At 29.5% G+C, this 57671-nt stretch carries 65 protein-coding genes, 1 tRNA gene and 1 pseudogene (2 of these 67 cut by a window edge); 27 read left to right on the top strand and 40 right to left on the bottom strand.

Going from position 1 to position 57671, the window contains the following annotated elements; all coding sequences use genetic code 11:
- The 3 genes in view from K354_RS0105030 to K354_RS0105020 are tightly spaced (at most 4 nt apart) and all read left to right on the top strand, a layout consistent with a single transcriptional unit that may run on beyond the window.
- Window positions 1-1525, top strand: the 3' portion of a protein-coding gene (locus K354_RS0105030) for a [protein-PII] uridylyltransferase family protein (RefSeq protein WP_024954418.1). 1001 nt of this gene lie to the left of the window's left edge; only the last 1525 of its 2526 coding nucleotides appear in the window; the start codon falls outside the window, past its left edge; the stop codon is at window positions 1523-1525.
- 4 nt (window positions 1526-1529) lie between these two features.
- Window positions 1530-3341 (top strand): glutamine--fructose-6-phosphate transaminase (isomerizing), encoded by a 1812-nt coding sequence (gene glmS, locus K354_RS0105025; RefSeq protein ID WP_024954417.1) that lies wholly within the window; start codon window positions 1530-1532, stop codon window positions 3339-3341.
- A gap of 1 nt (window position 3342) precedes the next feature.
- The gene (locus K354_RS0105020; RefSeq protein WP_024954416.1) at window positions 3343-5181 is read left to right on the top strand and encodes a GGDEF domain-containing protein; all 1839 of its coding nucleotides are present in this window, start codon (window positions 3343-3345) and stop codon (window positions 5179-5181) included.
- Window positions 5182-5190: 9 nt separating this feature from the next.
- Here K354_RS0105020 and K354_RS0105015 read toward each other — a convergent pair whose 3' ends face one another.
- Window positions 5191-6363 (bottom strand): murein transglycosylase domain-containing protein, encoded by a 1173-nt coding sequence (locus K354_RS0105015; protein ID WP_024954415.1) that lies wholly within the window; start codon window positions 6361-6363, stop codon window positions 5191-5193.
- Window positions 6364-6445: 82 nt separating this feature from the next.
- Between K354_RS0105015 and K354_RS0105010 the strand changes: the two genes are divergently transcribed.
- The 4 genes from K354_RS0105010 (at window position 6446) to K354_RS0104995 (ending at window position 8997) form a co-directional block, all read left to right on the top strand.
- The gene (locus K354_RS0105010; protein WP_024954414.1) at window positions 6446-7306 is read left to right on the top strand and encodes a radical SAM/SPASM domain-containing protein; all 861 of its coding nucleotides are present in this window, start codon (window positions 6446-6448) and stop codon (window positions 7304-7306) included.
- Entirely contained in the window at window positions 7293-7652 is a 360-nt protein-coding gene (locus tag K354_RS0105005) for an HIT family protein (RefSeq protein ID WP_024954413.1), read from the top strand. Before K354_RS0105010 ends, K354_RS0105005 begins: the two co-directional genes overlap by 14 nt.
- A gap of 93 nt (window positions 7653-7745) precedes the next feature.
- Window positions 7746-8045, top strand: coding sequence for a metal-sensing transcriptional repressor (locus tag K354_RS0105000; RefSeq protein WP_024954412.1), 300 nt, complete (start codon window positions 7746-7748; stop codon window positions 8043-8045).
- 1 nt (window position 8046) lies between these two features.
- Complete coding sequence (locus tag K354_RS0104995; protein WP_024954411.1) at window positions 8047-8997, top strand: cation diffusion facilitator family transporter; 951 nt, start codon at window positions 8047-8049, stop codon at window positions 8995-8997.
- A gap of 18 nt (window positions 8998-9015) precedes the next feature.
- Here K354_RS0104995 and fumC read toward each other — a convergent pair whose 3' ends face one another.
- The 3 genes from fumC to K354_RS0104980 form a co-directional block, all read right to left on the bottom strand.
- Window positions 9016-10389: a class II fumarate hydratase gene (gene fumC / locus K354_RS0104990; protein ID WP_024954410.1), complete on the bottom strand. Its 1374-nt coding sequence runs from the start codon at window positions 10387-10389 to the stop codon at window positions 9016-9018.
- Window positions 10390-10505: 116 nt separating this feature from the next.
- Entirely contained in the window at window positions 10506-10742 is a 237-nt protein-coding gene (locus K354_RS0104985) for a hypothetical protein (RefSeq protein WP_024954409.1), read from the bottom strand.
- Window positions 10739-11167, bottom strand: coding sequence for an ester cyclase (locus K354_RS0104980; protein WP_024954408.1), 429 nt, complete (start codon window positions 11165-11167; stop codon window positions 10739-10741). Before K354_RS0104980 ends, K354_RS0104985 begins: the two co-directional genes overlap by 4 nt.
- A 227-nt stretch (window positions 11168-11394) precedes the next feature.
- On the opposite strand from K354_RS0104980, the pseudogene K354_RS0104975 reads away from it, so the two are divergent.
- Window positions 11395-11595 (top strand): annotated as a pseudogene (locus tag K354_RS0104975) (Rdx family protein); the annotation flags it as partial.
- On the opposite strand, the gene K354_RS0104970 reads toward K354_RS0104975, so the two are convergent.
- The 3 genes from K354_RS0104970 to K354_RS0104960 are packed head-to-tail and all read right to left on the bottom strand — an operon-like array spanning window position 11569 to window position 14400.
- Window positions 11569-12480: an AEC family transporter gene (locus tag K354_RS0104970; protein ID WP_024954406.1), complete on the bottom strand. Its 912-nt coding sequence runs from the start codon at window positions 12478-12480 to the stop codon at window positions 11569-11571. The pseudogene K354_RS0104975 and the gene K354_RS0104970 sit on opposite strands and share 27 nt — an antisense overlap.
- Window positions 12480-12818, bottom strand: a complete 339-nt coding sequence (locus K354_RS0104965) for an SUI1 family translation initiation factor (RefSeq protein WP_037940266.1) — start codon at window positions 12816-12818, stop codon at window positions 12480-12482. The genes K354_RS0104970 and K354_RS0104965 overlap by 1 nt, the downstream gene beginning before the upstream one ends.
- Window positions 12808-14400 (bottom strand): ABC-F family ATP-binding cassette domain-containing protein, encoded by a 1593-nt coding sequence (locus K354_RS0104960; RefSeq protein WP_024954404.1) that lies wholly within the window; start codon window positions 14398-14400, stop codon window positions 12808-12810. Before K354_RS0104960 ends, K354_RS0104965 begins: the two co-directional genes overlap by 11 nt.
- Before the next feature lie 130 nt (window positions 14401-14530).
- Between K354_RS0104960 and K354_RS0104955 the strand changes: the two genes are divergently transcribed.
- From K354_RS0104955 to K354_RS0104945, 3 genes are all read left to right on the top strand, one after another.
- Complete coding sequence (locus K354_RS0104955; RefSeq protein ID WP_024954403.1) at window positions 14531-15619, top strand: PilZ domain-containing protein; 1089 nt, start codon at window positions 14531-14533, stop codon at window positions 15617-15619.
- A gap of 71 nt (window positions 15620-15690) precedes the next feature.
- On the top strand, window positions 15691-16902 hold the full coding sequence (locus K354_RS0104950; protein WP_024954402.1) for a GGDEF domain-containing protein: 1212 nt from the start codon (window positions 15691-15693) through the stop codon (window positions 16900-16902).
- Window positions 16903-16958: 56 nt separating this feature from the next.
- Entirely contained in the window at window positions 16959-17171 is a 213-nt protein-coding gene (locus K354_RS0104945) for a hypothetical protein (RefSeq protein ID WP_024954401.1), read from the top strand.
- A gap of 29 nt (window positions 17172-17200) precedes the next feature.
- Here K354_RS0104945 and K354_RS0104940 read toward each other — a convergent pair whose 3' ends face one another.
- Genes K354_RS0104940 through thiC form a run of 3 tightly spaced genes read right to left on the bottom strand, consistent with a single transcriptional unit; the run spans window position 17201 to window position 20976 of the window.
- A complete protein-coding gene (locus K354_RS0104940) occupies window positions 17201-18406 on the bottom strand; it encodes a tetrahydrodipicolinate N-succinyltransferase N-terminal domain-containing protein (protein ID WP_024954400.1) in 1206 nt (401 codons plus the stop codon).
- A gap of 33 nt (window positions 18407-18439) precedes the next feature.
- The gene (locus K354_RS0104935) at window positions 18440-19600 is read right to left on the bottom strand and encodes an Mrp/NBP35 family ATP-binding protein (protein WP_024954399.1); all 1161 of its coding nucleotides are present in this window, start codon (window positions 19598-19600) and stop codon (window positions 18440-18442) included.
- Window positions 19601-19629: 29 nt separating this feature from the next.
- On the bottom strand, window positions 19630-20976 hold the full coding sequence (gene thiC / locus K354_RS0104930) for a phosphomethylpyrimidine synthase ThiC (protein ID WP_024954398.1): 1347 nt from the start codon (window positions 20974-20976) through the stop codon (window positions 19630-19632).
- A 123-nt stretch (window positions 20977-21099) separates the two neighbouring features.
- On the opposite strand from thiC, the gene K354_RS0104925 reads away from it, so the two are divergent.
- From K354_RS0104925 to K354_RS0104905, 5 genes are all read left to right on the top strand, one after another.
- Complete coding sequence (locus K354_RS0104925; protein WP_024954397.1) at window positions 21100-22224, top strand: bifunctional 2-C-methyl-D-erythritol 4-phosphate cytidylyltransferase/2-C-methyl-D-erythritol 2,4-cyclodiphosphate synthase; 1125 nt, start codon at window positions 21100-21102, stop codon at window positions 22222-22224.
- Complete coding sequence (locus K354_RS0104920) at window positions 22221-23111, top strand: response regulator (RefSeq protein ID WP_024954396.1); 891 nt, start codon at window positions 22221-22223, stop codon at window positions 23109-23111. The genes K354_RS0104925 and K354_RS0104920 overlap by 4 nt, the downstream gene beginning before the upstream one ends.
- Window positions 23089-24279 (top strand): sulfate adenylyltransferase, encoded by a 1191-nt coding sequence (locus K354_RS0104915; RefSeq protein ID WP_024954395.1) that lies wholly within the window; start codon window positions 23089-23091, stop codon window positions 24277-24279. The genes K354_RS0104920 and K354_RS0104915 overlap by 23 nt, the downstream gene beginning before the upstream one ends.
- 12 nt (window positions 24280-24291) lie before the next feature.
- The gene (locus K354_RS0104910) at window positions 24292-24747 is read left to right on the top strand and encodes a phosphatidylglycerophosphatase A family protein (RefSeq protein WP_024954394.1); all 456 of its coding nucleotides are present in this window, start codon (window positions 24292-24294) and stop codon (window positions 24745-24747) included.
- A gap of 100 nt (window positions 24748-24847) precedes the next feature.
- On the top strand, window positions 24848-25414 hold the full coding sequence (locus K354_RS0104905; RefSeq protein ID WP_024954393.1) for a YceI family protein: 567 nt from the start codon (window positions 24848-24850) through the stop codon (window positions 25412-25414).
- A gap of 7 nt (window positions 25415-25421) precedes the next feature.
- Here the strand turns inward: K354_RS0104905 and K354_RS0104900 are convergent, their stop codons facing one another.
- On the bottom strand, window positions 25422-26015 hold the full coding sequence (locus K354_RS0104900) for a YigZ family protein (protein ID WP_024954392.1): 594 nt from the start codon (window positions 26013-26015) through the stop codon (window positions 25422-25424).
- A 120-nt stretch (window positions 26016-26135) separates the two neighbouring features.
- Between K354_RS0104900 and K354_RS14615 the strand changes: the two genes are divergently transcribed.
- Both K354_RS14615 and K354_RS0104890 read left to right on the top strand, forming a co-directional pair.
- On the top strand, window positions 26136-27653 hold the full coding sequence (locus K354_RS14615) for a diguanylate cyclase (RefSeq protein WP_245600569.1): 1518 nt from the start codon (window positions 26136-26138) through the stop codon (window positions 27651-27653).
- A 47-nt stretch (window positions 27654-27700) separates the two neighbouring features.
- Window positions 27701-27913, top strand: coding sequence for a hypothetical protein (locus tag K354_RS0104890; protein WP_024954390.1), 213 nt, complete (start codon window positions 27701-27703; stop codon window positions 27911-27913).
- Here the strand turns inward: K354_RS0104890 and K354_RS0104885 are convergent, their stop codons facing one another.
- Genes K354_RS0104885 through K354_RS0104870 form a run of 4 tightly spaced genes read right to left on the bottom strand, consistent with a single transcriptional unit; the run spans window position 27914 to window position 30661 of the window.
- On the bottom strand, window positions 27914-28468 hold the full coding sequence (locus tag K354_RS0104885; protein WP_024954389.1) for a thermonuclease family protein: 555 nt from the start codon (window positions 28466-28468) through the stop codon (window positions 27914-27916).
- Window positions 28469-28479: 11 nt separating this feature from the next.
- Window positions 28480-29220, bottom strand: a complete 741-nt coding sequence (gene proC / locus K354_RS0104880; protein WP_024954388.1) for a pyrroline-5-carboxylate reductase — start codon at window positions 29218-29220, stop codon at window positions 28480-28482.
- Between the two features lie 58 nt (window positions 29221-29278).
- Window positions 29279-29665, bottom strand: coding sequence for a DUF6858 family protein (locus tag K354_RS0104875; protein ID WP_024954387.1), 387 nt, complete (start codon window positions 29663-29665; stop codon window positions 29279-29281).
- Between the two features lie 27 nt (window positions 29666-29692).
- Window positions 29693-30661, bottom strand: coding sequence for an SLAC1 anion channel family protein (locus K354_RS0104870; RefSeq protein ID WP_024954386.1), 969 nt, complete (start codon window positions 30659-30661; stop codon window positions 29693-29695).
- 118 nt (window positions 30662-30779) lie between these two features.
- Between K354_RS0104870 and K354_RS14610 the strand changes: the two genes are divergently transcribed.
- Window positions 30780-31370, top strand: coding sequence for a DUF134 domain-containing protein (locus K354_RS14610; RefSeq protein WP_024954385.1), 591 nt, complete (start codon window positions 30780-30782; stop codon window positions 31368-31370).
- 75 nt (window positions 31371-31445) lie between these two features.
- On the top strand, window positions 31446-31730 hold the full coding sequence (locus tag K354_RS0104860; RefSeq protein ID WP_024954384.1) for a peptidylprolyl isomerase: 285 nt from the start codon (window positions 31446-31448) through the stop codon (window positions 31728-31730).
- A gap of 14 nt (window positions 31731-31744) precedes the next feature.
- Here the strand turns inward: K354_RS0104860 and K354_RS0104855 are convergent, their stop codons facing one another.
- The 7 genes from K354_RS0104855 to ribH form a co-directional block, all read right to left on the bottom strand.
- Window positions 31745-33013: a sensor domain-containing protein gene (locus K354_RS0104855; protein WP_024954383.1), complete on the bottom strand. Its 1269-nt coding sequence runs from the start codon at window positions 33011-33013 to the stop codon at window positions 31745-31747.
- Between the two features lie 176 nt (window positions 33014-33189).
- A tRNA-Ser gene (locus K354_RS0104850) sits at window positions 33190-33280 on the bottom strand.
- 80 nt (window positions 33281-33360) lie between these two features.
- Window positions 33361-33504 carry a hypothetical protein gene (locus tag K354_RS14975; protein WP_156928211.1) on the bottom strand — a complete coding sequence of 48 codons (144 nt, stop codon included), beginning with the start codon at window positions 33502-33504 and terminating at the stop codon, window positions 33361-33363.
- A 45-nt stretch (window positions 33505-33549) separates the two neighbouring features.
- Entirely contained in the window at window positions 33550-35031 is a 1482-nt protein-coding gene (locus K354_RS0104840; RefSeq protein WP_024954382.1) for an AsmA family protein, read from the bottom strand.
- 8 nt (window positions 35032-35039) lie between these two features.
- A complete protein-coding gene (gene pyrF / locus K354_RS0104835; RefSeq protein WP_024954381.1) occupies window positions 35040-35723 on the bottom strand; it encodes an orotidine-5'-phosphate decarboxylase in 684 nt (227 codons plus the stop codon).
- Complete coding sequence (gene nusB / locus K354_RS0104830; protein ID WP_024954380.1) at window positions 35720-36130, bottom strand: transcription antitermination factor NusB; 411 nt, start codon at window positions 36128-36130, stop codon at window positions 35720-35722. Before nusB ends, pyrF begins: the two co-directional genes overlap by 4 nt.
- A 9-nt stretch (window positions 36131-36139) precedes the next feature.
- Window positions 36140-36604, bottom strand: a complete 465-nt coding sequence (ribH, locus tag K354_RS0104825) for a 6,7-dimethyl-8-ribityllumazine synthase (protein ID WP_024954379.1) — start codon at window positions 36602-36604, stop codon at window positions 36140-36142.
- A gap of 56 nt (window positions 36605-36660) precedes the next feature.
- Between ribH and K354_RS0104820 the strand changes: the two genes are divergently transcribed.
- The 5 genes from K354_RS0104820 to K354_RS0104800 all read left to right on the top strand — a co-directional run bounded on the left by K354_RS0104820 (window position 36661) and on the right by K354_RS0104800 (window position 38902).
- On the top strand, window positions 36661-37455 hold the full coding sequence (locus K354_RS0104820; protein WP_245600568.1) for a patatin-like phospholipase family protein: 795 nt from the start codon (window positions 36661-36663) through the stop codon (window positions 37453-37455).
- A 102-nt stretch (window positions 37456-37557) separates the two neighbouring features.
- The gene (locus K354_RS0104815; RefSeq protein WP_024954377.1) at window positions 37558-37752 is read left to right on the top strand and encodes a hypothetical protein; all 195 of its coding nucleotides are present in this window, start codon (window positions 37558-37560) and stop codon (window positions 37750-37752) included.
- Window positions 37752-37979, top strand: coding sequence for a hypothetical protein (locus tag K354_RS0104810; protein WP_024954376.1), 228 nt, complete (start codon window positions 37752-37754; stop codon window positions 37977-37979). Before K354_RS0104815 ends, K354_RS0104810 begins: the two co-directional genes overlap by 1 nt.
- A gap of 96 nt (window positions 37980-38075) precedes the next feature.
- Complete coding sequence (locus K354_RS0104805; protein ID WP_024954375.1) at window positions 38076-38282, top strand: hypothetical protein; 207 nt, start codon at window positions 38076-38078, stop codon at window positions 38280-38282.
- Window positions 38279-38902, top strand: coding sequence for an ATPase (locus K354_RS0104800; protein WP_024954374.1), 624 nt, complete (start codon window positions 38279-38281; stop codon window positions 38900-38902). The genes K354_RS0104805 and K354_RS0104800 overlap by 4 nt, the downstream gene beginning before the upstream one ends.
- A 401-nt stretch (window positions 38903-39303) precedes the next feature.
- Here K354_RS0104800 and K354_RS0104795 read toward each other — a convergent pair whose 3' ends face one another.
- From K354_RS0104795 to K354_RS0104725, 14 genes are all read right to left on the bottom strand, one after another.
- Entirely contained in the window at window positions 39304-40332 is a 1029-nt protein-coding gene (locus K354_RS0104795; RefSeq protein ID WP_024954373.1) for a type IV secretion system protein, read from the bottom strand.
- Between the two features lie 27 nt (window positions 40333-40359).
- Window positions 40360-41373, bottom strand: coding sequence for a hypothetical protein (locus K354_RS0104790; RefSeq protein ID WP_024954372.1), 1014 nt, complete (start codon window positions 41371-41373; stop codon window positions 40360-40362).
- A complete protein-coding gene (locus K354_RS0104785; RefSeq protein ID WP_024954371.1) occupies window positions 41357-41905 on the bottom strand; it encodes a toprim domain-containing protein in 549 nt (182 codons plus the stop codon). The genes K354_RS0104790 and K354_RS0104785 overlap by 17 nt, the downstream gene beginning before the upstream one ends.
- On the bottom strand, window positions 41906-43576 hold the full coding sequence (locus K354_RS14605) for a type IV secretory system conjugative DNA transfer family protein (RefSeq protein ID WP_024954370.1): 1671 nt from the start codon (window positions 43574-43576) through the stop codon (window positions 41906-41908).
- Complete coding sequence (mobC, locus tag K354_RS0104775; protein WP_024954369.1) at window positions 43573-43950, bottom strand: plasmid mobilization relaxosome protein MobC; 378 nt, start codon at window positions 43948-43950, stop codon at window positions 43573-43575. Before mobC ends, K354_RS14605 begins: the two co-directional genes overlap by 4 nt.
- Window positions 43944-44891, bottom strand: a complete 948-nt coding sequence (locus K354_RS0104770; RefSeq protein WP_024954368.1) for an ATPase, T2SS/T4P/T4SS family — start codon at window positions 44889-44891, stop codon at window positions 43944-43946. Before K354_RS0104770 ends, mobC begins: the two co-directional genes overlap by 7 nt.
- Entirely contained in the window at window positions 44878-45075 is a 198-nt protein-coding gene (locus K354_RS0104765; RefSeq protein ID WP_024954367.1) for a hypothetical protein, read from the bottom strand. Before K354_RS0104765 ends, K354_RS0104770 begins: the two co-directional genes overlap by 14 nt.
- Before the next feature lie 75 nt (window positions 45076-45150).
- A complete protein-coding gene (locus K354_RS0104760; protein WP_024954366.1) occupies window positions 45151-47379 on the bottom strand; it encodes a hypothetical protein in 2229 nt (742 codons plus the stop codon).
- A complete protein-coding gene (locus K354_RS0104755; protein WP_024954365.1) occupies window positions 47380-48513 on the bottom strand; it encodes a TrbI/VirB10 family protein in 1134 nt (377 codons plus the stop codon). It lies immediately after the preceding gene.
- A complete protein-coding gene (locus K354_RS0104750) occupies window positions 48503-49471 on the bottom strand; it encodes a TrbG/VirB9 family P-type conjugative transfer protein (protein ID WP_024954364.1) in 969 nt (322 codons plus the stop codon). The genes K354_RS0104755 and K354_RS0104750 overlap by 11 nt, the downstream gene beginning before the upstream one ends.
- Window positions 49468-50109, bottom strand: coding sequence for a VirB8 family type IV secretion system protein (locus K354_RS0104745; RefSeq protein ID WP_024954363.1), 642 nt, complete (start codon window positions 50107-50109; stop codon window positions 49468-49470). Before K354_RS0104745 ends, K354_RS0104750 begins: the two co-directional genes overlap by 4 nt.
- Complete coding sequence (locus K354_RS14970; protein ID WP_156928210.1) at window positions 50102-50248, bottom strand: hypothetical protein; 147 nt, start codon at window positions 50246-50248, stop codon at window positions 50102-50104. The genes K354_RS0104745 and K354_RS14970 overlap by 8 nt, the downstream gene beginning before the upstream one ends.
- A gap of 19 nt (window positions 50249-50267) precedes the next feature.
- Window positions 50268-52547, bottom strand: a complete 2280-nt coding sequence (locus K354_RS0104735; RefSeq protein ID WP_024954362.1) for a VirB4 family type IV secretion/conjugal transfer ATPase — start codon at window positions 52545-52547, stop codon at window positions 50268-50270.
- A gap of 230 nt (window positions 52548-52777) precedes the next feature.
- Window positions 52778-53038: a TrbC/VirB2 family protein gene (locus K354_RS0104725; RefSeq protein ID WP_024954360.1), complete on the bottom strand. Its 261-nt coding sequence runs from the start codon at window positions 53036-53038 to the stop codon at window positions 52778-52780.
- 181 nt (window positions 53039-53219) lie between these two features.
- Between K354_RS0104725 and K354_RS0104720 the strand changes: the two genes are divergently transcribed.
- The gene (locus K354_RS0104720; protein WP_024954359.1) at window positions 53220-53408 is read left to right on the top strand and encodes a hypothetical protein; all 189 of its coding nucleotides are present in this window, start codon (window positions 53220-53222) and stop codon (window positions 53406-53408) included.
- Window positions 53409-53721: 313 nt separating this feature from the next.
- Here the strand turns inward: K354_RS0104720 and K354_RS0104715 are convergent, their stop codons facing one another.
- From K354_RS0104715 to K354_RS0104700, 4 genes are all read right to left on the bottom strand, one after another.
- The gene (locus K354_RS0104715; protein ID WP_024954358.1) at window positions 53722-53985 is read right to left on the bottom strand and encodes a hypothetical protein; all 264 of its coding nucleotides are present in this window, start codon (window positions 53983-53985) and stop codon (window positions 53722-53724) included.
- A 53-nt stretch (window positions 53986-54038) separates the two neighbouring features.
- Window positions 54039-54836 carry a 3-deoxy-8-phosphooctulonate synthase gene (kdsA, locus tag K354_RS0104710; RefSeq protein ID WP_024954357.1) on the bottom strand — a complete coding sequence of 266 codons (798 nt, stop codon included), beginning with the start codon at window positions 54834-54836 and terminating at the stop codon, window positions 54039-54041.
- Window positions 54837-54900: 64 nt separating this feature from the next.
- Complete coding sequence (locus K354_RS0104705) at window positions 54901-55776, bottom strand: DMT family transporter (protein WP_342665257.1); 876 nt, start codon at window positions 55774-55776, stop codon at window positions 54901-54903.
- The gene (locus tag K354_RS0104700) at window positions 55769-56533 is read right to left on the bottom strand and encodes a DUF3108 domain-containing protein (protein ID WP_024954355.1); all 765 of its coding nucleotides are present in this window, start codon (window positions 56531-56533) and stop codon (window positions 55769-55771) included. The genes K354_RS0104705 and K354_RS0104700 overlap by 8 nt, the downstream gene beginning before the upstream one ends.
- Before the next feature lie 81 nt (window positions 56534-56614).
- Here K354_RS0104700 and K354_RS0104695 point away from each other — a divergent pair, with 81 nt between their 5' ends.
- Window positions 56615-57671, top strand: partial view of a mechanosensitive ion channel family protein gene (locus tag K354_RS0104695; protein ID WP_037940264.1) — the 5' portion only. Its footprint extends 20 nt past the window's final position; only the first 1057 of its 1077 coding nucleotides appear in the window; its start codon is at window positions 56615-56617; the stop codon falls past the right edge of the window.

Raw genomic sequence — 57671 nt, 5'->3', positions numbered from 1 at the left:
TAAAAAATCTATCGCTAAACTACGTAAAAATAGAATCAAACCTTACATCTATAAATATGACAATCTAATTGTTGCTTCACGAAATAAAAAACCAACTACACTTTTAAATATTATTAAACAATGTTTGTTATTTGACGACAAACAAATTAGATTTGATATAAGTTATATCGATTACATACGAAAATCAAAATTTACAAAAAACAACCCACCTGCAATGTACAAAGAGTTTAGAAAAATCTTCTATAACAATTACACATACCAAATATTTAACACTTTATACAAAGCTAATCTTTTAAAACAATTAATCAAACCAATAGCTCATATTAAACATCAAGCTCAATTTGATGGATATCATAAATATCCTGTAGATAAACACTCTCTTTTGGGTTTATATCATTTAGAAAACATCAAAGAGTCTTTTATACAAGCACTTTATGATGATTTGAGTGGTGAGAATAAAGCGCTTATAAAACTGGTTATTCTTTTCCATGATATAGGGAAAGGAAGAACGGGTAATCATAGTGAAGTTGGAGCAAAAATATTTAGGGTATATGCTCATAAACTTGAATTTAGTGAAGAAGCTATACAGATGGGAAATACTCTCATAAAACACCATACTCATATGAGCAATGTTGCTCTTAGAGAAGATATTTATAGTGAAGATGTTGTTTTAGCATTTATAACACATATAGAAAACCCTCTTATATTAAAACTTTTATATATTCTTACTTATTGTGATATAAATGCGGTTGGAACCAATATATATACTGCTTTTACCTCAAAATTATTAAAAGAGCTTTACTTTTTAGCAAATGAAATGTTTGATAAAAAAGAGTTAATTGGTGAAGCCAAACGAAGGATAAGAAAAGAAAATACTCTTAAGAAAAATGAAGAGTTTATAAATCTTCCAAAAACTCTCCAAAGAAAAATATTATCTATTGTTTCTAATTACTTTTTTATAAAACATAAACCGTATGAAATAACAAAAATTGCAAAAATTGCAAATGATGCGAACCCTTATGAATTTGAAATAGAAAACGATGCACATTTGAGTATATCTATCATAAAATCAGAAGATTTAAACATAGGATATCTTTTGGGAAAATTAGGCTTTTTAGATTTAATCAATATGGAAATATTTAAACTCTATGATAATAAAAAATATTTTAAAATTGATTTTAATGAAAATGTAGACCAAAGTGATATACCACATATTGAAGAACTTATAAAATCAAGTTTTGATATGAATAAAAAAACCACTTTATGCAAACCTATCATCAAAGAAAATGAAATAGAAATTGATTTTGAACACTCAAATAGTGTAGTTAAACTTACAGTAAATACAAAAAATCAAAAAGGTATGATGGCTTATATGATGAGTGTTTTTGACGATGAAGAGATAGAGGTTTCTACTGCCAAAATTCAAACTATTAAGAATAGAGCTAGAAATCTTTTTTTAATAGAAAAAAAGATAAACTTATATGAAAACAAAGATAAACTTTTAGAATTATTTATAACAAGGTAAATATATGTGTGGAATAGTTGGGTACATTGGCGCAAACGAAAAAAAAGAATTTTTATTAAATGGGTTGAAAGAATTAGAATACAGAGGATATGATAGTGCAGGAATTGCTGTTTTAAAAGATGGGAACATTTCAGCTTTTAAAGCTACTGGAAAACTAGATAATTTAAAAAATAAAACAGAAAATTTTAACTCCATAGGTTTTGGTTTAGGGATTGGTCATACAAGATGGGCAACACATGGAAAACCAACTGAGATCAATGCTCATCCTCATCAAGGAGAATACTCATATGTTATACATAATGGGATTATAGAAAACTACAAAGAGATAAAAGAAGAACTCCAAAAAGATGGTATAAAATTTTTAAGCCAAACTGATACAGAAGTTATTGTTCATCAATTTGAAAAATATATCAATTCAGGATTAAGCGCACAAGATGCTTTTACAAAAACTATCGCTATGCTTCAAGGAGCTTATGCAATACTTCTTATAACAAAAGATCAACCTGATACGATTTTCTTTGCTAAAAATGCTGTACCTCTTATCGTAGGGAAAAACAGTGAAAATGATAAATTTTTTGCTTCATCTGACTCTCCACTTATAGGTTATGCAAATGAAGTTGTTTATCTTGAAGATGGAGAATATGGCTGGTTAAGTAAAGAAGAATTATGTCTGTGTAAAGAAGACGTATGTATAAATCCAAGTTTTAAACCACTTGGTAAAGATAAAATATATGCTCAAAAAGAAGGGTATAGATTTTTTATGGAAAAAGAGATTTATGAACAATCTGTAGTTGTAAGCGAAACTCTTATGGGAAGAGTTAACGATGAAAATATAGAACTTGACGAGCTAAAAGATATAGACTTTGATAATATTGAAGCTATTAAAATCTGTGCTTGTGGAACAAGTTACCATGCAGCTTTAACTTCTGCATATTTGTTTGAGCGAATTAGTAAAATAAGATGTGAAGTAGAAATAGCAAGTGAATTTAGATACAAAGAACCTCTTTTAGATAAAAAAACCCTTTTTATTGTAATTTCTCAAAGTGGTGAGACAGCTGACACTCTTGAAACCTTAAAAATGGCAAAAAAAGCGGGTATGAAAACTCTTGCAATATGCAACGTAGATAACTCTTCTATAGTAAGATTAGCTGATGCTACTCTTTTAACAAGAGCTGGAATTGAAAAAGGAGTTGCTAGTACAAAAGCCTTTGCAACGCAAATTATAACTTTATGGCTTTTTGTTCTTTTTCTTGGTAGAAAGAAAGGTACTATAAACTCAGACAAAATGCAAAGTGAAATTAAAGCAATTTTACATATTCCCTCTGTTTTACATGTAAAAGATAATATTCATGAAAAATTAAAACGTTTATCAAAAAGATACTTACATGGACATGGTTTTTTCTTTATAGGTAGAGATATATTTTTTCCACTGGCACTTGAAGGAGCTCTTAAACTAAAAGAGATTAGTTATCTTCATGCTGAGGGTTATCCTGCTGGTGAAATGAAACATGGTCCAATTGCTCTTGCTGATAGTGAACTTTTTACAGTCGCACTTATGCCACGTACCATTTTATATGATAAAACAAAAAGTAATGTTGAAGAACTTTCAGCTCGTGATGCTACTATACTTGCTATATCTCCTGAAGAATTTGAACTAGCTGATGATTTTATAAAGACTTCAAAACAAGACCATCCAATGGGTGAATTTTTTGAAATGATGATTATAACTCAACTCTTAGCGCTTGAAATTTCTATACGATTAGGTAATGATGTTGATATGCCAAGAAACTTAGCAAAAAGTGTAACAGTAGAATAAAATGAAAAAAAAGTTAACTCTTGTAATTCTGGGGTCGATTTTTATTTCATATATGATATTGCTTATATTTACTATTGTAAATATGAGAACTATGGGGACAAAAGGTGCTGAAGAAAAAGCTGAAATAGCTGCTGAACTTATAAAAACTGGTCTCACTTCACAAATGGTCAATGGGACTATGCAAAATAGAGCATATTTTCTTAAAAAAATAGAAAAATTACCAAATATTGAATCACTATGGCTAACAAGAAGTACTGATCTTGAAAAACAGTTTGGAAAAGGGTTAAATAAAGAGAGAAAAAAAGACTCTATTGAAACTGAAGTTATGAATTCTGGCAAAATATATAAAAAATTTTTAGAAAACTCAACTCAAGCTAAACTTAGGGTAACAATGCCTTATATAGCCTCTCAAGTTGGAAATCCAAATTGTATGCATTGCCATGATGCAAAAGAAGGTGATGTTTTAGGCACAGTTAGTATGGTAATAGATATAAGTGATATACGTTCCAATGGGCTATCCATATCACTCGTTATAATAGTTATTTCTACGTTTATGATGCTTATCGTCTTTTACATAATCAATAGATCTATGAATCCTTTATTAAGTCTTTTTAGTTCAATTACCTCTGTAATGGAAGAAGCAAAAGAAGGTAATTATTCAAAAAGAGTAAAAACTGTAAGCGATCGAGAAGAGTATAAAAATGTCACCTTTGGAATAAACTCTCTACTTGACAAAATTCAAGATGCTCTTTTAGAAATAGAAAAGACTGTTGACAGTTTTTTAACTTTTAGAAAAACAGGGAAGCGAGATATATTAATAGAACTCAAAATGCTTATTAATGAAATTTCAGCTATACACGAATTTAAAAAAACTATTGAACTTGACGAAAACAACATGCAAATATATAAAAGAATCGGTGTTATTTTACAAGAAAGATTCAAATTAAAAGATTTTATTATCGTAGAAGCTAATAAAAAAAGTACTTCTGGTCCTAAAATAGTCTTTTCTACCTATGAAAAAACTATTTCTGAAATATCCCCTACATGTAGAGCACTGAGAACAAAACAAGCCGTAGATTCTGGTACGTTTACAGACATATGTGACCAGTGTTTCAACAAATTTAAACACTATTTGTGTGTTCCTTATGTTATTAGTAATGACTTAGAACTTATAATCAAAATAGGGACTAATGAGCGTAAAATAATAGAAAAAGCTAAAAAAAGAATTGGGCAATTTAAAGATTATATTAATGAAGCTCGTCCTGAAATAGTAAGCAAAAATTTAACAGAAATTTTAAAAATATCTTCTAATACAGACCCTTTAACAGGTCTTTTTAATAGAAAATATTTAGATGAATATATAGAAAAAGCTATTGCTCAAGCAGAAAGAAATGATATTCATTATGGAATTCTTATGATAGATATAGACTTCTTTAAAGTAGTCAATGATACCTATGGACACGATGTTGGAGATATTGTAATAAAAGAACTAGCAGAAATTTTAAAAACATCTATAAGAAAATCAGATATTGCTTTTAGATTTGGTGGAGAAGAATTTTTGATTTTACTTTACAATTGTAATCATGCACAAATTATAGAAATAGCTGAAAAAATTCGCACTAACTTTGAAAAAAAGATTATTACTATGGAAAATGGAAAAACATTTAGTAAAACTCTTAGTGTAGGAAGCTCCATCTATCCTACTGATGCTAATTCTATTTGGAAAGCCATCAAATATTCAGATATTGCTTTATATGAAGCAAAAGAGACAGGCAGAAACAAAGTAGTTCAATTTGAACAAAAACTTTTAAAAAACAATGATATAGATATTTTATTTTAAGCTTATTGTTTAAAGGTTTACAAAATCTTTCTTATAATCTACAACTTTTTTTAAATATCTTCTAGTCTCAGCATATGGAAGACTTGTTCTAAGTTTTGAATATACACTATTTGGTTTTGATGCATTAATAGCTTTTTTTGCACTATTTCTATCCTTATGAAAAGTCTTTAAAACATTTCCACTTCCAGTATTGTATGCACTTATAACACAATACTCTTTTGAAATTGGATTGTTTATCCCTGCTAAATATTTTTTATCTATTATATTGATATAAGCACTTCCCAATTCTATATTGTTCTTTGCTTCAAATAAATATGACTTTGAAGGTGTCCAAGTTTTTCCTTTAACAAACTTGTAAGCATCACGTCCTGCACTTTTTGGAACTATTTGCATCAAACCATAAGCTCCTGCACCACTCACTGCAAACTGATTAAAATTACTTTCTGTTTTTATAATGGCGTATATTAAATTTTCACTTACACTAAACTTTTTTGCATACTTTTGTACATATGGCTTAAATTTTGCCACCCGTACACTTGCATGGTCTTTCACCATAGGAAACTCAACATAATGAACTTTAGTATTCTTTGCATCTTTTTGTATGTTTTGTGTTTTATACTTTGTCTTTAAAAGAATATCTGCATATCTATTTGCTCTCCAAGAGTAGCGTATGTTTTTATTTTGGTCATCTTTTACTTCGCCCAAAAGATAAGGAGTACTTCCTAATTTAACACTATTTGAGCTAAAAAGATCTGCACTTCTAGGATCTTCAGGAAGTAACAGTGTTGTCACTATTGCAGTTTTTAAACTTTTTTTGCTATCGAGTGTTTCGACTCTGATGATTCCTTTATCAAAATCTACTAAAGCCCTACTTTTATAGTTTTGCATATACTTGACATACTCTTTTTTACTTGGTGTTTTAACATTTTTTTTACCCCATTTTTTTGAAACTTCACCAGTTAAAACAGCAAACAATTCACCAATATTTTTATCTATTGATTTTAAATCTTTTTCCAAACTTTTTGGATTTGAAGCATATTGTACTCCTTTAGTCGTTGCATAACTTTTTAAAATTGCATTTGGATTTTTACTTACAGCTGCACGTGCTAGTGATTGATAATCACTCGTACTGCATCCTAAAAAAACTATACTACATATAAATAAAAATAAACTACTTTTCACAAAATTCCTTGATTTTTATATAAAATTTTTTTTCATTATATCAAAAGAGCCTTTTAGCTATTATTTCATCTAAAGGAAATAGATGAAATTTTATAGAGCTTATGTAGAAATTACAAATATATGTGGATTAGAATGTAATTTTTGTCCAACAAAAATAAACCCTACACACACTATGAAATTAGACTTCTTTGAAAAAGTTCTTTACCAACTCTCACCTTACACTAAAGAAATTGCTTTACATGTAATGGGTGATCCACTTATTCTTACTAATATCAATATGTATTTGGACTTAGCGTATAAACACGGATTTAAAGTTATGATAACAACTAGTGGTTACTACTTAAACCAGCATAGCAATATTTTTCATCCTAGTTTAAAACAGATAAATATTTCACTCAATAGTTTTAATAAAAACTCTACTAAAAAAACATTTGAAGAGTATATGTCTGGTATTTTTTCACTTTGTCAAAATAGAGTCAATGAAGATATTTTTATAAATCTTAGACTTTGGAATTTAGATGACAAAGGAAGTGAAAACTCTTATAACAAACAAATATTTGATAGATTAGAAAAATATTTTAAAATCAAGTTTCCTAAAGACTTACTCATAAATCCTCCAAAATCATTCAGACTAGATAAAAAAATACTCTTACACTTTGATAGTTATTTTGAGTGGCCTTCTCTTCAAAGCTCCCACTTTTCTCATAATTTTTGTCATGGATTATCTTCACAAATAGCTATCTTAGCAGATGGAAGAATCGTGCCTTGTTGTCTTGATGGAGATGGTATAATAGAGCTTGGAAACTTACATACAAATAGCTTAGAAGATATTTTAGAAACTCAAAGAGTTAAAAAAATACAAAAAAATTTTAAAAACAATATAGCATATGAAGAGTTATGCCAAAAATGCACTTTTAAGGATAGATTTAATGAAAATTTATGAAAATGAAACATATTACGTGGAAATAGAAAAATCAGAAATTCCATGGCTAAAAATATTTCCACATATAAAATACAAAGAATTAAGTGAATGCGATACGAAAACAAGAACAATGTTACTTGATGCAATGTTGCTCATAGAAACGAAAATGATAGAGTATTACAATCCTAAAAAAGTAAATATTGCTATGTTTGGCAATTATCTTCCTCACTTGCATATACATGTAATGGCAAGATTTGAAGAAGACTCATACTTTCCAGAGCCTATGTGGGGCAAAAAACAAAGAGAAGCAAATTTAAATTTACCATCATTTGAAAAATTTATCGATATAATCAAAAAATCACTTTAAACATACAAATTATATTGTTATATAAATCTCTTCAGCTTTTTTTTATTTAACTTACTATACTATACCCCCCTATACTATATTAAAGGAAATTTTATGGCATATTGCTGTGATGTAGAGAGAAAAAAATTGATCAATAGAATCAATAGAATATCAGGACAAATAAACTCTATTAAAGTAAATATTACAGATGAAAACAATAGATTTGATGAAGATCCTTATGAAGTCGTTAGACAACTAACAGCGGTCAAAGGGGCACTCAATGGTATGATAAACTCTTATGTTGAACACTTTGCTAAAGGTCATTTAGTAGAAAAAATAAAGAGCGGAAATAGCATAGAAGCTGAAGCACAAGTAGATAATCTACTTGAAATTATAAAAGTATTTGGAAAATAAAATGGAAAATTGTAATTATGGAAAACATGAGCATAAACCCCGCATAAAAGTTCATCACCACCATCATGACCACGACCACGAACATGATCATGGACATTCACACGATCATAGAGGACAAGATAAAAAAGTTTTAAAAATAGCTCTAGCTATAACTTTTGTAACAATGATTATAGAGTTTATAGCTGGTTTTATAGGAAACTCTTTAGCATTAATAAGTGATGCTATTCATATGTTTACACACTCATTTGCACTCATAATTTCTCTTGTAGCTATTGTAATTGCAAGTAAAAAAGCACCGATTGAAAAAACTTTTGGTTATTATCGTATCGAAGTTCTTGCTGCTTTTATCAATGGAATTACTATTGTATTATCTATTGTTTGGATTCTTTATGAAGCAGTTGAGAGGTTTTTAAATCCAACGACGATTGATTTAAAAATTTCAATGATTGTAGCTATCATCGGACTTGTGGTCAACATTATCACTGGCTTTATATTAATGCAAGGTGATAAAGAAAACATCAATCTAAAGTCAGCATTTATGCATATGCTTGCTGATGCTTTATCTTCTGTTGCTATTATCATAGGATATATTGTTATTTATTATACAAATTGGTATTTTATAGATATACTTCTTGCTCTTCTAGTTGCTGTTGTGATTGGTAAATGGGCATATGGTGTTTTAAAAGACTCTACAAATACTCTTTTAGAAAGCTCGCCTGTCAATATCCAAGAGTTAGAAAGTTTTATTCTTAATATTGATGAAAATATACTCGATATTCATGATATACATGTATGGGAAATCACACAAGATATGTTTAACATCACAGCGCACATAAAGATAAAAAATTCTCACTTAGATAATCACCAAAGTCTAATAGAGAAAATAAATCATAAACTAGAACACGACTACAACATAACCCACTCTACTTTTCAATTAGAATGGGAGATATAACTCTTTACATGTAAAGAGTTATATCATATCTTGGGGATTGATGATTTCATCAAACTCCTCTTCGCTTAAAAGATTAAACTCCATAGCAGACTCTTTTAAGCTTATACCCTTTTCATGTGCATTTTTTGCTATGTTAGCTGCATTTTCATATCCTATATGAGGATTGAGTGCAGTTACTAACATCAAAGAGTTATGAAGATTAAAATCAATCTTTTCTTGAATTGGCTCTAGTCCAACAATACAATTTTCATTAAAAGACCTCATCACATCGCCTAAAAGTTTTACGGATTGCAAGTAAGCATTTATAAGAACTGGTTTAAAAACATTGAGTTCAAAATTACCTTGACTTGCAGCCATCGCTATGGTTGTATCATTTCCAAATACTTGACATGTAACCATAGTCACTGCTTCTGCTTGAGTTGGATTTACTTTACCTGGCATGATAGAACTTCCTGGCTCATTTGCAGGGATTTTATACTCCCCTATACCACATCTTGGTCCACTACTTAACCATCTGACATCATTAGCTATTTTCATCAAATCTGCAGCCAATGCTTTTAATGCTCCATGAGAAAATACCAATGCATCATGACTAGTAAGGGCATGAAACTTATTTGGTGCGGTTATAAACTCTTTACATGTAAAGCGACTTATCTCTTCAGCCACCATAACTCCAAGCTTTGGATGAGCGTTAAGCCCCGTTCCAACTGCAGTGCCACCAAGTGCCAATTCTCTTACATGTAACAAAGACATTTTTATCATCTCTTCAGATTTTTGAAGCATCTCTGCCCAACCGCTTATCTCTTGTCCTACACTAAGAGGAGTTGCATCTTGAAGATGGGTACGTCCTATCTTTACTACATCTTTATACTCTTGTGCTTTTTGCTCTAGGGTCTGTTTTAAAGATATTAATTTTGGAAGCAATTTATCTTCTACTGCTAAAATAGCAGCTACATGCATTGCTGTTGGAAAAGTATCATTAGAGCTTTGTGACATATTGACATCATCATTTGGATGGATTAGTTTTTTCTTTTTAAAGTCTCCACCAAGTATCTTAGTAGCTAAATTTGCCACCACTTCATTTACATTCATATTTGTTTGAGTGCCACTCCCTGTTTGCCATACACTAAGAGGAAATTCTTTTGCATGAAGATTTTCTAGTACTTCATCACAAGCTAAAACTATAGCTCGTGTTTTTTCATCTTCAAGTTTTCCTAATTTATTATTTACAATAGCAATTGAACGTTTCAATATGGCAAAAGAGTGGATAATACCTTTTGGCATTATCTCTTTACCGATATGAAAATTCATAAGACTTCTTCCTGTTTGTGCTCCCCAAAGAGCATCAACAGGAACCTCTACTTCACCCATAGTATCTTTTTCAATTCTCATAGCAGACTCCTTATAAAAAATGTAACCTACTAAAATCAATTATAGTATTTTAAAATTAATAAAATTCTTTTGATATTTATTTAATTATTATTAACGCTATAAGTTATCTATACTATTTAATCCTCATAACTATTATTTCTTGGTCTTTTTATTAATTCAAAGTCATCGTACTCATCATATTCATCGTAGTCTGAACCATCATAATCAACTGTAAAAATTTTCTTATAACCTAATTTTTGAAGTTCTATGTCTAAATTTTCTTCTGAAAGTCTATTTTTGACTCTTTGTATAATTAACTCTATATCTTCTTCTCTAACATCATGTGCACGAAGTTCATATATAACCGAATTCACATTACATTCCTCATATCTAATACATTTAATTGTTTTTGTAGATTCATTAAATCACCTAAAACCCAAATATCAACGATTTTTCCATCTTTAAATTTAAAAGAAGATGCTCCATTAAATCTTATCGTTTTGCCCGTTGGCTCAAGCCCAAATAATTTTCCTGAGTGTCTTCCATTGTAGATTGCACGAGCAGCAATTCTATCTTTTTCACATACCATAACTTCTACACCATGATATAAATCAGGAATTCCTGCTGCTACATTATTTAAATATTGTAAAAAGCCATCTTTACCTTTAGTCTCAATATTCATTGAACCTCTAAATGTTATATTATCATCAAAAAGAATATCGATATATTCTAGTTTCTTTTCATTCCATAACTCTTCATAATATAAACGTACTAACTCTTTATTAGATTTTATCTCCACTTTTAGCTCTCCTATGATAACAAAAATCTTTTTATTTAAAATTATAATCCAAAATAATAAGATTTTTGCTAAAAAAAATCTTAAATTGATTTATTCAATTTTTTTTAACACACAATATCAACTTTATTTTTTTAAGAGTTATTTAATCTAGATATATTATGATTATAGACAAAAGGATTCATATGCAAATTAATATAATTTACTGTAATCAGTGAAGTTATAGACCAAAAGCTTCCCGTGTGGGAGATGAAATTGCCTCGGTTTATACAGATGCTGATATAGTTGGAGTAGCAAGCTTTGGCGGTATTTTTGATGTCGAAGTTGATGGAGAGATAGTATTTTCTAAAGATAAAGAAGGAAGATTTCCAATCGATGGAGAACTTGTTAAAAGAATAAAAGAATTAGAGTATAGGAATAACCAAAAATAGAGTTAACATACACAAAAGAGTTTGAAGGGTTATTATAGATGCCATTAACGTGGTATCTCCCCCAAGCTCACGAGCCAGTATGTATCCACTCACTGCTGTTGGCATTGCACCAAAAACAACAGCGATACTCAGCATCATACCACTAAGTCCAAACAGAAAACCAATGCCATAAATGACAAGAGGAAAGTAAAAAAGTTTCCCAAAAACAGCTACAACAAGCTCTTTTTTTGCAGAACGAAGATATTTAAACTCTAATCCAACACCTACAGAGAGTAGACCTACAGGAAGAGCGGCATTACTTAGTATGGCTAAAAACTTCATACTTACAAGAGGTAACTCTAACCCACTGCCATTAATAAGTCCACCCAATGCACAGGCTAATATAAGTGGATTTTTCACAATGGTTTTTAAAAATGATTTAAATGAAAAGTTCCCTTTTCTTGTATATATTGCAAATGTAGAAATACACAAAATGTTGATAAAAGGTATAACAAAAGCCATAACAATAGCAGCTAAAACTAATCCTTTATCTCCATACAATGAATCAATAAAAGCTAAAAATACATAAGAGTTAAATCGAATACCACCTTGCATGATAGACGTAAAAGCACGACTTTCAAACTTTACAATTTTATTAAAGACTACTAAGCTAACAAATACAACTAATACACTCAAAAGGGCTGTAATTACTAAATTTAAAGTATATTCTAAATTTATATTTGCACTTGAGAGTTTATACACTAATAACGAAGGCATAAGAACATAGTAGGTAAACTTATCGGCCATTGGCCAAAAATCTATTGAAGGAAATTTTGTTTTTTTAAAGTAAAAACCTAAAAGGATAAGTGAAAAAATAGGAATAAGTGTATTTACTATATGTTCCATTAGCTTTTTGTTCTATACCCTTCTTGTTTTATCAACTCTTTGAGTTTTTCACGACACTCGCCTTGAAACTCCATCCACTCATCTTTACATGTTCCACCACTACCAAGTTTCTTTTTGAGTTTTTTACAAAGTTCTTTTAAGTCGTTATTAGCAATGTAAAAGGGACCTATGATACTCACAGGTTTTCCCCTTCTCTTTTCCATCTTAAATACTATTGAATGCTCACTAGGTTCTTTTTTATCTTTAAGAATCTCTTTTATTTTCTTCTTCGTATCACTACTCCAAGCCTTATCATTATCTAAGGATGAGCCTAGGCTAAATGGTTGATTACGCGCCATGTTCTTCTTTATACTTCTCATAGTCACCTTTAAAGTCGATAATACTTCCATCAGCTTTAAATTCAATAATACGATTAGCAAATGCGTCAATCAACTCTCTATCGTGAGTAACACAAATAACATTACCTGGAAATTTAAAAAGTCCTTCACCAAGAGCTATAATAGCTTCCAAATCAAGATGATTATCTGGTTCATCCAGTGCTAAAAAGTTCCCTTTTTGAAGCATCATTTTTGATAACATCATACGGTGTTTTTCTCCACCACTTAAACTTTTAACACTCTTTTTTTGATCTTCACCTGTAAAAAGCATACGACCTAAGCATTTTCTAATTTCATCTAAATCTTTGTTTGCATCATACTGTTGCAACCATGCAAAAAGAAGGTCATCTCCATCTATAATTTCAGTAGTATTTTGAGGAAAATAACTAGGCTCAATCGTAGCTCCCCATTTTACTTCACCACTTTCTGGTTTTAATTCACCCATAATGATATTTAAAAGAGTCGTTTTACCAACACCATTTGCTCCAATTAAAGCAATTTTATCATCTTTTTCTACTTTGAAACTAAAATCTTTTAAAACTTCTTCATCATATGATTTATTTACGTTGATTACTTCTAAAACTTCATTTCCTATATCTCTTTTAGCTTTAAAGATGATACTTGGATCACGTCTTGTTGAAACTTGTAAATCTTCTATATCAAGTTTCTCAAGTCTTTTTTGACGAGATGTTGCTTGTTTTGCTTTCGATGCATTTGCAGAAAATCTTCTAACAAAAGCTTCTAGTTCTTCTTTCTCTTTGAGTTTTTTACCTTGCTCTAATTCTTGTTGTTTTGTAATTAAATTTGCAGCGATATACCAATCATCATAGTTTCCTGTAAACTCTCTAATTTTTCTAAAATCAACATCAAGGATATTTGTACAAACTGAGTTTAAAAAGTGTCTATCATGAGAAATTACAACCATAGTTCCTTCATGCTTTTTTAACTGCTCTTCAAGCCATGAAATTGCTTCAAGATCCAAGTTATTCGTAGGCTCATCTAAAAACAAAATATCTGGTTTTGGATAAAGAACTTGGGCTAGTAAAATTTTAAACTTATCTCCACCTGTAAGTGAACTCATCAAGTCATTATGAACTTCAACCGGAAAATCAAGTGCACAAAGAATTTTTTCTATATTGACATCTACTTCGTATGTTGGGTCTTCTTCTGAACAAATTATCTCAAGTTCAGATAATCTATCATTAACTTTTTCATCTTCAAAATCACCATTAACATATAAATCTTCTTTCTCTTTTATAGCATCATACAGTCTTTTATTACCATACATAACAGCATCTTTAAGCGTAAAATCTTCATATGCATATTGATTTTGGCTAAGTGTTCCTACTTTTAAACCACTTTGAATCGAGATATTCCCACTAGTTTGCTCTAACTCTCCAGAAAGTATTTTCATAAAAGTACTTTTTCCAGCTCCATTTGCTCCTATAAGTCCATATCTTTTTCCAACATCTAATTTTAAATTTATATCTTCAAACAGTAGTTGAGATGAAAATCTCATTGACAGATTATTTACTTCTAACATTTAACTTCTTTCTTTATATTTTTCGCGATTATACCATAATTTAAATTTTCATAAAAATCAACAAATCATACAATATATAAATATTTTGCTATAATTCTAAACTTAATATAAACGGGGACAAGGTAAAAAGATGATAACAGAGCTCAATAGAATTAAACAAAATACGATTTTCAAATCAGAATCTGAATTTTTTATTTCATATAAAAACAACTTTGTTCAATCATTAACACAATTTCTAGAATCATCACAGAAATGTAAATGTGCTCTAGTAAATAAAGAAACTTTTTCAAGTACTTTTTACGATGTTCTTTTTGACCCTAATAAAGATTGTTTTGAAAAACACCTATGTTGGATAAATTCTAAAAATACAGGTTTTTTCTTCTCTTCACTTATGTACAATCTAATAGAAGCATTTATGCAATATAAAAAAGATAAAGAATACAAACAATGTATAGAGCTTGTCAGAATATGTAATCACTTACAAGAGCAGATACTGAGTTCTTTAAAGACTAAAAAATCAACATTTGATATTTCACCATATTTAGCAAAAAAAGATGCTATCTCTTATTTACATAATATGTATAGATTAGAGCGACCCATAAAATTTATAACTCATAATGATTTAGGGACAACGGCTTGTTTAGCCTTAGTAAAACAAATCGGTCAACACTCTGCAGTTGTTCAAGTAAATAATGAGCAAATAACAATGATAGTAAATCAACATAGCTCTTTTATTTTAAAAAATCATAGTGATGAAAAAAACTTTTCTGTAAAAACAGAGATTTTATGTGCTGAAGACAATACCATTCTTATCACAGATTTAGAAGAGTTAGAAAATTCTCCTCTTTTGAGTAGAAAATACCCTAGAGCTGCTATAATTCATGCTAGTCTCGTTCATATAGCCAATGAAAAAGAATATATTAGTGGAAATATGATAGATCTTAGTGAAGGTGGTATGGGTATTATGAGTTCCACTAAAAGCCACTTTGAGAAAGGACAAGATATTGTTGCTTTTGTCTCATATGAAGATGAAGACAATGGTTTTAAAGTTAGCTTTGAAGCAAATGGCATTATAACAAGTATCATTGGCATAGAGCATGTTTTTAGATATGGAATACAACTATTCTTAGAAGACAATGAGAAAGAGATTATTCATAATTTAGTAGAAGTAGTAACCTCTACAAATAAGAAAAAAAATAACACTACTACAAAGATGTAAATATTTCAATATGGAATACTTTACATGTAAATAAACTTATTTAGTTATAATTGCAAAAACTTTGGACATATATGCAAACAATTAAATCTTTTCACTTTATATCATTTTTAACTATTTTTTTAACTTTTATCATTACATATTTTGAAATAATTCCTCAAAGTATATTGCTTATATTTAAAAATATCACTATAGGTCTTATTATTATAACAATGATGTTTTCTATATTTTTTTCTAGAAGTAAATCTTTTGTGCTTCTTTTAATACCTCTGTTTTTTAGCTTTTATATGTTTTACCCGAACTTTCTAGGGCTTGATGGTGGTGATTACTCTTTTTGGTATCTCTTCCCTATCACTACTGCTATAGGATTCTTATTTATTGGTATTTTACAAGAGAGAGGGTTATTCTGTTTTTATGGCATTTCAAAAATTTTTATTATATTTTTTCTCTTAGGAATAACTTACTATTTACTAGCCACTTTTTCAGTAGAATTTAAAAATGCATTAGATATTTCTATTATTAATTTTGATTTTTCTTCTTTTATAAAAGTAAATGATTTTACATTTTTAATATCTATCTTATCTATAATTTTTGTAACAATTATTTCAAATATTTTTTTCACAAGTAATATTGAGAAAGCTCCATTTTGGGTACTTATTTGTTTACTTATTCCTTCACTCTTTTTTCAGACAAAAAGTTCATTTATACTTTTTAGTTCTTTAGGAGCTATCCTTTTTTTAGTATCCCTCCTTAAAGATGCTTACACTATGGCCTATATTGATACTCTTACAAAAATTCCTGCTCGTCGTGCTTTAGAAGAAGCATTTTTAAAACTAGGGTCTACTTATACTCTTGCAATGATTGATATTGATTTTTTTAAAAAATTTAATGATACATATGGACATGATGTGGGAGATGATGTACTCAAACTTGTAGCAGAGCAATTAAATGCTGTAAAAGGTGGAGGGAAAGCTTTTAGATATGGTGGTGAAGAATTTACAATACTTTTTCCTAATAAAAAGCATAATGAAGTTTTAGTATATCTTGAAGATGTTAGAGAAGCTATAGCAACAAGAAAATTTACTATAAGAGACAAAAACAGACCTACAAAAACTCCAGAAAAAAAAATAAAGCCTAAAAATATAAAAACTGTCAACCTTACAGTGAGCATAGGTGCTGCCTCATCACCTCAAGATGGTAGAAACAGTGATGAAATTATGAAAAAAGCTGATAATGCCTTATATAAAGCCAAAGAAAATGGTAGAAATTGCACAATGATGAATTAATATCTATTTAAGTCGTCAAGAGTATAATCTCTCATTATAGATGAAGGATACTATTTATGTCTAAGCTAAAATGTACTGAAGCAGAATGTAAAAAAAGATTTAATGAAGTTAAAAGTATGGATTTTACTACACTAGAACAATACAATACAAAATGTGCGAATTGTGGTGGTTGGATATTTAAAGACGCCATAGTGGCAAATAAAACTTATAATGCTATATCAAACAAATGGGCTGAAGAGTTTATGAATAATATTATAAAAAGTACATAAAGAGGACTATTAAAGCCCCCTTTTATTGTTTAATGTAGATCGCTATTTAAAACAACTTCTCTTTGGCTTCTAAGAGCCATTATCATTCCATTTTTACTATTTTGACGAAAATGGATACCATGTAAACCACTTAAATCTAAACCTTTAAAGTATTGAATATCTTTACTTTGTACATATTCAAATTCTGGATTTGCTTCTTGTATTTTGAGAAGTTGTGCAGGTGTTATACCTATCTTTGTTCCTTCAAGTATAGCAATACCAGCATCTACAATACAACCATCACCTAAAGGAATTCCTGTAACTGAATTCGCACCAAGAAGAGTATTTTCTCCTATAGCGATTGGATTACCATCAGTTCCACTTAATACTCCTAAGATACTAGCTCCTCCACCAACATCACTTCCTTTTCCAACTATAGCAGAAGAACTAATACGACCTTCTACCATAACAGATCCTGTAGTACCTGCGTTGAAGTTAATATAACTTGCACCTGGCATTACAGTTGTTCCAGCACTAAGTTGTGCTCCCATGCGAACTTTACTTGCATCTAGGATACGTGTATTATCTTGAGGGATAACATGAGATAAGAAACGAGGAAATTTATCTACTGATTCAATAATAGGATAAGTCCCTTGAAGTTTCATCTCTATTTCATTTACTCTTAACCACTCTAACTCAATTGGAATTCCCATTGACCAAGCTACATTATCAAGTACTCCAAAAGCCCCATTTAGATTTAAACTTCTCAAAGGTGCTTTTCCTGTTGAGAGTGCATAAAGTTTTAAATAGACACTTTCAACACTCTTGGGAGCTTCATCCTCAAAAAGAAATACAAGTCTATAATCATTGCCTAAACTATCTGTCTTTTTTATCCAATCTAACGTTTTTATCACTTGAACATTTTTATGAGCATCACCTGTTGCTTCATTTAAATATGGAACAAATGCAGACATTGCATTTTTCACAAATTTTTTCTTTACATCACAAACAAATTCACTTGCACTAAAATCAACTTCAACACCACTTTCAATAAGTGCTGCAACAAAAACTGCTGCACTTCCAAAATTTTCATTCCAATTAATTACTGGAAAATTTGCTTGAAGTATTTTATCTGGATTTAATTGCCCTCTATCAACTCTAGCGATACCAAAACCTATTGGCTTTTTATATCCTGCGATTGCTTCAGTCTGCTCAATAAGACTTTTAAAATCTTCAACACTATTTATATTTTTCATTTATACTATAATCCTTCTTGTATTCTCGTAGGGCTATTTACAACCACATCCACCACTATTATCACTTGAACCGGCTGCTGCAGTTGAACAAGCACTCTCTCCAGGTTTTGTTGTAGGTTGAATGGCTTCATTATTAGCACCACCATCTTCATTTACTTTCTCTATTGCTTCCCAAAGTTTACGAGCTGATTCTTGATATCTTTTTGCCGTTTCACTTTCAGGTTTAAAAAGAACTACTGGTTTACCAGCATCTCCACCTTCACGAACTGCAGGCTCTATTGGAATTTCTCCAATAATTTGTGTTTCAAATTTTTCAGCTAAAGGTCCTGTTGTACCTTTTCCAAATATATCATACTCTTTTCCAGTATCGGGACAAATAAATCCACTCATATTTTCCATAATTCCAGCTATTGGAATATGAAGTTTTTTAAACATATCCAAACTTCTCTCAGTATCATCAAGTGCAACTTGCTGAGGAGTTGTAACACATATACCAGTTGTTACAGGAACACTCTGAGCTAAAGTAAGCTGAGCATCACCAGTTCCAGGAGGCATATCAATAAACAATACATCCAGATCACTCCAAAGAATATCACGCAGCAATTGCTCGATTGCTTTCATAATCATAGAACCTCTCCAAATAAGAGATTGGCCCTCTTCCATAAGACTTCCCATACTCATCATCTCAACACCATGAGCTAAAATAGGCTTCACTTTTTGTCCTACTATTTCAGGAGATTTTCCAACCACACCTAACATACGAGGGATATTTGGACCATAAATATCCGCATCAAGTAGTCCAACTTTTTTACCTTGGCTAGCAAGTGCAATAGCTAGATTTGTAGTTGTTGTCGTTTTTCCAACCCCACCTTTACCACTACTTACCATTACAAAATTCTTTACATGTGGAGCTATATTTTTACCACTTTGAGAATTGCTTTTTTGTGCTGGCTCTTTTGGTTGTTTAATTGCGATATCAATTCTACTTGCACCTAAACTCTCAATTGCAGTATTTATATTTGTTTTTAATTCTTTTGCAATCTCTTGGCTTGCAGAAAGTATATCTACTTCTACATAAACATTATTTTCATTTATATCTATATCTTTAACAAAACCAAAAGTGACAATATCCTTTTCAAAACCAGGATACTTTACACCTTTTAGCTGTTCAAGAACGCTATCTTTATTTAACATCTAATATTTTCCTTTACTTAAATTTATTTTTACGCTTGTATTAATTCTGGATTACTCTTTACAATCTCTTGTGAGATTTTATATGAACAAAACTTTGGTCCACACATAGAACAAAATTCTGCCTCTTTAAAAACATCTTGAGGAAGTGTTTCGTCATGATACTCTTTTGCACGCTCTGGGTCTAAACAAAGTTCAAACTGCTTATTCCAATCAAAACTATATCTAGCATCACTCATAGCATCATCTTGTTTCATCGCATCTTTTCTACCACGAGCAATATCTGCAGCATGTGCAGCTATTTTATAAGCTATGATTCCTTCTCTAACATCAGCTGCATTTGGTAAGCCTAAATGCTCTTTTTTTGTAACATAACAAAGCATACTTGCTCCATGCCATCCACCAACAGCAGCACCTATCGCACTACTTATATGATCATATCCAGCAGCTATGTCAGTTACAAGTGGTCCTAAAATATAAAAAGGAGCTTCATGGCAATACTCTCTCTCAATTTTCATATTTCTCTCAATCTGATTTAAAGGAACATGACCAGGGCCTTCAATCATTACTTGAACATCTTTTTCCCAAGCTCTTAAAGTAAGTTCTCCCATGATTTTAAGCTCACCTAATTGTGCTTCATCACTTGCATCATATAAACAACCTGGACGCAAACTATCACCAAGAGAAAGTGAAACATCATATTTACGACAAATATCTAATATCTCATCAAATGCTGTATAAAAAGGATTTTCTTTATGATAATGCATCATCCAAGCAGCCATTAAAGAGCCACCACGGCTTACTATTCCCATTTTTCTTTTTGCGATATGAGGCATAAAACGAAGTAAAAAACCAGCATGAATAGTAAAATAACTCACACCCTGCTTTGCTTGACGCTCTATTACTTCTAGCATTTTTTCTATTGTTAAATCTTCTATTTTATTGTTAATATCATGTAAAATTTGATACATTGGAACTGTACCAACTGGTATGTTAGAGTTTGCAATCACCTCTTTTCTAATCTCATCTAAATCTCCACCAGTAGAAAGATCCATAACTGTATCTGCACCATACTTTTCAGATACTTTTACTTTTTCAACTTCTTGTGCAGGATCTGATGCTAAAGCAGATGAACCAATATTTGAATTGACTTTACACTTTGCTGCAATCCCTATTGCCATAGGCTTTAATGAAGTATGTTTAATATTCGCAGGAATAATCAAACGCCCTCTTGCTATCTCTTTTCTTACTAATTCAGCCGAAAGGTCTTCAACTTTAGCAACATATTCCATCTCTTCAGTAATGATGCCTTTTCTTGCATAATACATTTGTGTTCGTACGTCATCATTTTCACGTTTTTCGACCCATTCTTTTCTCATACTAAATATCCTTATAAATATTCAAATAAATCTTTAAGTAGTGAAAGGAATTTAACACAAAAAAGATAAAAAAAAGCTTTTGTAATGTATAATATTGTAACACTTCAGAAAAAAGGACAAAATTTGCCCGATTTATCCCTAATAATGTTGGGAGCTGGTACATCTTCGCGATTTAAGACAAGTGTAAAAAAACAATGGTTACGAACTGAACATACCCCTTTGTGGCTTTATGCAACTACTAATATAATAAAAAACATTGATTTTGAACAAGTAATTATTGTTTGTTCTGACGATGAAATAGAGTACATGAAACTCTTTGAAAAAAATTTCACTTATGTAATAGGTGGAAACACCAGACAAGAATCATTAAAAAATGCTCTTTTACATGTAAAGAGTCAAAATGTCCTTGTAAGTGATGTAGCTCGTGCTTGTATTCCTCAAGATATGCTACAACGTATAATACAAAAGGATGATGATATCGATATCGTTGTTCCTTATTTAAAAGTCCATGATACAGTAGTATATGAAAATGAGACTATAAATAGAGACAAAGTTAAACTTATACAGACACCACAATACTCAAAAACGGCAACTTTAAAAAAAGCACTTTTAAATGAAAACAATTTTACAGACGATAGTAGTGCTATAAAAGCTAATGGTGGGAAAGTAAGTTATGTTTTAGGTGATAAACGAGCCAATAAAATAACATCATTAGAAGATATTGAAATATTACAAAATATACCAAAACCGAGTAATGATATGTTTGTAGGACAAGGTTACGATGTTCATCAATTTGAAAAAGATAAACCAATGGTTCTTGGGGGAGTAACTATTAAAGAAACGAGAGGATTTAAAGCTCACTCTGATGGAGATGTCGCTTTACATGCTCTTATAGATGCTTTATTAGGAGCTGCAGGAGCTGGTGACATAGGTGAACTTTTCCCTGATAATGATCCAGCCTTTAAAAATGCTGATTCAAAAAAATTACTCAAAAAAGTTGTCTCATTTTTATACAAAATTGGTTTTAATATAGTAAATTGTGATATAACGATAATGGCTCAAGCTCCTAAGTTGTCACCATATAAAAATAAAATGAGAGAAACCATAGCTGATATTCTTAATATCATGCCTATACATGTTAATGTAAAAGCAACTACAACAGAAAAGCTTGGTTTTGTTGGAAGAGAAGAAGGAGTCGCAGTCAATGCGACAGTAACACTAAAATATTATAATTGGAAGAATTCATGAAAATTTTAATAGTTGAAAATGAAATTTATTTAGCGCAAAGCATTGCCTCGAAACTAACAGAAATTGGTTATACATGCGATATAGCCTCATCCATAAAAGATGCAGTCAAAGACGAAAGATATGCAGCTGTTTTACTCTCTACTAACATATCTGGACAAAACTTTTATCCTGTTATAGAAAAGCATAAATCTTCAATAATTATTTTGATGATATCTTATATTAGTAATGACACTGTCTCTAACCCAATAAAAGCTGGGGCTAATGACTATATCCAAAAACCATTCATGATTGAAGAACTTATAAGAAAACTACAGCATCTTAAAAACTACAATGCTCTTAAAAAAGAAAATGTCACTTACAAAGAGTATGTTAATAACCTTTTTGAAAGTTCTGATTTACAACCAATCAATATAAAAACAAAGCTTCCTGTCCTCTTGAAAACAAACTTTCAAAAACATGCAGACGCTGTTGTTTTTCACTATTCGGTAGAAACAAAGGAACCTTTTACATTTATATCTCTCTCCTGTGCAAACGCTGTTGAGAAAATAGTAAAAACTCCTTATAATGAACTTTTATATCTTGTAGATCTACAAAATATCAAAAAAAGTGAAAAAACCAAAATATTAAATCTTATAGAAGATAGACGTGCAATTATATCTACAACAGATATGAATGAGGCACAAGAGGTAATTCCTGAAATAGAAATTTCAACAGATAATAAAGTATTTGATAGGGGCGATATTTTAAGTATCGATGATTATGTAAAATATATCATAGTTAATTTTCAAAGTAAATTTCCAGATACAGAATTATCAAAAAAACTAGGTATTTCTAGAAAAAGTCTTTGGGAAAAAAGGAAGAAATATGGCATCACCAAGAAAAAATAAAGAACTTTCTATAGATAAACAGGCTCTTGCAACACTCTCTTTTGCAAAAGAAGGTATCTTTCACCCAGTAGATAAGCTGATGACAAAAAAAGAAGCTAGAGAAGTAGATGAAACTGGTTTTTACAAAGGTATTCCTTTTCCATTCCCATTCATAATTGCTCCTTTTGGTAAAAAAAATTCAGATCTTTTGAAAAATGCTAAAAAAGGTGAAAAATTTGATTTTATCGTAGATGGTGAAATCAAAGGGCATATTGTACTTGACGAAGTTTTTGAAGTAGATAAAAAAAGAAGAATAGAGCAAGTTTTTGGCACATATGATACATCAAATCCAGAAGTACAACTCTTTTTAAAACGTCTTGGAGATTATGCTATAAGTGGAGAATATGAACTTGATTTTGATGATATTAAAAATATCAAAAAAACAATTCAAGAAGCAAAGAAAAAAGTAAATCCTAAAAAAACCACTTCTATAATGATGAGTGCAAAACCCTTTCATAGGGCACACGAAAGACTTATTAGAATTACTTTAGAAAAAACTGATTTATTGGTCATCTTTTTACTAAAGCCTTATACACAAGATTTATTATCGTATAGTTTAAGACTTAAAACACTTCAATACTTTGTTGATAATTATTTGCCAAAAAATAAAGTTGTTATTGTTCCATTTGAAAACACCTATATATTTGATGGTCACAATAATGCAGTACTTGATAGTATTTGTGCTTACAATTTAGGTTGTGATAAACTTGTGCTTGGAAGAAATCATAGTGGTATTGGGATGTATTATGACCAAAATGAGATGAAATCTATACTAGATAGATACAGTTCAATTGATATAGAAGTTGAAATGATAACAGAATTTGTATACTGCAATGAATGTACTACACTTGTTAGCAAAAACACTTGCCCTCATGGACAACATCATCATATTAAATATGATGCCGATACTCTTATGGAACTTTTAGAAGCTGGTATTTTACCACCTGCTGTTCTTATGAGGAGAGATATCTCAGCAATTCTACTGAGCGAAATGTTTCCAAATAGATTCAAAAATATTCAAAAAATCTATGATAATATTTTTCCAACATCAGGTCTTTTAGAATCACATGATGAAAAAGATTTTTATCTTGAATTGATGAAACTTCATCAAACAATGTCATTAACATAAGGTCAATTATACATGCGTAAATTCTTTTTAACATTTTTTTATACTGGATTATCTCCATGGGCTCCTGGAACTGTGGGAAGTCTTGCTGCCGCAGTTGTTGGTGTAGTTATTTTACAATACTTTACAATTGATACTCTTTTTTTACTTACTCTTCTTATTACTATTGTCGGTATTAAAGAGATAAACATCTATGAAAAAATTACAGGTACTCATGATGATAAAAGTATTGTTATAGATGAAGTAGCTGGTCTTTGGTTAGCTTTTACTTTTGCTTCAGCAAACTTCACTCAAATCATTCTTTCTTTTATCTTTTTTAGAATATTTGATATTTGGAAACCCTCTTTGATTGGAAGAATTGACAGAGATGTCAAAGGTGGATTAGGAGTTATGGGAGATGATCTACTTGCAGGTTTATTAGCTGGTATTTGTAGCATAGCAACTTGGCAGTTTATACAACAAATCTTATAAGGTAAGAAATCTCTTCTTACCTTTTTAAATTACTTTTTTATTACATAAACATTATAAGTCTTGATATATTATACTTTTCTTTTTAGGGGAAAAGATTATAATGAAAAATGTATTTAAAATATTATTCTTTTGTTTTATAAGTTTTCAATTAAGCTCGGCGAATGAATACGTTATAGATCAAACTCATTCTCACCTTGGTTTTTCAATAAAACATCTTATGATATCTAATGTAAAAGGTAACTTTAAAAGCTTTGATGCAGAGCTTTATTATGATGATAAAACTAAAAAATTCATAAAATTAGTAGCAACCATAGATACATCTTCCATTTATACGGGGATTAAAAAAAGAGATGAGCATCTAAAGAGTCCTGATTTTTTTGATATTGAAAAATTTTCTACAATAAAATTTAAAATGACTTCTTCATCGTTAAATACTATAAAAGGTATATTAACTCTCAATGGTATCAGCAAAGAAATAATGTTGTCTGCAACTATCCATGGTACTGTAAAAGACTTTCAAGGGAACCAAAGAGTAGGATTTACCCTTACAGGAAAAATAAATAGAAAAGACTTTGATTTAACTTGGAATAAATTTTTAGAAAGTGGTGGTCTAGCAGTAGGAAATGAAGTTCTCATTGACATAGATATAGAAGCAATTGAACTTTAAAATTTTTTTATTTTTCTTCTACATTAAATCCATCTCTCTCATAACAAAGAGCAAAATCTAAAAAATCTAATTTTTCTTTTTGGCTTACATTCATATGCCAAATTATACCGTTTGCTTCATATGTCCTTCTATCTATATGAAAACTATTTTTTTCTAAAAAATGCTCAAAACGAGGAACTAGTCCATACTGTGTAAAAAAACTTATAGGTTCTTTTTTTATATATTCTAAAAGACTTGCATGGGCTATTACTTCTTTTGCCGCACCCCCATAAGCTCTTACAAGCCCTCCTGTTCCAAGTTTTGTTCCTCCAAAATATCTTACTACTAATATCCCACACTCGATAAGTTCAGTACCTCTCATAACATTAAGAATAGGAGGACCTGATGTTCCTTTTGGTTCACCATCATCACTACAATTTTCCACTATCTGGTTAAATTCATTTAAATATCTTTTTGCCCAAACTATGTGATTTGCTTTTGGATGTATCTCTTTTAAATCTACATGTAAAGAGTCAAATTTCTCAATTGGGACTAAAAAAGATTTAAAAGTTGATTTTTTAATTTCTAGTTCATGAGAATTCTCATGTGCTACTGTTTGCATTTTCTTCCTATTTAAAGAGTATTTAATTTTCAAAATATTATACTAAGATATATCCATAATATTTAATATTGTGAGGCCATATTGAAAATTAATAAATCATATCTATATACTTTGATAACAGTGTTTATATACGCTATTATACTATTATTTTGCTACAATCAAACTCAAAAAAGTGTTGTAACATATGCTCAATACAAAGCTGAAGAGTTTTTAAGGCATATGGAAGCAACCAGCAAAGTTATTAATCAAAACAACAAATTTTCACAAAATGCCTTTGTATGTGTCTATTCATATCAACAAATCAACAATTATTATAATGAACTAAGAAAAAAAGATAATCTTCTGCCCATCAAAGTATCTTTTTCTTCTCATAATCCTAAAAATATTATAAATAAAGTATCAAAAGAAGATTCAACTCTTCTTGATAAATTTAAAGAAAACAAGCTAAGTACTTATAAAAAAATAATAGACACAAAAGAAGGGAAATACCTATACTATGCAAAACCTGTTGAGAGGTTAAAAGAAAGCTGTTTAGAGTGCCATGGCCATCCTAAAGATGCTCCTCTTTCTGTTATACGAAAATATGGTACTACTCAAGGTTTCTACGGTAACAATGATGAAATACCTGCTTTTGTTAAAATACTCATACCTCTAAAAAAACCTTTATCTGATGTCGAAAAAATATTTTTTATTTTTTTAAGTATTACTTTTATTGCTTTAGTTTTTTCACTTAAAAAAATATTTTCTTCTAAAAATAAGTCAAAATCCAATCACTATAAAGCTAGTATTAATATTTTTGATGAAATTATATTAATAAAATCCAATAAAAAAACTCATGCTGTAAACAATGCATTTTTAAAATTCTTTAATGTAAAAGATTTAAATGAATTTAGCAAAAAATATGATTGTATTAGTAAAACATTTATAAAAGACGATACTTCTATAGATATAGATTTAAATAGTAATCTAGAAAATCTAACACGTAACCTGGACTCTATGGATAAACTTCAAAGAGTAGTGCAAATACAAAATCAAAAAGGTAATATTCATACACTGAGTATAAAAATAGATAAGCTCCAAAAAAATAGTGACTTATATATAATTATACTCTCTGACATAACTAAACTACAAAATAAAGTTGCAAAATTTGAGAAGAAAGCCAATATAGACTCGCTAACACAAGTTTACACTAGACAAAAATTTGACACTATTTATCAATCAGAATTTTTACGAAGCATAAGATATTTTAACCCTCTAACCCTTCTTATAATAGATATTGATAATTTCAAAAAAGTTAATGATACCTATGGACATGATGTAGGTGATGCTGTATTAAAAGAATTTGCAAAAATAATTTTTTCCAATGTTAGAGAATTTGATGTTTTTGCTAGATGGGGAGGCGAAGAATTTATACTCCTCTTACCTCAAACAAATATAAATAGCGGATACAAACTAGCAGAAAAACTTAGAAATATCATAATGACAAGTCATTTTGATACAATCGATACTCTTACATGTAGTATTGGTATTTCTACTCTACTTAAAGGTGATAAAAGTGAATATGTTATAAAAAGAGCAGATAATGCTCTTTATAAAGCTAAAAACACAAGTAGAAATAGAACAATTATAGAAATTTAATCTCTTTTTAGTTAGTCTTAATTATTATATGATGAAAGGAGGAATGTATGTCTAAAAATAAATCTACAAAAATAGTCGACACAATCATTGATTTTACTATTATCGTTGGTATTAGTTTAATAATCTTTTTATCATCCACATATTTAGGGGCACCTCTGTGGCTGAGTCTTCTTTTAGTCGCTATATGGGGAGGATTTACTGGCTATAAACCAAAGATAGTAAGAAAACCTTTTAAATTTTTATACCCAGAGGAAGAGTAACTACCTTAAACTTCTAAGAGAATATCTATGTTTTACTAAACATTTCATGATATGGGGATGACTTTTCCACAATCCTCTTTTTTGAATTTTTGCTTCGCTTGCCACTTTCAATAAAATTTTTTTCGCTGTTTCATCTGAATGAATAATATAAGGTAAAGCAAAGCCTCGCTCAACCATGATTTCATCAAAATTTGGATGGAGCTCTACATGTAAACCTTTTGGAAGTATTAGTTTACATACTGGATATTTATTTGAAAAATATCTGACAATTTTGTAATCATACTTTCTTTCAAGTTTTAAAAGAGTTTTTGCATGCTCATACGATAAACTACCCGCACTTAAAAACTCTTTTTTAGAAAAACCACACTCATCTATCTCTTTTTTTAATTTTTTATTTACAACACTCTCAAGAGCATCTATATCACCCATATGGCAAGTTGTAAACTCCATACCATCTTTGAGTATAATGGTATCTGCATCTACAATACGAACTAATGTCCCACTTTTTGCATAAAGAAAAAGAGGGAAAATAAAAAAAAATAAAAATTTAAACAATCTAAACTCCTTTAGAGTTTTTTAGTTCTTTCATATGAAGCTTCTATGGCTTTAATAAAACTATCTCGTACTCCACCCTCTTCTAATTTTGTAAGTCCCGCTATTGTTGTACCTTTTGGTGAAGTTACTTTATCTTTTAAAAGTGCTGGATGCTCATTTTGTAAAACCTCGCCAACTCCTTCAAACAGTTGCGCAATATACTTATACGTTATCTCTCTTTTAAGACCAAGATTTACAGCTCCATCACTAAGGGCTTCAGCAACAAGTGCTATCCAAGCAGGAGCACTTCCTGCAAGACCTGTAGCAATATCAAGCTCATTTTCACTTTCTAACCAAAAGCATTTTCCAACTGAGCTTAATATCTCTAAAGCATTCTCTTTTAAATCTTCATCTCCACACAACGAAGTTGCTGACTTTTGTACTAAAGCAGCCATATTTGGCATAGCTCGAACATACGATTTAGCTGCTATTTTTGTTTGAAGTTTTTCTAGTGAAACCCCCGCTAAAATTGAGATAAGTCCCTTTGCTTTTCCTTCTACATGTAAAGCATCTAAGGACTGTGGTTTAATAGCTAAGATAACTATAAAATCATCAAGTTTAGGGATAGAATTTACTACTTTTAAAGTTGGATACGTTTTTTTTAATATATCAGTTTTATCTTTAGATGCTTCAACCACGGTTATATCATGTACATGTAAACCTTTAAGCATTGCACCACCCATATTTCCTGCACCAATTAAAAGTAGTTTCATATCTATATGTTCCTTAAAAATTTTATTATATTTATGTGTCTATTATAACAAATTACTCTTATTTAACCAATGCTTTTGTCCATGACTCCATGAGAGCATGTAACTCTTCTTTTGGTGCTTCTAAAAACTCTATTATAAAATATTTATCAAATTCACATATACCTATACTTCTAGGACGTGCTGCAACCATTTTTGTATTTGGTATTGCATGGCCAAAACAAAAAATAATATTTTTCGCATCTAACAAGCCTTCCATAATTTCACCATCTAATGACTTCGTATGAGCATAATGATCAAAAATAGATATAAATTTTGCTATTTTATGATTATCTATTTTTTCTTTATAATACTCTATAAGTTCTGCTATATTTTTCTGTTCAACTTCATTTTTTTCTAATTTTAATGTATATACTGGATATTTATCCATAAAAATTGTTTTTTTCATTTTATTACCTTATTTTATATTTTTTATCTATTCTTGAATACAAATTTCTGCTTTATTCATGTGGATAATAGTTTGATAAGCTACTACTGCTATGACCATTGTTGTAACACTTAACATAACATATGACAATGCTAAAAGTAATAAATCATTGGTTTTATGATACATAAGCATTGAAGATATTGCCATAGCTGCTAAAGGAAAAACAAATGCCCACCATGATATAAAAAACTTTAATTTAATAAAATTTTTATACATAAATGCAACTAAAAGCGTAAAAAACAGTGCTAAATTAAATAAAATCATGGCAAAAGTATCTATCACTCCAAATATTTTGAAATAAGCTATAAAACCAACTGCAGGTGGTGCTATTAATATAAACAAAGTTGGCATAAATTTTATTGCCAACTGATGATGAAATATAATTCTATTTAATAAAATTGCAAACAAGATAATCCAAAAGAAAATACCTACACTAAAAAAATACATAAGTAAACCATGACTTGCAAAACCAACTCCAGCCACTGGCACCAATACATTTCCAACTACAGGTATAAACCAAGCAGGATTTGAATGATCTAACTCTTGATTATGATTTATCCAAAATGATATTGTATGCATCGTAAGATAAAAATGCAAAATTGCCCCTGGATACCAAAAGCAAGCTGATATAGTTGCATAATGCTCTTTATAAATAATTGCTAACATCAACATTGATATAGAAATTGCTGCAAAAAAGTTAATCCTAACTGGATGTGCAAACTCTTTTTTTATAGCCATTGAATATTTAAAATATTTTGTTATATATATAAAACTTACCGCAAAAAATATTGCCGTTGTAACATACATTAAAACTATTCCAATTTGAACAGGAAAATCAAGCCAAATGGCTGCTTTTTGGTACATAATAGTAAGGCCACTCATACCCATAACTATTGCATACATCATAATAGGAAAAAATTTTAACCTATTTTTTTCACACACACTACTTTCTTCCATCTACTTCTCCTAGATATTACATATAATAATTATTTTTATAAGAATACATTCTTTTTGAACATATGTCAATTAAAATTTAATTAAATTTTGCTATTATATGTGTACATAAAGGATAGTAATGGGAAGAAATAAAATACAAAGAAATTGTTGTTTTAAGCCTCACTGTAGAAAATTCACTCCAATAGTAGAAAAATACGTTGGTACAATGGAGATAAATAGTGATGAGATGGAAGCTATTTTTCTGATGGACTATCAAGGTCAATACCAAGAAGATGCGGCTAAACAAATGAATGTTTCAAGGCCCACACTATCAAGAATTATAAAAAGTGCACGCAAAAAAATATCTACTGCTATTATTTTAGGTTATGAATTGCATATCGTTGATAACAAAGATAAATTTGTAGTAGCCCTTAGTACAAATAAAGAAGGAGACTTTTCTAATCTCTCAAACAAAAACCCTCTAATTGCGTTGATTCATATCAAAAATAAAAAAATTATTGGAATAAACTATATCTCAAATCCCATTTTGCAAGAAGAGATTAAACCATCACAAGTTTTACCTGAATTTTTAAAAAAATATCATGTTAATTATTGGATTTCAGAACAAATAGGAGAAGGGTTAAAAAACTCTCTTTTAGCAAAAGGAATATTTATAAAAGAATGCTCAAGTATATCTCCTATAGATGATATAACAAAACTATTTTACTAATATTTCAACACTACTTAGTTTTTATAAATTTTGGTATAATCTTTTTAAAAATATCTACTATTATGAAAGTTTATTATGGCAATAGCATCAGCAAGACATATCCTTGTACAAACAGAAAAATTATGTAAAAAATTAAAAAAAGAGATAATTACAAAAGAAATTACTTTTGAAAAAGCAGCAAAAAAATTTTCAAAATGTCCTTCAGGAAAAAAAGGTGGTGATTTAGGAAAATTTAAAAATGGTCAAATGGTAAAAGAATTTGATAAAGTCATTTTTAATGAGGCTCTACATGTAGTACACGGACCAGTTAAAACTCAATTTGGTTTCCATCTTATAGAGATAACTTCAAGAGGAAAATAAAAAAGTTATTTATTTTATATAAATTGTATTTTTGGTTGACTTTCAAAAACATATTTATTTTTCCCCTCTTCTTTTGCCCTATACATTAAATTATCAGCTAATGTAACTAGCTTATCAATATCTTGTGCATCATCAGGAAAAATAGAAATTCCAATACTTCCAGAAATACTTAAGCTTTTATTATTCGTAGTGATTATTGGTTTGACAAATTCATTGAGAAGCTCTTGTGCTAAGATAGCAATACCTTTATTATCACAAATATTTTCAACTAACACGAGAAATTCATCCCCACCCAAACGAGCTAAAGTATCCTCTTTTCGCAATCTTCTTTTCATTCGATGTGAAATCTCTATTAAAACTTCATCGCCTATATCATGACCATATTGGTCATTTACTTCTTTAAAATAATCAAGGTCAATAAACAATAAAGCAACTCTCTTGTCATAACGTCTTGCCTTTGATAGTATCTGATTGGCTCTTTTATAAAACAGTCTTCTATTGGGTAAATCTGTTAGACTATCATGTAATGACATATGTTCTATTCGATCTTTTGCAATTTTTTCATCTGTGATATCAACAAAATTGATTACAACACCTTCATATTCTTGACCGACTTTATAAGGAGTAAAATTAACTTTTATATAATGGTTGGTTTTATCATTTAAAATAATCCATTGTGAGTAATCTATTTTTTCACCTAATATGCTTTTATCAAAATATGGTTTTATATAATTTTCATATATCTCATGGTCTAAAAAATCATAAACATACTTTCCTATGATTTCATCTTCATCTAATCCAAATGCATTACAAAAAGATTGATTAACAGCTTGACAACAATAATCTCTATCTATGTAAGAAATTAAATCTGCACTAGATGAAACAATTTTTTCATACTGATAAAGCAACTTTTCTGCCTTTTTTACAGCAGTTAAATCTTGAACAAAGCATACAATTATTTTTTTATCTTCTATATCAAAGTAAGTTGAAGTCACTTGAACAGGATAAGAAATACCAAACTTGTTTACATGTAAAGATTCAAACTCTTGAGGAGCTTCAGCTATAGATTTTTTTCTCATTGAGAATTCACTATCACTAATAACTGAAGTAATATGTCTAATGTTTTTTTGCAATAACTCTTCGTGTGTACCACCATACATTTTTACGGCATACTCATTGACATAAATAATTTGTGCATCTACATTTAACCAATAAACTGAAGTTCGAATGCTTTTTAAACTTTCTTTTGTTAAGTGAGAAATTATTAAGTCATCTATTTGCATTATACACTCATTATAATTTTTATTTATAAACAGTAGCGAAACTTTTATCTTAATTAGCTTAATATTAATAATAATTATATCATTAAAAAAATTTATAATTTATTCTCATTACAAAAAGAAATCAGACACTAGTAATTTTTTATTAATAGAGTTATACATGTTTGGTGAATATAAAGTGGCGGACAGGGAGGGATTCGAACCCTCGGTACCGTTACCAGTACGCATCCTTAGCAGGGATGTGGTTTCAGCCAACTCACCCACCTGTCCAGTTACTCAAAAAGTAGACCGAAATTATAGCATTAAAATATAATAATCTGCTTAAAATCGACCTTTTAAGCAGATTATATTTATATAAAACTTACATCAGCACTTTTTGTAAGTTTTTCTAGAAGCTTTCTCAACTTTTTAGCTTCTTTTTTACTAGAAGGTTCTATTTGCTCAATTTTTTCTTTTAATTGAACTATGATTTCTACTTTACCTAAAAGTTTCATCTTTACTCCTTTTGATTAGTTAATCAAAAAAAGCAAAAAATATTCCTAAGGCTGTTTTACAACTCCATTGTAAAATACTTTACACTTTTCGTCTGTTGTTTTTGCAGCTGCTTTTTTCTTTGATTTTCCAAAAAATGAAGATACCATACCTATGACTTCTTGAACTTGTTCTACAGACACTTTACTTGAAGTTGTACCTTTTCCTGTAGGAGCAGAGAGTGTGCCTTCTATACCCTGTGTATACTTTGCACAGCCTTGTTTATCAAGAATAGCTACTTTTACACCCTTTAAGCTTTCATCTACTAAATTGATACTTCCTTGAAGAGCAACTCTATTGTTTAAAGTAGCGATAGCTACATCACTCAAGTTTGCCATCTTTTTAGATACATCAATCTTTACATGTAACTGCTCAATAGCAGTAGTCCCACCTTGAAGACTATCAAAGGCACTTTTACCTTTAGCAGTATTTTCAAGAGCAGAACTTAAAAAAGAAGCACCAGATTTTTTCAAATCTCCACTTTTTAAATCATTGTAGCTTTTGACAATCTTGTCTAAATCATAACCTTTAATACCAACTTTTTTTCCATCCAATAGAACATGTCCCACAAGAGTCTTTCTTGCACTCAACTCATCATTTCCTACAAAAGACAATTTTGCTGTTGAATTTACAATTCCTTTTAATAAGTCTTTTTCAAGAACCTCTTTTGAAAAATTTTCTAATTTTAACTCAGGGATCAACTCTTCAAAAGATACTTTTGGTGTTTTACCACTCATATCTACTCTAGCTTTTGCACTTGCAAGCGATCCAAAAATCGTATATTTCATACTATTTAAGTTTGCGATTGCATCTTTTAAATCAAAATCTAAAGTTGTATTTGTAATTGTGTATTTGTTATATTGGATTTTTTCAATGCTAACATTACCTTTAAAAGCAATACTTTTGAGTTTTTCTTTTGTAGAGTCTAAACTAATATCATTAATAGTGACATCTATATTGTTTGCATTTGCTTTCGCATTCGAAATGTTATCTATATAAGTTACATTTGCATTTTCCAATCTAACTTCTGTTACATTCACTAAAGGAAGTTTTGTTGGCTCTTTTTGAGTTGTAGAAACTGGCTTTTTTGTTGTTTTAGAAACTGTTTCTTTTTTACTAGCTATATCAAAATTAAACTTACCATTTTTCATTTTTTCTATCATTAAATCAAGATTTGATAAAACAATATAGTTTACTTTTACTTTTTGTTTTAAAAGTGGTATTAACTCCAAAGCAACATCAAAACTTTTAAATGAAACAAAAGCTTTTTTCTTTGGAACAGCTACACTTACATCTGTAACACTCACACCAATAGGTGAAAACGATGTAGATATATCTCCATTGATTTTTAAATCATATCCAGAAGCGTCTTTGACTGCTTGTTCTATTTTTGGTTTATACTGATTTAAGTCAATCATAGCTATTGCTACAACCAGACCAACTATTATTAAGCCCAAAAGTACTACTGTACTTATCATTAACTTTTTCATAGTGTCTCCTAAATATTTTCTAATATTCTCTTTGTTACACCTAATGGATCATTTGATTGGTAGATTGGACGTCCTACGACTATAAAGTCAGACATCTCATTTTTTGCAGTTTCTAAGTTTGCCACTCTTTGTTGATCTCCAGCATCTTCTCCAAAAGGTCTAATCCCAGGAGTGAGAGTCAAAAAGTTTTGAGTAGTACTACTTTTTATAAGTGCACTTTCAAAAACAGAACACACAACTCCATTTAGTCCACTTTCATAAGCATCTTTAGCAAATTGTGCTGCTTTTTTATCTATTGTTTCATTATAAACTGTTTGAAATGAAGGCTCATCAAAACTTGTCAAAGCAGTCACAGCCAAAACAATAGGAGGATTTGGAATATCACAAAGTCTATCCATAACCATACTCATAGCTTTTTTACCACTTGAGGCATGCACATTGAACATATCAACGCCAAGTCCAGCCATAGATTCTGCAGCATCAGCCATAGTATTTGGTATATCATAAACTTTTAAATCCAAAAATAGTTTAAAATTTGGATTTATTGCTTTTAACTCTTCTAAAAGAGGTTTTCCATCTCGTATGTAGGAGCGAAGACCTACTTTTAACCATACGTCTTCACTCTTTAAAACTTTTGCTAAATCAAGATTTTCTTTAGCATTCGGTAAATCTAACGCGACACAAAGTTTCACGCTTTACTTTCCTTCTCTTTTTTAATAGCATCTAAAACACCATTGATGAACTTAGGACTTGTATCATTACAAAGTTTTTTTGCTAACTCAATAGCTTCATTTATAACTACAGCATCATCTAAATCAGAATGAAGAAGTTCATATGTTCCAAGTCTTAAAATAGCACGTTCTATATTTCCTATTTCACTTAAGTTCCACTCTTTTAAATATTCATTGATAACTGTATCTACTTCTACTAAATTTATTTTTATACCACTATATAAATCTTTTGCAAATTCTAGTTGATTGTTTCTTATTTTTTTCTCTTCAAAAATCTCATCAACAAATTTATCTATACCCTCGTTACCAATGTCACTTGCGTATAATAATCCTACTATGCTTTCTCTTACTTGATGTCTAGTTGCCAATATGATTCCTTATACGTTCTTGTAAAGGCTTATCATTTCGATAAGTCCTGTCATTACTTCAAACCCTTTATTTCCTGCTTTACTTCCTGCTCTTTCTATTGCTTGCTCAATTGTATCTGTTGTAAGAACACCAAACACTACTGGTTTTTGATATTTTAAAGCACAAGTTGCTACACCTTTTGTAGCTTCAGCAGATACATAATCAAAGTGAGGAGTACTTCCTCTAATCACTGCTCCAACACAACAAACAGCATCATACTTACCACTTGCTAAAACTTTGTCCAATGCTAAAGGTACTTCAAATGCACCTGGAACTAAAATCAAATCAAGATTAGCTTCATTTCCACCATGACGTAAATATGAATCTCTTGCACCTTCTACCAATCTATCTGTAATTATATGATTAAATCTTGCATTTATTATCGCTACTTTTTCTGTTCCATCTAAAGCTAACTGACCTTCTATAATGTTCATTTTATTCCTTATATATATTTTTCCCATTATACTATCATTTTAATAAAAATAACTTTGTGTTACAATTAGAGATGATTAAAAATTTTAAAACCAACAACTTTAGTTTAGTCTTATCAGGTGGTGGTGCTTTAGGTATAGCTCATCTAGGAATTGTTCATGATTTAGAACAAAAAGCTCTAGTTCCTGCAGAAATCATTGGAACAAGTATGGGTTCAATCATAGGCGCTTGCGTTGCAATTGGAATGCAAGAAAAAGATATTTTTTTATTCTTTGAAAAATTTTCAAATCTTTTTAAAATCTTTAAATTTTCTTTTTCTGGCAACTCCATTATAAAAAGTGAAAAAATAGAAAATATTTTAAATACTGTTTTTTCTGATATGAAAATGAAAGATACAAAAATACCGCTCAAAATCATAGCAACAAATCTAGCCAATGCAGACATAAAAGTCTTTAATTCTCATGATGATGTTAAAATCAAAGATGCTATATTATCTAGTATTGCCATACCTGGTATCTTTGAAGAAAAACATATAGATGGTATTACTTATGGAGATGGTTTTCTTTGTGAAAATTTAGGAATCAATCAAGCAACTTATCATAATGTTTTAGCTGTTGATGTCCTTGGAGAAAGCTCTTTTGAAAAAAGTTTACCTCAAAATTTTTTCAAAACAAACAATGTATTAGAAATGTTCGAAAAATCTATGAGAATTCTTATATATAATCAAACTAGAAATGCTTTACGAAACTCTGATAAAAATATTGTGCTTATAGAACCTAATACAAAAGAGTATAAAACTTTTCATTTTCATAAATACAAAAAACTAAAAGAACTTGGACTAAATTTATTGTAATGGTAGCTATTTTGTAAGGTATTAAAACAAAAAATCTAATTCAAGAGTTAGGAACATTGGAAATAGATTATAACCTTATATTTACTCAATATAAGAGTGATAGTGAACTTAGAAAAAGCAAAAGAAGAGTTTGAAAATCTTGAGTACTGGGTTCATAATACAAAAATGCTAGATATAATGATAAAAGAAGATATAACAATAGATAAGTGTTTGGAAAATGGTATCTATAATAATTGGTTTAAAAACCATGCGGAACAAATGAAAAAATTGATTAATGATTTAAAAGGAGCTTTATAATGATAAAGAAGAATACAAGAGTAGATAATAAAACGCTATTAAGTAAAAAGAAGAGTGAAGCTATAAGTGATATTAAAATATATAAGATTAAATCTCAACCAGTTCATGGCATACCAATAGATTTACAAAAAGATTTAGATGAGTGTTTTCCGGATATGTCATTTTCAGCATTAGCAAAACAAGGATTAAGAGAGCTTATTCAACAACATAGAAATAAAAATAAATGATATTGTAATAATTACATTATGATATCATAATGATATCATTTTAATGTCATTTTAATGATACTTTAGATATAATATATCATACTAAGGAGTAAATAAATGAATAATATTTCTAAAAATTTATTAAAAGCAGCGAAAAGTGCTCAAGATGTAGCTAGAGAAAAAGCATTCAAACATAATTTACCAATTTGTTATGAAGATAATCAAGGAAATTGGGTACATGAATATAAAGATGGTCGGAAAGTAATTTGTGAGTTTGATAAAGATTTACAAGAGTATATCGAAACTAATAGGGTTTATATATGAGTTCAAAATCAGTTTTTATAATTGTTGGTGGTGCAAATGGTAGTGGTAAATCTACTTTTACGGAAAGCTATTTAAAAAATAAAAATGATATGTTAATTATTGATCCTGATAAAATAGCAAGAGAGCTACCAAATAATATATCAAATAAAGATATAGCAGCAGGAAAAATATCAATAAATAAAATGAATGAATATATTAAAGAAAATAAGAATTTTATTGTTGAAACTACATTATCAGGAAACACTCATTTAAAAATGCTTGATAAAGCAATAGAAGAGGGGTATAAAACCACTTTAATATATGTTGGTACAGAAAACTATAATAAAAATATAAATCGTATAAATCAACGTGCTTTACAAGGCTTACATGATATTCCTAAAAATGACGTAATTAGAAGATATAAAAGGTCTTTAGAAAATTTAAAAAATTACTATAATAAAGTTGATGAAAAGATGATTTTTGACAATACAAAATCATATAAAAAACTTTTACATGTAGATAAACAAAAAGTTAAATATTTAGCTCCTAAAACTCCTAAGTGGTTAAAACAAGCATTAGGAAGTGAACTAAAAGTTTTAAGAGCTAAAGACCAAGAACAAAAAAAGGAGAATGAAAGATAAAAAAATTACTATGTGCTATTTTTATAAGTAGTTTAATTTTAACAGTTTTAAATGCTGAAACATCAAAAAATACAAAAGAGAAATTAAACAATGGAACTAGCTCTTTTGCTACTTTCAAATCAGATGAAGAAAAAAAGAAAAATCTTAATAATATGCTAAAAGATTTATACAGAAAAGCAGAACAAAATCCTAATTATAAAAAGTTAAACAAGTGGTAAAACCACATACTAAATACAGACTAGAAGACACTATTTATCGTCACAGATTTATAAAGCAGATAAATTGATTAATGCAAAAATAACTTATCAAGAAAGTTTTCTTGTGGAAGTGACAGAAAGGAAAAGGGAGAAATTTACATTTATTCATTCGTAGTAATATATATAAATTTCTCCCTTTTATGTTTATTTTGTTGGTTTTATTCTATCTCTAATATCACCTGTTCCAATTGAACTAGGTGCAGAATTACCTCTATTTTTGTATGCATTATATCCTTGCTTTGCCATATTACTTGCAAACTTGACACCTGTAAACTTTGTAAAGGCTGTCATAATTGTACCAACTGCACTTACTGCTCCAAGTCCACTTGTAATAGAACTGCCCTCATTTGCACTTCCTATAATTTGATTTATGATATTTGGTATTTTAAAAATCGCTAGAGCTACTAAGAGCTGTGCAATAACTAGAGCTATAATATAAACTATATTATCATAAAAATTTGACTCCATATTTCCGGTAATAAACATTGTAGCTTCTGCTATCTTTTGAGCTAGTACACCAAAGATTAAAGTAAATGGAGCATAGAGTGAAAGTGATATATAAAGCTTTGCCCATGCAAAGAATATGTGTTGAGTTCTAAAGAATATCAACGTAGGTAAAACTATAATTCCTAATGATAAAACTATTTGAGCCAAGAAAGAGCTAAATAGAATCATAGCTATTATGACAAATATTAAAAATGTACCACTTAGAAAAAATATAGTTGAAAAGAAGTATGGAAACCAATCTTTCCATGAGCCATAATTTCTAATAGTATTTAATAAATCTAACATTGATGTAGAAAGGGCATTAATCATGTTTGATGGTGTAGCATTAGGGTCTACTTGGCTGATAGCTCCTGATACGAAAGAGCTAAATATAACTCTAGGTAAATCAACTAAATCAAGTACTACTTGATACCAATGAGGATTAATGATAATTGCTTTTACCAAACCAAGTAGAATAACTCCAAAGATTGCTTTTTGTGCTAACTCTTCGTTAGATATTCTTTTAGTCATTATAAAAAGACCTAAAATCATAATTGCTAAAGTATATACACTTGTAAAAAACCAAGTGTTATATATTCCTGCTCCTGCTTCATAAAAAGCCTCCGTTAAATCTGCTGTTACCGAATGAAAAATACCTGCTATAAATTTATAGATATCAAGTTCCATTAAATCTCCTTTTCTTACTATGTATTTTTACCACTTGTTTAACTTTTTATAGTTAGGATCCTGATCTGCTTTTTGATATAAATCTTGTAAAAATTTCTTCTTGTTTTTCTTCTTTTCTTCCTCTGATTTGAAAGTAGCAAAAGAGCTAGTTCCATTCTTTAATTTCTCTTTTGTATTTTTTAAAGATTCAGGGTCAACTTTAGCTTGTTCTTGTTCTTTTTCGCTAAGAGCAGCCAAAGATATTGCATTAAAAAAATGCATTTGTAAGTCATGTTGTTCATCTACTGTTTCTAACAAAAGCAAAAGAATTTCATTAGTTGTTTGTTGTTGCTTTAACATATCTTTTTGTGACTCAATTTGAAGAGCATATTTTTCAATTTTCTTAAATCTTTCATCACTTCTCTGTTTTCCAGCTTCACTCATAAATCTTTCATTATAAATAGCTGTTGGAGCTAAAAGAGCATAACGTCTTAACTTATCTTTTTCTATGCCTTTTATTTTTAAATATGTATTCATATTTGCTACGGCTCTTTCGTATTTTTTATAGTTACCACTTTTAACTGCTTTTTGAATTTCTTTTTGTAGATTATTGTATGTTTCATCATCTTCACTTATGAAAAGTTTCTCAAACTCTTTTTGCCATTTTTGAAAATCATCATTATTCAATGGCTCATCAATATTATGATACTCTTTCATAAAGCGTTCTGCACCCATATTTTTAACACGTTCACCCAAGCTCTGCATTCTCTTTATAGAACTTTGTAAATCATTTGCAATTCCCATGATTCTTTTTTTTGGATTGAAAATTTTCTCTCCAGTATTTGTCAAAAGATCATTTGCTTTCTCTGTAAGTTTATTTAGTTCATTTAACTTTTCTATTTGTTTTAAAACTCCCTCCATTTGGTCGTTCATAGCTTTAATTTGTTTCATATAGTAAGTATAACTTGTAGGGTCACTCACGATATCACCCATGCCAAAAATGGCAAACATTTGAGTTTTTATAAGTATTAAAGTTAATACAATGCTAATTACTTTTTTCATTTTTAAATTCCTCTTTTTGCAAATCTTGTCTTGTTAAATGTAGTATCATTAATTCCAAACTAATTAAATTTAGAGTATTATTACTGCTCTTGGGGTTAGCTTTTTCTTTTTCAAGACTTTTTTGATAAGTCCTTATCTGTTCCAACTTTTGTATTTGTTCTTTACTCGGATTTATCCAATTAGATAATTGATTAATACGATTATAAAGTTTGATTTTTTCATCAAGTACTTTTGATATCTCTTCTTTTAAATTTCTCCCTTTTTCAAGTACCTTTGCGTTAGTGATAATTTTATGAGCTTTAGTTTCATCATTCCAATCTTTGAGATAAGATTTATCTCTAGTAGTTTTTAGGTCTTTACGTCTTGAGAGTAATTTGAGAGTTTTATCGTGATAGTAATCACCTTTTTCATCATTATCATAGGCATTTACAACGTCTTTTAGATTAGGTAACATTTTAACAAGCTCTCTAAAAGCTTTAATTGCGTCTTCTTTCATGCGGCCATTAAAAGAAGTAGTATTTAGATTTTTCATTTATGAGGTCTCCTTTAAGGTATATTTTTTAATAAGCTTTTGCATCTTTTTGTTTTCAAAGTAAAAGTTAATTTTAGCTTTGATTGGTCTAGCTTTATACCCATAAACAGTTATAATCATTTCATCTTTTTTAAGATTAAGTAAGTCTTGTGCTGTTACAAGGCTATAGCCTTCATCACTTTTTGATTTTGAACCCGTAGCTTTATTAAATTGAGTGCTTTCGCTTTCTTTCGTTCTTGTAAAAGTACCTATTGATTTTGATATTCTTTCGGCTTCTTTTTCGTTGTTCACCGCAAAATATATGTTATAGGCACAAGTACCTGAAATGATATCTAGGTCGTCTTGTGAGTAGTATTTTTTAATTTGTGCTTCATTTTGACCTATAAAATAAAGAGGCATATTATATGATCTTGATAAAGCAGGAAATTCTATTAATTTTTCAAGTTTTCCAAACCTTATAATTTCATCTGCAATTATCGGTACACATTCGTGAGGATTACTATTTTCTTCATCCATAAGATTTTGTAAAACTGCCTCTATAAAAATTCTAATTAATGGTGCTAATGTAGGTATATCTTTCTCTTTCATTTTTAGATATATAGTGATATTTTCTTTTCGTAGTGCCTCATAAGTGATACTCATATCATTTGTAGCTTCTGCTACGTCATAATCAGTAAAGACATTAAGTGTTCTTGTATATGTAGTAACTATACTTTGGAACTCTTTACGATTGATTCTACTTGCAGCTCTAGCCATATCCCTTACAAGTGGGTCAAGCTCTGTATCTTCTGCAGCTTGTTTTAAAAACAAGTTCATTTCATCAATTATTATTCCCTCTTCTTCTGCTTCTTCTAGCTGCTGCATATAATCATCATTCAATAACTCTGCAGCTGCTTTTTTTGGGTATCTTCCTAGCTCATATAGATAGCTTTCATTGTATTTAGTAATATCATACATAGCAAAAAATACAAATAAATCTTTTGCACTTTCTATCCAATGGCTATCAGCGTTTTTATCTTTTACAAATAGTACATTTGAAAATTCTTTTACAAGTCTAAGACGTTCATTAAAAGTAAAATTTTTAATTATTTTTTTTGAAAAAGGATTAAATTTAAAAGTATTATTCTTTTTATCATAAGGACTAAAACAGTAAATTTTATTTTTTAATACCATTTCACGAAACTTTGAAGTAAGTTTATATAACTCACCTTTGATATCAGTTACTATCAAACTATACTTAAAAGTTAAAAGGATAGGAATTGCAATACCCGCTGTTTTTCCTGCACCTGGTGTTGCCATTATAAAAACTGAACGAGGATCTTTAATATAGATAGTTTTTCCATTAAAGTTAGCGATAGGAATACCACCTTTCAAGCTAAAACCAATTTTTTCTATATCTTTCAATTTAGCCCAAGTTGCAAAACCATATTTTTTGCTATTCTTACCTTGTACAAGGAGAAAAAGGGAGAGAAAAAAAGGTGTAATTGCATATGTACTTGCAAGATAAACTTTTTGATCTAAACTTCTTCCTTGTAAAAATCCGTAGTATATATCATTCACTATTTGAAATGAGCTATATAAATTTTTATTAAAATATATACATATTGATAAATAAAAAATTGGTATAATTGCACCAATTGAAAATATCAAAAAACCTATTTTGATTTTCATATTACTTCTCCTATTATATTTATATTCTTTTTTAGTTCTGCCTCTGCCTCTTTTGTAGATTTTATAAGTTCTTCACAAAGTACAGTAAATTCCATTTCATCAAACTCTAGCTCTTGCTTGTTTAACTGATAAGCAATTTGATTTAAATTATTAGTTACTCTTGATAGATCTAAAAGAATTCTTGAATTAAAAGTTAATAAGCGTTCTATATTGTGTAAACTTTTTAGATTAGATCTTTTATCTATCAATTTTCTTATTAATTCAGCTTCTGTTTTTTTGTATTTTTTTGTTAATTTTTTTAAGTTATTGCTAGTAGTCTTACTAAGCCAAACATTGATACGTCTATGTTTATTTTCGTTATTCATAGCTACCATTTCATCTTTTTTAGATCTAAAACTTCGGTAATGATACGTTCATTTTTTTTACGATCTTTTCTTATCTGTATAATGTAGTCTATAGCCGAGCAAATAAAGCTATTTAATGCCTCTTTGTCGTGTATCTTATGTCCTAGCATAGCATTAGCTTTCATTGCATTTATCGCATCCTCTGTCGAGTTTGCATGAAGCGTTGAAATAGATCCAGTATGTCCAGTATTATTTAAACGTAAAAAAGGCATTGTATTTCTAACATCAAGTTCACCCATAAATAAACGATCAGGTGATAATCTATTTGCAGCATCGACACCATCTTCATAAGTAAATATTCCATTTTCTGTTTTTGATACAAGTAATTGAGTTTTATTGGGATTGCTTACTATAATTTCTGGTGAGTCCTCTATTGTTACAACTCTATCTGATATATCCATTTCTTGTAATAGTGAATTTAATAATGAGGTCTTTCCTGATCCAGTACCACCGCTTATTAGAACATTTTTCTTTTGTGCTACTAAGCTTTTTAAAAAAGCATAGGTTATATCTGTGCCAAGTTCTTTGCTAATAATGAATTTTTCCAACTCAAAAATTGTAGTGTTTGGTATTCTAATATTTATCTGTATAGATTGACCACTTAATATACTTGAGTGAACTAAAGTAACACGATAATTAGTTCCTGGTATTGAAGTAAATAGACGAGGATTTTTTCTATTAAATTGTGTTTCTCTTGTGTTTGCCAGTTGTGTTGCAAAAGAGTTTAATAGATCTTCCGTTAAATTATCATCTTGTATAGCCTCATATTTACCAAGTTTATCTATATAGATTGTTCCAGGTTGATTTATAATAATTTCATTTACATTTTCTATCTCTAAATATTTAGCAAATTTACTAAGTACATTTACAAATACTTTTGATTTTAAATGAGGATTATTAGTTAAACTCATCTGTTTTTTCCTCGTTTTGTTTAGGACTAATAAGCTCTAAATATTTAGTTATTAAGTTATTTCTTGCTTGTTCTGCTCTTTTTAAACTTTTTTTTCTATCTAGTACAATTTTTTCTTTCTCTTGTATATCTTTTAATAGTTTTTGTTGCTCTTTCAATCTTTGTTGCTCTTGAGTAATATCCATATTTTTCCCTTTTAAGTTTTTTATATTTAAATAGGTGGCCTTCTAAAGCCACCTACGACCTTTATCTTTTTTCTCTTACTTAGCTATATATTTAAGCGTTCCACTATTCGGCTGTGTATATGTTGTACCATCAGCTCTCAAATAATCTTGTTGTGACTCAATAACATCTATGATTTGATTATCTGCATAATTTGGTTTTAATGCAAATCTCCATATATATCCATAATCATAACACCAATTATCTCCACACTCCTTACTCGTATCATTAGGTGTTACAGAAATATTAACTGCTTTTGGTGATAATGTATTAAATGCTACGTTTCCTCCTGTTCTCCAATTACCAAGAGAATATTTATAAGTAAAATCTCCTATTGTTCCTGTGAAAATTGTACCCAACCAATTGTTTCCAATATATTTTTTTATATAGTTATATGTATATGCGAGGTCTGTTTTCACGCTACTTTTTGCTTTTACATTTGATGATGTATGATTTGGACTTTTTCTAGTCCAATTTGGTTGACCTACCAACATTTTATCTGTACCAAGTATTTTATAGCCTGTTCCTGATGGTAAAGTAATTTGTTTTGTGAGTGTGTCAACGAGTACTTCTGTAACTGAAAGTTTTTGATACGGTATCACTTTGTCAGCTTGACAAGGATATAATTCCACAAGTTTATTTTCGTCTGTGTCTTCAAAAGTAACTTCTCTAAAAAATGTTGTAGTTAAATTTTCATCAGAATTTACAACATTACATTGTTTTTCTATATATGGATATGCTTTACTTGTTTCTATTCCTTTATCTACATACTCTTTAGTTGTAGTTCCAGGAATAAAGAAATAAGTGTTTATTCTTCTTATTGCTTGTTTTGTAGCATCTTGATATGTGTATCCTGCAAATTCTTCTTGCATCTCAAGCCCACCGCTTGAGGTAGTTTGACAATCAGTTGCAAACTTTTTAACACCTAATAAATCATCATAAGCGACACGTTGCTTATACAAAACTCTACCATCTATTACTTGATATTGGCACGTTGTATCATCTAAGTAATGATTGTATATATAATTTTCCCCTGCATCCACGCAGTCGCCTATGTCATATCTGACATTTTGCCACGTATAAAAGTATTGAGTTTGTGCGAATGATTTATTAATAGTAAAATCGTGTCTTTCATCTTCACAACTTGATAAATCATTTTCCAAAGGTATTCTATCATCGGAAATTGTACATTCGCCTAACTCAACTTTTTGATTATCAAGTACATAAAAGAATTGCTTTCTTAAAATTGCTTCATTCTTTTCAAAATCAACACCTGGTGTACAACTTCCAACCTCACTTTCAAGATTTATAGTCTCGTCAGTAGGTGTACAGTTTCCAACGTCTTCACGTTGATTTTTAAATATATAGTAATATTGTTTTTGAATTTGTGCTGTGTTTTTTTCATAATTTGGTTTTGCTTTACACATTCCAACCTCACTTAACAGTTCAATAGCATCATCATAAACGCAACCTCTTACTAAAAACTCTCCTGCTTGTATATCAGTAACATATAATTCACTTCCTAATTGAATAGTATTTTTTTCATAATCAACTTTATTAGGGCATGATGAAGTATTATATTTTGGATAATAAGCATTAGAAGTTTTTCCCGCACAAATTAGTCCTTGTTGAACGTAATAAGTTGCTATACCGTCTTTTATAAAATTTGGGTCACATTGTACAGTTTGCTGTAAACTGTCATTTGATGTTGAAGTATCGTTGTCACTATCATCATTATTATTATCATAAGCTAATGGTGAAAATCCTTTATCATTGCTTGAAGATGGATAAGATGATGAAGGTATAGAGGCATTAGAAACTGTGTTATCATTTTCATTATTTTTTGTATCTTTACTTTTTTTCTCATCATCTTTAATTGAGTTTATGATGTCTAAAAACTCTTGTTTATCACCGCCAGTAACTAAGATATTACTATCTTTTTTCATTACTATGTCACGCTTTTTCAATCTACCTTTTTTTGAAAAAGGATTGCTTAAGTCATAAAGCTTTCCTTTATATTGGAGTTTATTAAATTTTATAACTGCATTTTTGTTTTTTTCAACATTATACTCACCTTGAAGTTTAATGTTTTCTTGTAATTGTTTATCTTTTAGCATAGGTTTTGCATAAATTGTACCAAAACCATTTTTAAAAAAAATGTCTTGTTCTGTTTTGACATTTAAACTATCACTCTCTTTTTTAGCTTCTTGCTCTTGTGCATTAACTAATGTAATCAAAATGATTAATAGTAAAACTAATTTTTTCATTTATTCTGCTCCTTTTTTGGGTATTTGTTTTTCATGGAAATATTTAGCTAATATTTCACCATTTTTAGGCTTTGGAAACCAAATATCTACTGTTGGATTAATAAAAATTCTACTGCCTGAATCAACGGTTATAAGTGGGTTAATCGTGGTTTGTTCATCAATGATTTTACGCATTATATATCCTATATCTTCCCTAGAATTATTGAGTATCACTTGAGTATTGTTGTTGTTTCCATCGCTACCATTTCCTGTTGCATTGCTTAATAAAAGAAGTACAGAGTTAGAAAGAGTTGAAAGAGATAGAGGTAAACCGTATCTTTCCCAATATCGCTCATCCATTACTCCTACTATTCCACTATTACCTAAAATATCTGCACTTTGAGCTTTAGTTAGAAGTATGTTATGTCCAAAAGGTGTTAAAATTCGTTGCCACATTAACATGAAACGATTTTCCCCTATTTTGTTATCATTTTTATAAAAGCCTATTGCTTTTGAGCCTTTAGGAATTAAAAGAGTGTCTCCCATAGAAGAATAAATATCTTCTTCAATTTGAGCTACAACTTTACCCGATAAAGTAGAATGAATAGAGTTAGTTAAAATTGCTGGTATCATCTTATCGGCTGTTATAGTTCTATAAAGTTTTGTTTGATATGAAGAGTTATCTTGAGTTGAATAATTACTGAATTTTCCATCTCCAAAATCTTTTTCTTTTTTAGGTTTAATAAAAGAGTTTTTAGGTGGCATGTTTTCATCTGTTCGTTGAATTCTTGAAGCTAAAATAATTTTTCTTTGTTTCTCAAGCTCCTTTGTTTTAATCTCTTCTTGACTTTCAAATATGTTAAGATCAAAAATTTCTTTTTTTTTATTAAGATCTTCTTGTATGGTATCAATTTTCATTTTTATGTCTTTTTTCTCTTCTTTTTTCTCCACTTTTTTTTCTTTATAGGGAGCATGTTTTTTTTCAGGTAGCAACATATAAGCATCAACTGGAAATTTAGTGTTATTCTCTGATTGAAAGTTATTTATTTTATTTTCTTCATCTAGACTAAGATAGGCATATAGAAATAAACTACCTATCATTAAAAGAGGAATGGAAATTATTACAAAGAAATTGAGTAATTTTTTATTTTTCATCACTCTTACCTTTTTTTCTAACACAAACGTATTTATCACCTATACGTAAAGTAAATTTGTCTGCTATCGTTTCAGCCATTATATAATCACCTACTACACGAGTATTAACTGGATTATCGTATCCATCAACTACCCGAAATATTACAGGAAACTTTTTGTTTGCATCGTCCTTATCATATTTGAAATAAGTCCATTTGTTATCTCTGAATATGTCATAAGCTTTTAGTTCTTCTGCTCCTGTTTGTGTAAAATCTCTAGTGATATATCTTTTATCTATAGAAATTTTTTCTATTCCCTCACCAACAGTTATGAAGTTAGGATTGTTTTCTATATTCTCTTTTAGCTTCTGCTCTTGAGCTTTTTTAGCTTTTCTAGCTTTTTCAAAATCCTCTTTTTCAAGATTAGTGATTTGCAGCTTTTGAATATGCTCTAACTCTTCACTTACAAATACAACTAAATGAGGGTTGTCTTCGTTTTTATGATCTGTAGAAAAAAGATAAAAAGAGTAAATATTACCACTCTCACCGATAATTGTAAGTGACGTATCAACACCTATCATTAATGGTTTAATTTTTACCATATTAGATAAATCATATTTTCCTAGACCTAGGTTCTTTATTTGAAAACCTTTAGGGTCACCAACAAGTGCAAAAGCTACTTTATCATTATGTAAAATAAGTAAAGTTTCCATAGCATTACGAGTTCTAATTCTGTACGTCTTGTTTTCTTTGTATTTTATATTTAAAATATTGTCGGAATTACCATTTTCTTTAATGCTGCTTTTTGTCTTATCTTTATAAATAAATGAATCTTGTAAATTTTCTAAATTTATCATTGGATCTATATATTGATTAAAATTATTGTTGCTTGAAGCTTGATTATTTCCTTCATCTTCAAAAACACTATCATTAGCTAATACCAAAAAAGGGAGAAGTAAAAGTATTAAAAGTTTTTTCATTTATAATCCTTTGTCCTGATTTCACTTAAAGAATATGAATTGACTTTAAAAGTTGTTGGGTTGATTTTCATATCTTCAAATTTCATTTTTTCATTTTTAAAGTGAAATTGAACTACTACACGATAATCACCGACTTTGATTATTTCACCGTTACGTTTTGTTGTTGCTTGAAAATCAATTTGAGCTATGGGGTTGTTAGGAATAAAAGAAGTGTTGAGTAATTTAATTTCTCTAGTAATTTCTTTATTTTGATAAATTGAATTTTCATTTTTGAAAATCTTTCCAAAATCTTTCCATACTCCAAAGGTACTTTGTAATCTAACTCTTTCAGTTCTGAAACGATCATCTATATTGTTTTTCGTTTCTCTCATGTAAACATAACTATTTACCAAAGACTCTTGAACTGCTATGTCATTTTGCATTTCTTCATTAGCTTTTCTAACTTGTATAAAATTCATATCAGCATTTGAAAAGTTCACAAAATAAGGCTCTTTTTCTTTTAACGGGAAAAGTGAGATTATGCAAATAACTAATATAAAAATAATTGCACTTTGAACCATATTAATTTTAAAGAGCATGTTGGTAAGGTTTTTTTCCAAAAGATACAATGAAATTGCATCTTTAACTTGTTCAAACATTTTTCATTTCTCCTTGCTCCATACAAGCACAAGGTGATTTTTTAAAATTTTTATATGCAGGATTTGTTGGGTTTTTATCAGCACATCCGCTCAACATCAACGCATATATAAGACCAATTATTAATAACAACTTTTTCATTTTTTCTCCTTTATATAAGTTAGACATTTAAATATTCCTCTCTCCAATTTTCGCTATTTTTTATTAATCTTTTCATCTCTGCTACTTTGTTAGATCCAGAGTCAAAAACATTTAGGTATTTTCCAAGTCTACTTAGTGAAATATCTAAAAAGATTGCCTCTTTAGTTTTTTGATTTTTTAATAAAACTTTATGATCAGATGGATTTGTAGTTTTTAAAAAAGTTATTTCGCTATCACTTAATCCAAGTTCTGTTTTAAACTTGTTTAGTGAAGTTTGCGATTTAGTAGGAAAGATAATAAAATGAGCCATATTATCAAGAAAACTTGCTTTGTTATTTAAACTATCAAAAAAATCTAAATTCTGAACACCTGCTGTAAATATTCCGTTAGCCTTTCTTGCTTCAAGAATATACTCTAAAATTGCATGAGCTGTTTCTTGATTGTCTATTGAGTCTTTTAACTCATCATTAAAACAGAAAAATCCTTTTCCTTTTTCTTGACTTATTTTCTTTAGTTTGTAGAAAGTATAAAAACTAACCAAAGCTGCTAATTTTTCATCTTTTAAGATAGCGTCCATATTTAAAGTAGTTAATTGATTATCAAAAGATAAAAAACACTCTTCATTATCAAATATTCCATTTTTGTATTTTAAAAATCTATTTTCTAATTCATTAACTCTTTCTAAACAATCAAGGAAGTCTGAAAATGTTTTATTCCCCTCAATATGTTGATAAACTTCATCTATGGCTTCATCTATGGCTTGAGTTTCTTCAAATTCTTCTGATTTAATACCTGCCATTTGCGTTAGTAGAAGAATTAAAAAGTTTTTGTTCTCTTCGTTATAGCTCAAGCTAAAAGGATTTAGTTTAAAACTTTCGTTTATGTCTGCATAATTACCGCCTACATATTTACAAAAGTTGTGCATACCGTTTAGTTTATCAAGAGCTAAAATATTAATATTGTATTTAAGTAAGTTTGTCATTAGAAATGACATTAGGGTAGTTTTACCACTTTCAGAGTCAGCAATAAGTAAAGTATGACCTAAAGCATTATCTTTAGAACTGTTGTGAAAGTTAAAATAATATGGTGATTCACTTAATGTTTGAAATACTGTTATAGCTCCTGATCCAAAAGAGTTTTTTTGAAAACCTATTAGATCTTTTTCAAAGTAGTTAAGTACACTTATATTCTCACTTGTTTGTATTCTTTTTCTAGCATTAAGATTGTCTCTTCCTGGAAAAAAAGAAAAATATAAAGGTTTCATATTTATATTTTCTATAGTTCCAATTAAACCATATTCAGAAAGTATTGATTTTACTTTTGCACTCTTCATATTTAACTGATCTAAACTATCGCTAGTGATAAGAATAGATAAAGAGTAGTAAAGCAAAGTTTGACGATCAGTTTTTACTAGTTCTCTCATATTAATTAATTCTTCAAGAGCGATCTCTTCTGCATGATTGATTTTATAATCAAGTTTTTTTAATGCTTTTTCTTTTGACAGGTTGTTTATCTGTTCACAAAACATAAGTTCAATAGACTCACCTAAAAGTCTATGAGTAAGTTTTGAATTTATCTCGTTTGTGTCATATTCTTTGATACTGATAAATCTTGAGTACTTTTTTTGTCCGTTGTCATGTATCATGTAGTCTTTTTTAAATTCCAAATTAGAACTTATATAATGATCACGTAAAATTCCAGTCTTAGCTGTTGTTATTGTTTCTTCCATATTGCAATAACTAGCATAAAAGGATAATGCCTCATCTCCATTTAGTCTAGTTATTCCATATTCATTTAAAATTTCTTGGAAACTTGTTGCAAGATCATCTAAAGTGTTCTTGAAAAATCCCAAGTTTCCTGCTTGACCTCTTGAAGAAGTCATATTTTGTTTTTTAGACTCTAGGAAGTTTCCTATTATTTTGTTTTTTGTTACAAAAGCTATGTAGTAGCTTGTTTGGAATCCCTCAACTTCTTGTTCCCAAACTGATAATATTTCTTGTGCATGGGGATTTTTTAATTGTGAGTCTGCACCTATTTTTAATTTACTTCTTTTTTGAAAAACTGATACAGAAATCATTGGATCAATAGATTTAAAAAATGTATTTCTTAAATCTAAAAACTTATATCTTTCCTCTTGTGTAAATGCCGAATAACTTACGCCATCAATAGAAAAGATTGTAACAAGATTTTGATCTCTTGTTACAAGATTATAATTATCATATTTACCTATGATATTGTTCTCTTCTATTAAAGAGTGTAAGATTTTTTCTTTATATAAAAGGTTAAGAAAAAAATTCATTTGTACTCCTATTTTTCAAAGAAATTTGTATTATTTCCATAATATCATCATCAAAATATTCGAGTACATAAAAGAAAATATATAGTATTGCTATAATTGGAATTACAAATATAAATAACCAAGACCAAAGAGCTAGACCAATCAAAATAATAAAGGACCAAGATGTTCTTGTAATCCCTTTATATTTTTCTTTTTTTGTTAGTTCTCTTATATTAGGTGAGTGAAACATTTTAGTTTAATTGACCTGATATCCATGAAGCAGATGAAAGAATTGCCAATCCAACAATTACAGAAATCATTAATCCTTTTCCTTTCTCCATATTTCCAAATAAGTAAACAAATCCAACCACAAATAAAGCTAAAGTTGTAGCACCTCTCAGGATGTTCGAGTCTAATAATTCGGCAGCTTTATCTACAACAGTAATACCTTCTGCAAAAGAACTTGTACACACAAGTCCTAAACCTAATAAAATAAAAAGTAAATTTTTCATTTACGTTCCCCTTAAAATGTAATTTGTATTGCACATTTTTTAAAATATGCAAAAGAAATCACACATTTTAAAATATGCAAAAGAAATCACACATTTTAAAATACGATTATTGTATATATTATAAAAATTTAAGTCGAGGTTAACGTGATATAATGTTGAAAATTATTTGACTGGAGTTAGATTGAACGTAAAAGAATTAAGCAAAATTATTGGTATTCCATATACAACTATCATAGGTTGGAAAAACTCAAATGACCATAGAAAAATAATATATACAATACTTGAAACTTACCCAAAAGATAAACTCATACAAAAAGTAGAATCAATTAAAATTACTTTCGATATAAACACCAAAATCACAAAAAAATAATCCGCTTATTTATTACGCACTTTAAATAAAAGTGAAATTCTATACTAAAAAATATTTAATATAAATTAAATATTAAAAAAACTTTTATCATAAAAAAATACTTAGAGTAAAAAAACAACAATAAACCTCTATATAATCGCAACTTACTCTTATTTTGATACATCAAAACCATTTTCAAAAAGCCCAAACTATTTTTGAACTTTTACAATTTTTTCTATCTCTTCTTGTATATACTCTCTTCGTATCATATAGTTGTAATTATCATGATTTCTAAATGTAGGTGTTTTTTTGTGTTTCTATCTCATAGATTATACTAGCTACTGTTTTTACCTAATTTAAAATCTTCAAAAAGCTTGGCTAACTCTTTTTTACGTTTTTTTCTTAAATTATAAAGATTTGAAGTTGAGATACTTTTAGAGTGTAAAAGCTTTTTTGAATTACCTTCTTTATCATACGGAGCATCAAACATATTGACACCATAATCTAAAAGTAAATATCTATCATTTTCTTTTTCATCTAAAACACTATAGCCTAGGGAAGTGATTCCTAAATCGAGAGAGAGAATTTTTTTTGACATAATATACCTCTATTTTTAATATAAAAAGTATATTATGCTATATTTAGTATTATTTATTTTAAACTATTTTGTATTTTTTTAATATCTTCTATTGTTTTACTTAAATCTTCTGGGCTTAACATATTTGGTCCATCACAAAGTGCTTCACAAGGGTTATCATGAGTTTCAAAGAAAAATCCATCCACCCCAATCGCAGCTGCCCCACGTGCTAAAGGAGCTACAAACTCTCTTTTTCCTCCACTACTTCCACCAGCCATTCCTGGCATCTGTACAGAGTGAGTTGCATCAAAAACTACAGGAGCAAATTCACTCATTATCATAAAACTTCTCATATCTACTACTAAATTTCCATAGCCAAAAGTACTTCCACGCTCAGTCAACCAAACGCCATTTTCTCTAGCTACTTCTTTGCCCTCTTCTTTTATGCCACGAGTTTCTAAAACTTTTTTTACAGAGTATCTCATATCTGCTGGATTTAAAAACTGCCCTTTTTTGATATTTACTACGGCTTTTGTTTTAGCAGCTTCGACTAACAAATCAGTTTGACGACATAAAAAAGCTGGTATTTGAAGTACATCTACTACTTCACCCACTTGTCTGGCTTGATTTGGTTCATGAATATCAGTTAAAAGCTTATATCCAAACTCACTTCTCACCTCATCAAGAAGCTTTAATCCCTCATCGATTCCTGGTCCTCTAAAACTATCTATACTTGTTCTATTTGCTTTATCAAAACTCGATTTAAAATAAAAATCTATATTTGCATCTTCATGGTATTTCATCAACTGTTTTGCCACTGAAAACAGTTTTTCTCTACTTTCTATTACACAAGGTCCTGCTATGAGTATCATATCTATCCTCTATTTAAAATTGCTCTAATTATATCAAATACTCGCATAATATTGAGTAAATAAGTTAATCTTTTGCTCTCGCTACTAAAATACCACCAAGTATAACCAAGCCGATTCCACAAGCACCTAAGGCATCAGGTAAAGCATCTCCCATCATTAAACCAATCCCTAATGAGAAAATGATATTTGCGTAACTTACAGCTCCCACAACACCTGCTTTTGAAAAGCCATAGGCTTTTGTCATAAAAACTTGTGCAACAGTTGCACTTAAACCTAAACCACCTATAAAAATCCACATTTTTAAATCAGGCATTATAAAAGTTGCTTTTAAAAAGTCTACATTTAAAGCATCATTAAAAACTATAAGTAAAATTGGTCCAATAGTCCCTGTAAGCATAAAAGACAATACAATCATACGAGTATCATAAAACTTTTTCAACTCTTTTACACTTGTATAAGCCAAAGCAGCACCGACACCACTGATAAGTCCTAAAACATCTGTCAAATCAAGGCTAAGACCATTTGGTTTCATTATAAAAACAACTCCAGCAAAACCAACTAAAAGTGCTACTAGTTCTTTAAAAACAAGTTTCTCTTTTAAAAACCAAAAAGAAAGAAGTGCTGTAAACATAGGAGAAGTTCTTGAAAAAGTCATCGCATCAGCTAAAGGGATATGTGCTATGTTATAAAAAAATGCTACTAAAGCCATAAATCCCATAAATCCACGGAAAAAAAGTAAAAAAGGTTTCCCACCAACTTGTTTTACAGGCATCTTTAAAAAAGAAAGACCTACTATAATTACACCTATAACATTTCTAAAAAACACTACTTCAAGTGGATCCATATAAGCACTAAGCTCTTTTGCAAATGCACCCATAATAGCAAAACAAAATGAGGCAAAAAACATATATTTTACACCAGTATTAATACCTCTAATCAATTTTTGTTCCTCTAATATCTCCAAAGAAAATAACATCTTTTAAAACAGCATCTAAGCACAATCCATCATCTTGAAGATTGATTAAAAGTTCTCCTTTTTTACTTGCAAATATTTTATCATTTATAACTACCTTCATCATATGTCCATCTCTCCACTCTAATTCTTTTTTTATCTTTTTTTCATTTTTTAAAGGCTGGATGTCTATCCTACCATCTTTTTTATTGGCTCCAACAGCATAAAACTTTGAAGCTTTTGTAACTACCAAACTTGGCAACATCTTTTTAAAGTTAAAAAACAGCGATAACAAATCATTAGGAGCATAATAATCCCCTTTTTTTACTTCATGACTTACTTTGTCATTTCTATACCTTGTTATCTCTAGTTTTAACTCTTTTGTATCGTGTGAAAATATATACTTTTTTATATCTTTTTTGAGTATCAAACTATCTGCATTCAAAGTGACTTTTCGGCTATATCTTTGCACTGTTTTTTCATAATAATCAGGGACCAATATACCTTTTTTATCTACCTTCCCTACACTTACATACCACTCTTCTCTTTGTCCGCTTAAAGCATTTGCTAGACCTGTTGATTTTGCATGTACTGTTATTTTGTAACTATTATCATCATTTACATGTAAATTTGTTTTAGCTATACCAATCTCTCCAAATATCCCAAAAGTAACTTTATATTGAGCACTTATGTCTGTAGCAAAAAGAGAAGAAAAGATAGCAAATATCATGATTATTATTCGCATCTTGAAACCTTTACATGTAATGTATATTATTATAGAGAAATTTGTGTTAAAATTCGTTTATCTTTACAAACAAGGTTGTTTATGGAAGCTTATTTAGAATATGGTATATTTGGTTTAAAAGTTATCGATATTATTATTAGTATAGTAATTATATCTTTATCGTTTTTAGGAAAAACTATCTTTAGTAAAACTATTTTGGAAATGTTAAAAAGATTTACCAAAAAAACAAAAACTACTATTGATGATGATATGCTTGAAGTATTAGAAAGCCCTCTAAAACTCTCATTTATACTACTTGGTTTTTACATGGCAAAAGAGTGGTTAAAAATAGAAGGCATTGAACCTTTTTTAAATTCAATGATTAAATCATTTATGATCTTTATCATCTTTCTCATTTTTTATAAAGCCCTCGATAAATCTTCAAACATCGTAAAGAAATTTTCACTTAATTTTGGTAAAGAATTAAGTGCCGATATAGAAAACTTTATAATCAAAACTTTTAGAATTATTATAATCATAATCGGAGCTATGAGCATACTTAGTGAGTGGGGCATAAATGTAAGTGCTTTTGTTGCATCTTTGGGTCTTGTAGGTATGGCACTTGCACTTGCAGCAAAAGACACCGCAGCAAATCTTTTTGGATCACTTGTTATATTTACTGACCGTCCATTTAGAATAGGTGATTGGGTACTTACTCCTGATGTTGAAGGAACTGTTGAAGAGATAGGCATCCGCTCTACAAAAATCCGAACATTTGCTCAAGCTTTAGTCAATGTTCCAAATGCGGTCATAGCAAATACCGCTATTACAAACTGGTCACGTATGGGCAAAAGAAGAATCAAGATGAGACTAGGGTTAACTTACTCTACAACAACTACTCAAATGGAAAAAATATTAGAAGAGTTAAGAGCTTTACTTAAAAATCATAAAGATGTGCATCAAGATAGTATTATGGTGAATTTTGATGAATTTGAAGGCAGTTCTTTAAGTGTCTTTTGTTATTTTTTCACAACAACTACTGTTTGGAAAGAGTATTTGAATGTAAGAGAAGATATAAATCTTAAAATGATGAAAATAGTAGAACAAAATGATGCGAGTTTTGCATTTCCAAGTCAATCTATTTATTTTGAAAATCTAC

Source organism: Sulfurospirillum arcachonense DSM 9755 (assembly GCF_000597725.1).
Classification (GTDB): Bacteria; Campylobacterota; Campylobacteria; order Campylobacterales; family Sulfurospirillaceae; genus Sulfurospirillum_A; species Sulfurospirillum_A arcachonense.
The sequence above is the reverse complement of the archived record's forward strand: the minus strand, read 5'-3'. Positions and strand labels throughout refer to the sequence as shown.

What these genes read in the sequence shown, in the direction of transcription:
- glmS (WP_024954417.1), top strand. Translation starts at nt 1,530, where the DNA reads ATGTGTGGAATAGTTGGGTACATTGGCGCAAACGAAAAAAAAGAATTT.
- K354_RS0105020 (WP_024954416.1), top strand. Translation starts at nt 3,343, where the DNA reads ATGAAAAAAAAGTTAACTCTTGTAATTCTGGGGTCGATTTTTATTTCA.
- K354_RS0105010 (WP_024954414.1), top strand. Translation starts at nt 6,446, where the DNA reads ATGAAATTTTATAGAGCTTATGTAGAAATTACAAATATATGTGGATTA.
- K354_RS0105005 (WP_024954413.1), top strand. Translation starts at nt 7,293, where the DNA reads ATGAAAATTTATGAAAATGAAACATATTACGTGGAAATAGAAAAATCA.
- K354_RS0105000 (WP_024954412.1), top strand. Translation starts at nt 7,746, where the DNA reads ATGGCATATTGCTGTGATGTAGAGAGAAAAAAATTGATCAATAGAATC.
- K354_RS0104995 (WP_024954411.1), top strand. Translation starts at nt 8,047, where the DNA reads ATGGAAAATTGTAATTATGGAAAACATGAGCATAAACCCCGCATAAAA.
- fumC (WP_024954410.1), bottom strand. Translation starts at nt 10,389, where the DNA reads ATGAGAATTGAAAAAGATACTATGGGTGAAGTAGAGGTTCCTGTTGAT.
- K354_RS0104970 (WP_024954406.1), bottom strand. Translation starts at nt 12,480, where the DNA reads ATGGAACATATAGTAAATACACTTATTCCTATTTTTTCACTTATCCTT.
- K354_RS0104965 (WP_037940266.1), bottom strand. Translation starts at nt 12,818, where the DNA reads ATGGCGCGTAATCAACCATTTAGCCTAGGCTCATCCTTAGATAATGAT.
- K354_RS0104960 (WP_024954404.1), bottom strand. Translation starts at nt 14,400, where the DNA reads ATGTTAGAAGTAAATAATCTGTCAATGAGATTTTCATCTCAACTACTG.
- K354_RS0104955 (WP_024954403.1), top strand. Translation starts at nt 14,531, where the DNA reads ATGATAACAGAGCTCAATAGAATTAAACAAAATACGATTTTCAAATCA.
- K354_RS0104950 (WP_024954402.1), top strand. Translation starts at nt 15,691, where the DNA reads ATGCAAACAATTAAATCTTTTCACTTTATATCATTTTTAACTATTTTT.
- K354_RS0104945 (WP_024954401.1), top strand. Translation starts at nt 16,959, where the DNA reads ATGTCTAAGCTAAAATGTACTGAAGCAGAATGTAAAAAAAGATTTAAT.
- K354_RS0104940 (WP_024954400.1), bottom strand. Translation starts at nt 18,406, where the DNA reads ATGAAAAATATAAATAGTGTTGAAGATTTTAAAAGTCTTATTGAGCAG.
- K354_RS0104935 (WP_024954399.1), bottom strand. Translation starts at nt 19,600, where the DNA reads ATGTTAAATAAAGATAGCGTTCTTGAACAGCTAAAAGGTGTAAAGTAT.
- thiC (WP_024954398.1), bottom strand. Translation starts at nt 20,976, where the DNA reads ATGAGAAAAGAATGGGTCGAAAAACGTGAAAATGATGACGTACGAACA.
- K354_RS0104920 (WP_024954396.1), top strand. Translation starts at nt 22,221, where the DNA reads ATGAAAATTTTAATAGTTGAAAATGAAATTTATTTAGCGCAAAGCATT.
- K354_RS0104915 (WP_024954395.1), top strand. Translation starts at nt 23,089, where the DNA reads ATGGCATCACCAAGAAAAAATAAAGAACTTTCTATAGATAAACAGGCT.
- K354_RS0104910 (WP_024954394.1), top strand. Translation starts at nt 24,292, where the DNA reads ATGCGTAAATTCTTTTTAACATTTTTTTATACTGGATTATCTCCATGG.
- K354_RS0104905 (WP_024954393.1), top strand. Translation starts at nt 24,848, where the DNA reads ATGAAAAATGTATTTAAAATATTATTCTTTTGTTTTATAAGTTTTCAA.
- K354_RS0104900 (WP_024954392.1), bottom strand. Translation starts at nt 26,015, where the DNA reads ATGCAAACAGTAGCACATGAGAATTCTCATGAACTAGAAATTAAAAAA.
- K354_RS0104890 (WP_024954390.1), top strand. Translation starts at nt 27,701, where the DNA reads ATGTCTAAAAATAAATCTACAAAAATAGTCGACACAATCATTGATTTT.
- proC (WP_024954388.1), bottom strand. Translation starts at nt 29,220, where the DNA reads ATGAAACTACTTTTAATTGGTGCAGGAAATATGGGTGGTGCAATGCTT.
- K354_RS0104875 (WP_024954387.1), bottom strand. Translation starts at nt 29,665, where the DNA reads ATGAAAAAAACAATTTTTATGGATAAATATCCAGTATATACATTAAAA.
- K354_RS0104870 (WP_024954386.1), bottom strand. Translation starts at nt 30,661, where the DNA reads ATGGAAGAAAGTAGTGTGTGTGAAAAAAATAGGTTAAAATTTTTTCCT.
- K354_RS14610 (WP_024954385.1), top strand. Translation starts at nt 30,780, where the DNA reads ATGGGAAGAAATAAAATACAAAGAAATTGTTGTTTTAAGCCTCACTGT.
- K354_RS0104860 (WP_024954384.1), top strand. Translation starts at nt 31,446, where the DNA reads ATGGCAATAGCATCAGCAAGACATATCCTTGTACAAACAGAAAAATTA.
- K354_RS0104855 (WP_024954383.1), bottom strand. Translation starts at nt 33,013, where the DNA reads ATGCAAATAGATGACTTAATAATTTCTCACTTAACAAAAGAAAGTTTA.
- K354_RS14975 (WP_156928211.1), bottom strand. Translation starts at nt 33,504, where the DNA reads ATGAAACTTTTAGGTAAAGTAGAAATCATAGTTCAATTAAAAGAAAAA.
- K354_RS0104840 (WP_024954382.1), bottom strand. Translation starts at nt 35,031, where the DNA reads ATGAAAAAGTTAATGATAAGTACAGTAGTACTTTTGGGCTTAATAATA.
- ribH (WP_024954379.1), bottom strand. Translation starts at nt 36,604, where the DNA reads ATGAACATTATAGAAGGTCAGTTAGCTTTAGATGGAACAGAAAAAGTA.
- K354_RS0104810 (WP_024954376.1), top strand. Translation starts at nt 37,752, where the DNA reads ATGATAAAGAAGAATACAAGAGTAGATAATAAAACGCTATTAAGTAAA.
- K354_RS0104805 (WP_024954375.1), top strand. Translation starts at nt 38,076, where the DNA reads ATGAATAATATTTCTAAAAATTTATTAAAAGCAGCGAAAAGTGCTCAA.
- K354_RS0104800 (WP_024954374.1), top strand. Translation starts at nt 38,279, where the DNA reads ATGAGTTCAAAATCAGTTTTTATAATTGTTGGTGGTGCAAATGGTAGT.
- K354_RS0104795 (WP_024954373.1), bottom strand. Translation starts at nt 40,332, where the DNA reads ATGGAACTTGATATCTATAAATTTATAGCAGGTATTTTTCATTCGGTA.
- K354_RS0104790 (WP_024954372.1), bottom strand. Translation starts at nt 41,373, where the DNA reads ATGAAAAAAGTAATTAGCATTGTATTAACTTTAATACTTATAAAAACT.
- K354_RS0104785 (WP_024954371.1), bottom strand. Translation starts at nt 41,905, where the DNA reads ATGAAAAATCTAAATACTACTTCTTTTAATGGCCGCATGAAAGAAGAC.
- K354_RS14605 (WP_024954370.1), bottom strand. Translation starts at nt 43,576, where the DNA reads ATGAAAATCAAAATAGGTTTTTTGATATTTTCAATTGGTGCAATTATA.
- mobC (WP_024954369.1), bottom strand. Translation starts at nt 43,950, where the DNA reads ATGGTAGCTATGAATAACGAAAATAAACATAGACGTATCAATGTTTGG.
- K354_RS0104770 (WP_024954368.1), bottom strand. Translation starts at nt 44,891, where the DNA reads ATGAGTTTAACTAATAATCCTCATTTAAAATCAAAAGTATTTGTAAAT.
- K354_RS0104765 (WP_024954367.1), bottom strand. Translation starts at nt 45,075, where the DNA reads ATGGATATTACTCAAGAGCAACAAAGATTGAAAGAGCAACAAAAACTA.
- K354_RS0104760 (WP_024954366.1), bottom strand. Translation starts at nt 47,379, where the DNA reads ATGAAAAAATTAGTTTTACTATTAATCATTTTGATTACATTAGTTAAT.
- K354_RS0104755 (WP_024954365.1), bottom strand. Translation starts at nt 48,513, where the DNA reads ATGAAAAATAAAAAATTACTCAATTTCTTTGTAATAATTTCCATTCCT.
- K354_RS0104750 (WP_024954364.1), bottom strand. Translation starts at nt 49,471, where the DNA reads ATGAAAAAACTTTTAATACTTTTACTTCTCCCTTTTTTGGTATTAGCT.
- K354_RS0104745 (WP_024954363.1), bottom strand. Translation starts at nt 50,109, where the DNA reads ATGTTTGAACAAGTTAAAGATGCAATTTCATTGTATCTTTTGGAAAAA.
- K354_RS14970 (WP_156928210.1), bottom strand. Translation starts at nt 50,248, where the DNA reads ATGAAAAAGTTGTTATTAATAATTGGTCTTATATATGCGTTGATGTTG.
- K354_RS0104735 (WP_024954362.1), bottom strand. Translation starts at nt 52,547, where the DNA reads ATGAATTTTTTTCTTAACCTTTTATATAAAGAAAAAATCTTACACTCT.
- K354_RS0104725 (WP_024954360.1), bottom strand. Translation starts at nt 53,038, where the DNA reads ATGAAAAATTTACTTTTTATTTTATTAGGTTTAGGACTTGTGTGTACA.
- K354_RS0104715 (WP_024954358.1), bottom strand. Translation starts at nt 53,985, where the DNA reads ATGTCAAAAAAAATTCTCTCTCTCGATTTAGGAATCACTTCCCTAGGC.
- kdsA (WP_024954357.1), bottom strand. Translation starts at nt 54,836, where the DNA reads ATGATACTCATAGCAGGACCTTGTGTAATAGAAAGTAGAGAAAAACTG.
- K354_RS0104700 (WP_024954355.1), bottom strand. Translation starts at nt 56,533, where the DNA reads ATGCGAATAATAATCATGATATTTGCTATCTTTTCTTCTCTTTTTGCT.